The organism is Synechocystis sp. PCC 6714, from assembly GCF_000478825.2.
Lineage (GTDB): Bacteria > Cyanobacteriota > Cyanobacteriia > Cyanobacteriales > Microcystaceae > Synechocystis.
On sequence record NZ_CP007542.1, the window covers coordinates 2,820,519 to 2,878,189 of the forward strand.

The 57,671-nt window shown below is 48.6% G+C and carries 58 protein-coding genes and 1 tRNA gene (2 of these 59 cut by a window edge); 26 read left to right on the plus strand and 33 right to left on the minus strand.

Annotated elements, in window-relative coordinates; translation table 11 throughout:
* Positions 1-3, plus strand: the 3' portion of a protein-coding gene (locus D082_RS12885) for a HEAT repeat domain-containing protein (RefSeq protein ID WP_038530931.1). 810 nt of this gene lie to the left of the window's left edge; 3 of the gene's 813 nt are visible here — the last part of the coding sequence; its start codon lies off the left edge, out of view; its stop codon occupies positions 1-3.
* 23 nt (positions 4-26) lie between these two features.
* Here the strand turns inward: D082_RS12885 and grrM are convergent, their stop codons facing one another.
* The 6 genes from grrM to grrP all read right to left on the minus strand — a co-directional run bounded on the left by grrM (position 27) and on the right by grrP (position 3,739).
* Positions 27-1,214 carry a cyclophane-forming radical SAM/SPASM peptide maturase GrrM/OscB gene (gene grrM / locus D082_RS12890; RefSeq protein WP_028947251.1) on the minus strand — a complete coding sequence of 396 codons (1,188 nt, stop codon included), beginning with the start codon at positions 1,212-1,214 and terminating at the stop codon, positions 27-29.
* Between the two features lie 51 nt (positions 1,215-1,265).
* Positions 1,266-1,634 carry a hypothetical protein gene (locus tag D082_RS12895; protein WP_238546727.1) on the minus strand — a complete coding sequence of 123 codons (369 nt, stop codon included), beginning with the start codon at positions 1,632-1,634 and terminating at the stop codon, positions 1,266-1,268.
* The gene (locus D082_RS19110) at positions 1,634-1,777 is read right to left on the minus strand and encodes a hypothetical protein (RefSeq protein ID WP_238546728.1); all 144 of its coding nucleotides are present in this window, start codon (positions 1,775-1,777) and stop codon (positions 1,634-1,636) included. The genes D082_RS12895 and D082_RS19110 overlap by 1 nt, the downstream gene beginning before the upstream one ends.
* A 46-nt stretch (positions 1,778-1,823) precedes the next feature.
* A complete protein-coding gene (gene grrA, locus D082_RS12900) occupies positions 1,824-2,258 on the minus strand; it encodes a GrrA/OscA1 family cyclophane-containing rSAM-modified RiPP (RefSeq protein WP_028947250.1) in 435 nt (144 codons plus the stop codon).
* Positions 2,259-2,317: 59 nt separating this feature from the next.
* Complete coding sequence (gene grrA / locus D082_RS12905) at positions 2,318-2,731, minus strand: GrrA/OscA1 family cyclophane-containing rSAM-modified RiPP (protein WP_028947249.1); 414 nt, start codon at positions 2,729-2,731, stop codon at positions 2,318-2,320.
* A 114-nt stretch (positions 2,732-2,845) separates the two neighbouring features.
* Positions 2,846-3,739, minus strand: coding sequence for an extracellular substrate binding-like orphan protein GrrP (grrP, locus tag D082_RS12910; protein ID WP_028947248.1), 894 nt, complete (start codon positions 3,737-3,739; stop codon positions 2,846-2,848).
* A gap of 100 nt (positions 3,740-3,839) precedes the next feature.
* Between grrP and D082_RS12915 the strand changes: the two genes are divergently transcribed.
* Both D082_RS12915 and D082_RS19430 read left to right on the plus strand, forming a co-directional pair.
* The gene (locus tag D082_RS12915; RefSeq protein ID WP_028947247.1) at positions 3,840-4,547 is read left to right on the plus strand and encodes a precorrin-2 C(20)-methyltransferase; all 708 of its coding nucleotides are present in this window, start codon (positions 3,840-3,842) and stop codon (positions 4,545-4,547) included.
* Positions 4,548-4,948: 401 nt separating this feature from the next.
* Positions 4,949-5,161 carry a Uma2 family endonuclease gene (locus D082_RS19430; protein ID WP_081857662.1) on the plus strand — a complete coding sequence of 71 codons (213 nt, stop codon included), beginning with the start codon at positions 4,949-4,951 and terminating at the stop codon, positions 5,159-5,161.
* A 157-nt stretch (positions 5,162-5,318) separates the two neighbouring features.
* Here D082_RS19430 and D082_RS12920 read toward each other — a convergent pair whose 3' ends face one another.
* From D082_RS12920 to D082_RS12930, 3 genes are all read right to left on the minus strand, one after another.
* A complete protein-coding gene (locus D082_RS12920; protein ID WP_028947246.1) occupies positions 5,319-6,263 on the minus strand; it encodes a bifunctional riboflavin kinase/FAD synthetase in 945 nt (314 codons plus the stop codon).
* A 150-nt stretch (positions 6,264-6,413) separates the two neighbouring features.
* Entirely contained in the window at positions 6,414-7,136 is a 723-nt protein-coding gene (locus D082_RS12925) for an ABC transporter ATP-binding protein (RefSeq protein WP_028947245.1), read from the minus strand.
* Positions 7,137-7,236: 100 nt separating this feature from the next.
* Positions 7,237-7,464 carry a ferredoxin family protein gene (locus D082_RS12930; protein ID WP_028947244.1) on the minus strand — a complete coding sequence of 76 codons (228 nt, stop codon included), beginning with the start codon at positions 7,462-7,464 and terminating at the stop codon, positions 7,237-7,239.
* Between the two features lie 167 nt (positions 7,465-7,631).
* Here D082_RS12930 and glmM point away from each other — a divergent pair, with 167 nt between their 5' ends.
* A complete protein-coding gene (gene glmM, locus D082_RS12935) occupies positions 7,632-9,077 on the plus strand; it encodes a phosphoglucosamine mutase (RefSeq protein WP_028947243.1) in 1,446 nt (481 codons plus the stop codon).
* 22 nt (positions 9,078-9,099) lie between these two features.
* Here the strand turns inward: glmM and D082_RS12940 are convergent, their stop codons facing one another.
* The 3 genes from D082_RS12940 to psaA all read right to left on the minus strand — a co-directional run bounded on the left by D082_RS12940 (position 9,100) and on the right by psaA (position 14,258).
* Entirely contained in the window at positions 9,100-9,384 is a 285-nt protein-coding gene (locus tag D082_RS12940) for a DUF4090 family protein (protein ID WP_028947242.1), read from the minus strand.
* A gap of 175 nt (positions 9,385-9,559) precedes the next feature.
* Entirely contained in the window at positions 9,560-11,755 is a 2,196-nt protein-coding gene (gene psaB / locus D082_RS12945) for a photosystem I core protein PsaB (protein WP_028947241.1), read from the minus strand.
* Between the two features lie 247 nt (positions 11,756-12,002).
* On the minus strand, positions 12,003-14,258 hold the full coding sequence (psaA, locus tag D082_RS12950; RefSeq protein WP_028947240.1) for a photosystem I core protein PsaA: 2,256 nt from the start codon (positions 14,256-14,258) through the stop codon (positions 12,003-12,005).
* 415 nt (positions 14,259-14,673) lie between these two features.
* On the opposite strand from psaA, the gene D082_RS12955 reads away from it, so the two are divergent.
* From D082_RS12955 to D082_RS12980, 6 genes are all read left to right on the plus strand, one after another.
* A complete protein-coding gene (locus D082_RS12955; protein ID WP_028947239.1) occupies positions 14,674-15,315 on the plus strand; it encodes a hypothetical protein in 642 nt (213 codons plus the stop codon).
* Positions 15,316-15,704: 389 nt separating this feature from the next.
* A complete protein-coding gene (locus D082_RS12960; protein ID WP_028947238.1) occupies positions 15,705-17,552 on the plus strand; it encodes an NAD(P)H-quinone oxidoreductase subunit F in 1,848 nt (615 codons plus the stop codon).
* Positions 17,553-17,675: 123 nt separating this feature from the next.
* A complete protein-coding gene (locus D082_RS12965; protein WP_028947237.1) occupies positions 17,676-19,193 on the plus strand; it encodes an NADH-quinone oxidoreductase subunit M in 1,518 nt (505 codons plus the stop codon).
* Positions 19,194-19,261: 68 nt separating this feature from the next.
* A complete protein-coding gene (locus D082_RS12970; protein ID WP_028947236.1) occupies positions 19,262-20,557 on the plus strand; it encodes a CO2 hydration protein in 1,296 nt (431 codons plus the stop codon).
* A gap of 61 nt (positions 20,558-20,618) precedes the next feature.
* On the plus strand, positions 20,619-21,020 hold the full coding sequence (locus D082_RS12975) for a fasciclin domain-containing protein (protein WP_028947235.1): 402 nt from the start codon (positions 20,619-20,621) through the stop codon (positions 21,018-21,020).
* Positions 21,021-21,144: 124 nt separating this feature from the next.
* Entirely contained in the window at positions 21,145-21,528 is a 384-nt protein-coding gene (locus D082_RS12980; protein ID WP_028947234.1) for a hypothetical protein, read from the plus strand.
* Between the two features lie 49 nt (positions 21,529-21,577).
* Here D082_RS12980 and D082_RS12985 read toward each other — a convergent pair whose 3' ends face one another.
* Together D082_RS12985 and phaE are read right to left on the minus strand one after the other, a co-directional pair.
* Positions 21,578-22,714, minus strand: a complete 1,137-nt coding sequence (locus D082_RS12985) for a class III poly(R)-hydroxyalkanoic acid synthase subunit PhaC (RefSeq protein ID WP_081857663.1) — start codon at positions 22,712-22,714, stop codon at positions 21,578-21,580.
* Between the two features lie 93 nt (positions 22,715-22,807).
* Positions 22,808-23,794 carry a class III poly(R)-hydroxyalkanoic acid synthase subunit PhaE gene (gene phaE, locus D082_RS12990; protein WP_028947232.1) on the minus strand — a complete coding sequence of 329 codons (987 nt, stop codon included), beginning with the start codon at positions 23,792-23,794 and terminating at the stop codon, positions 22,808-22,810.
* A gap of 218 nt (positions 23,795-24,012) precedes the next feature.
* On the opposite strand from phaE, the gene D082_RS12995 reads away from it, so the two are divergent.
* Positions 24,013-25,542: a YifB family Mg chelatase-like AAA ATPase gene (locus D082_RS12995; RefSeq protein WP_028947231.1), complete on the plus strand. Its 1,530-nt coding sequence runs from the start codon at positions 24,013-24,015 to the stop codon at positions 25,540-25,542.
* 23 nt (positions 25,543-25,565) lie between these two features.
* Here D082_RS12995 and D082_RS13000 read toward each other — a convergent pair.
* The 3 genes from D082_RS13000 to D082_RS13010 form a co-directional block, all read right to left on the minus strand.
* Positions 25,566-25,646 (minus strand) — tRNA-Leu (locus D082_RS13000).
* A 164-nt stretch (positions 25,647-25,810) separates the two neighbouring features.
* Positions 25,811-26,749 carry a folate-binding protein YgfZ gene (locus D082_RS13005; RefSeq protein WP_028947230.1) on the minus strand — a complete coding sequence of 313 codons (939 nt, stop codon included), beginning with the start codon at positions 26,747-26,749 and terminating at the stop codon, positions 25,811-25,813.
* A gap of 126 nt (positions 26,750-26,875) precedes the next feature.
* Complete coding sequence (locus D082_RS13010) at positions 26,876-27,505, minus strand: FHA domain-containing protein (RefSeq protein ID WP_028947229.1); 630 nt, start codon at positions 27,503-27,505, stop codon at positions 26,876-26,878.
* 206 nt (positions 27,506-27,711) lie between these two features.
* Between D082_RS13010 and minC the strand changes: the two genes are divergently transcribed.
* The 4 genes from minC to D082_RS13030 all read left to right on the plus strand — a co-directional run bounded on the left by minC (position 27,712) and on the right by D082_RS13030 (position 29,923).
* Positions 27,712-28,455 (plus strand): septum site-determining protein MinC, encoded by a 744-nt coding sequence (gene minC, locus D082_RS13015; RefSeq protein WP_028947228.1) that lies wholly within the window; start codon positions 27,712-27,714, stop codon positions 28,453-28,455.
* 76 nt (positions 28,456-28,531) lie between these two features.
* Positions 28,532-29,332: a septum site-determining protein MinD gene (gene minD / locus D082_RS13020; protein ID WP_028947227.1), complete on the plus strand. Its 801-nt coding sequence runs from the start codon at positions 28,532-28,534 to the stop codon at positions 29,330-29,332.
* 57 nt (positions 29,333-29,389) lie between these two features.
* Positions 29,390-29,689 carry a cell division topological specificity factor MinE gene (gene minE, locus D082_RS13025; RefSeq protein WP_028947226.1) on the plus strand — a complete coding sequence of 100 codons (300 nt, stop codon included), beginning with the start codon at positions 29,390-29,392 and terminating at the stop codon, positions 29,687-29,689.
* Between the two features lie 9 nt (positions 29,690-29,698).
* Positions 29,699-29,923, plus strand: coding sequence for a hypothetical protein (locus tag D082_RS13030; protein WP_038530943.1), 225 nt, complete (start codon positions 29,699-29,701; stop codon positions 29,921-29,923).
* A 145-nt stretch (positions 29,924-30,068) separates the two neighbouring features.
* Here the strand turns inward: D082_RS13030 and D082_RS13035 are convergent, their stop codons facing one another.
* Genes D082_RS13035 through psbQ form a run of 4 tightly spaced genes read right to left on the minus strand, consistent with a single transcriptional unit; the run spans position 30,069 to position 33,814 of the window.
* Positions 30,069-31,472, minus strand: coding sequence for a glutamate decarboxylase (locus D082_RS13035; protein ID WP_028947225.1), 1,404 nt, complete (start codon positions 31,470-31,472; stop codon positions 30,069-30,071).
* Positions 31,473-31,505: 33 nt separating this feature from the next.
* A complete protein-coding gene (locus tag D082_RS13040; RefSeq protein WP_028947224.1) occupies positions 31,506-32,471 on the minus strand; it encodes a carbon-nitrogen hydrolase family protein in 966 nt (321 codons plus the stop codon).
* Positions 32,472-32,478: 7 nt separating this feature from the next.
* Positions 32,479-33,306: an urease accessory protein UreD gene (locus tag D082_RS13045; protein WP_028947223.1), complete on the minus strand. Its 828-nt coding sequence runs from the start codon at positions 33,304-33,306 to the stop codon at positions 32,479-32,481.
* 58 nt (positions 33,307-33,364) lie between these two features.
* Positions 33,365-33,814: a photosystem II protein PsbQ gene (gene psbQ / locus D082_RS13050; RefSeq protein WP_028947222.1), complete on the minus strand. Its 450-nt coding sequence runs from the start codon at positions 33,812-33,814 to the stop codon at positions 33,365-33,367.
* A 464-nt stretch (positions 33,815-34,278) separates the two neighbouring features.
* On the opposite strand from psbQ, the gene D082_RS13055 reads away from it, so the two are divergent.
* The 4 genes from D082_RS13055 (at position 34,279) to D082_RS13070 (ending at position 39,459) form a co-directional block, all read left to right on the plus strand.
* Complete coding sequence (locus D082_RS13055) at positions 34,279-35,175, plus strand: prohibitin family protein (protein WP_028947221.1); 897 nt, start codon at positions 34,279-34,281, stop codon at positions 35,173-35,175.
* 394 nt (positions 35,176-35,569) lie between these two features.
* Positions 35,570-37,522: a transglycosylase domain-containing protein gene (locus D082_RS13060; protein ID WP_028947220.1), complete on the plus strand. Its 1,953-nt coding sequence runs from the start codon at positions 35,570-35,572 to the stop codon at positions 37,520-37,522.
* Between the two features lie 108 nt (positions 37,523-37,630).
* Complete coding sequence (gatB, locus tag D082_RS13065) at positions 37,631-39,118, plus strand: Asp-tRNA(Asn)/Glu-tRNA(Gln) amidotransferase subunit GatB (RefSeq protein ID WP_028947219.1); 1,488 nt, start codon at positions 37,631-37,633, stop codon at positions 39,116-39,118.
* 26 nt (positions 39,119-39,144) lie between these two features.
* Positions 39,145-39,459: a hypothetical protein gene (locus D082_RS13070; protein WP_028947218.1), complete on the plus strand. Its 315-nt coding sequence runs from the start codon at positions 39,145-39,147 to the stop codon at positions 39,457-39,459.
* 30 nt (positions 39,460-39,489) lie between these two features.
* On the opposite strand, the gene D082_RS13075 is transcribed toward D082_RS13070, so the two are convergent.
* The 3 genes from D082_RS13075 to D082_RS13085 form a co-directional block, all read right to left on the minus strand.
* On the minus strand, positions 39,490-39,669 hold the full coding sequence (locus tag D082_RS13075) for a hypothetical protein (protein ID WP_028947217.1): 180 nt from the start codon (positions 39,667-39,669) through the stop codon (positions 39,490-39,492).
* A gap of 63 nt (positions 39,670-39,732) precedes the next feature.
* Positions 39,733-40,218, minus strand: a complete 486-nt coding sequence (locus tag D082_RS13080) for a hypothetical protein (RefSeq protein WP_028947216.1) — start codon at positions 40,216-40,218, stop codon at positions 39,733-39,735.
* 10 nt (positions 40,219-40,228) lie between these two features.
* On the minus strand, positions 40,229-40,621 hold the full coding sequence (locus tag D082_RS13085; protein ID WP_238546729.1) for a phasin family protein: 393 nt from the start codon (positions 40,619-40,621) through the stop codon (positions 40,229-40,231).
* Between the two features lie 95 nt (positions 40,622-40,716).
* On the opposite strand from D082_RS13085, the gene recR reads away from it, so the two are divergent.
* Positions 40,717-41,343 (plus strand): recombination mediator RecR, encoded by a 627-nt coding sequence (gene recR, locus D082_RS13090; protein WP_071880810.1) that lies wholly within the window; start codon positions 40,717-40,719, stop codon positions 41,341-41,343.
* 152 nt (positions 41,344-41,495) lie between these two features.
* Here recR and D082_RS13095 read toward each other — a convergent pair whose 3' ends face one another.
* Both D082_RS13095 and D082_RS13100 read right to left on the minus strand, forming a co-directional pair.
* The gene (locus D082_RS13095; protein WP_028947213.1) at positions 41,496-42,053 is read right to left on the minus strand and encodes a hypothetical protein; all 558 of its coding nucleotides are present in this window, start codon (positions 42,051-42,053) and stop codon (positions 41,496-41,498) included.
* A 204-nt stretch (positions 42,054-42,257) separates the two neighbouring features.
* On the minus strand, positions 42,258-44,375 hold the full coding sequence (locus D082_RS13100; RefSeq protein ID WP_028947212.1) for a TIGR00300 family protein: 2,118 nt from the start codon (positions 44,373-44,375) through the stop codon (positions 42,258-42,260).
* Between the two features lie 188 nt (positions 44,376-44,563).
* On the opposite strand from D082_RS13100, the gene D082_RS13105 reads away from it, so the two are divergent.
* Positions 44,564-46,474, plus strand: coding sequence for a GTPase family protein (locus D082_RS13105; protein WP_028947211.1), 1,911 nt, complete (start codon positions 44,564-44,566; stop codon positions 46,472-46,474).
* Here the strand turns inward: D082_RS13105 and D082_RS13110 are convergent.
* Positions 46,471-48,888, minus strand: a complete 2,418-nt coding sequence (locus D082_RS13110) for a phosphoketolase (RefSeq protein ID WP_028947210.1) — start codon at positions 48,886-48,888, stop codon at positions 46,471-46,473. The genes D082_RS13105 and D082_RS13110 overlap by 4 nt on opposite strands.
* A gap of 166 nt (positions 48,889-49,054) precedes the next feature.
* A complete protein-coding gene (gene ilvD / locus D082_RS13115) occupies positions 49,055-50,746 on the minus strand; it encodes a dihydroxy-acid dehydratase (protein WP_028947209.1) in 1,692 nt (563 codons plus the stop codon).
* 201 nt (positions 50,747-50,947) lie between these two features.
* Here ilvD and D082_RS13120 point away from each other — a divergent pair, with 201 nt between their 5' ends.
* Positions 50,948-51,283: a hypothetical protein gene (locus D082_RS13120; protein WP_028947208.1), complete on the plus strand. Its 336-nt coding sequence runs from the start codon at positions 50,948-50,950 to the stop codon at positions 51,281-51,283.
* A 67-nt stretch (positions 51,284-51,350) separates the two neighbouring features.
* Here D082_RS13120 and D082_RS18615 read toward each other — a convergent pair whose 3' ends face one another.
* Positions 51,351-51,494, minus strand: a complete 144-nt coding sequence (locus D082_RS18615) for a hypothetical protein (RefSeq protein ID WP_158506516.1) — start codon at positions 51,492-51,494, stop codon at positions 51,351-51,353.
* A 99-nt stretch (positions 51,495-51,593) separates the two neighbouring features.
* Here D082_RS18615 and D082_RS19115 point away from each other — a divergent pair, with 99 nt between their 5' ends.
* A complete protein-coding gene (locus D082_RS19115) occupies positions 51,594-51,818 on the plus strand; it encodes a hypothetical protein (protein ID WP_028947207.1) in 225 nt (74 codons plus the stop codon).
* Between the two features lie 314 nt (positions 51,819-52,132).
* Here the strand turns inward: D082_RS19115 and gtrB are convergent, their stop codons facing one another.
* Positions 52,133-53,086 carry a glycosyltransferase GtrB gene (gene gtrB / locus D082_RS13130; RefSeq protein ID WP_028947206.1) on the minus strand — a complete coding sequence of 318 codons (954 nt, stop codon included), beginning with the start codon at positions 53,084-53,086 and terminating at the stop codon, positions 52,133-52,135.
* Positions 53,087-53,248: 162 nt separating this feature from the next.
* Between gtrB and D082_RS13135 the strand changes: the two genes are divergently transcribed.
* From D082_RS13135 to trpB, 3 genes are all read left to right on the plus strand, one after another.
* Complete coding sequence (locus D082_RS13135; protein WP_028947205.1) at positions 53,249-53,965, plus strand: gamma-glutamyl-gamma-aminobutyrate hydrolase family protein; 717 nt, start codon at positions 53,249-53,251, stop codon at positions 53,963-53,965.
* A 79-nt stretch (positions 53,966-54,044) separates the two neighbouring features.
* Positions 54,045-54,641 (plus strand): ATP-dependent Clp endopeptidase proteolytic subunit ClpP, encoded by a 597-nt coding sequence (gene clpP, locus D082_RS13140; RefSeq protein ID WP_028947204.1) that lies wholly within the window; start codon positions 54,045-54,047, stop codon positions 54,639-54,641.
* 107 nt (positions 54,642-54,748) lie between these two features.
* Positions 54,749-55,996, plus strand: coding sequence for a tryptophan synthase subunit beta (gene trpB / locus D082_RS13145; RefSeq protein ID WP_071880814.1), 1,248 nt, complete (start codon positions 54,749-54,751; stop codon positions 55,994-55,996).
* Between the two features lie 101 nt (positions 55,997-56,097).
* Here the strand turns inward: trpB and D082_RS13150 are convergent, their stop codons facing one another.
* The 3 genes in view from D082_RS13150 to D082_RS13160 are tightly spaced (at most 49 nt apart) and all read right to left on the minus strand, a layout consistent with a single transcriptional unit that may run on beyond the window.
* Complete coding sequence (locus D082_RS13150) at positions 56,098-56,634, minus strand: FKBP-type peptidyl-prolyl cis-trans isomerase (protein WP_028947202.1); 537 nt, start codon at positions 56,632-56,634, stop codon at positions 56,098-56,100.
* 49 nt (positions 56,635-56,683) lie between these two features.
* On the minus strand, positions 56,684-57,652 hold the full coding sequence (locus D082_RS13155) for a PleD family two-component system response regulator (RefSeq protein WP_028947201.1): 969 nt from the start codon (positions 57,650-57,652) through the stop codon (positions 56,684-56,686).
* A protein-coding gene (locus D082_RS13160; protein WP_028947200.1) for a response regulator crosses the window boundary here: on the minus strand, positions 57,639-57,671 show its end. 4,368 nt of this gene lie beyond the right edge of the window; only the last 33 of its 4,401 coding nucleotides appear in the window; its start codon lies beyond the right edge, outside the window — the gene reads right to left on this strand; its stop codon occupies positions 57,639-57,641. The genes D082_RS13155 and D082_RS13160 overlap by 14 nt, the downstream gene beginning before the upstream one ends.

A 57,671-nucleotide genomic window follows, 5' to 3' on the forward strand; every position in this document is an offset into this window, starting at 1 on the left:
TAAGAATACTGGGTTTTGGATAATTTTTAAGTTAACCCTAGGGACTCTTCCAAAGCTCCAATTACCACCTCCGCCACCTGTTGAATGCGAAAACGACAGGCTAGGGTTTCGGTGGAGTTGAAACTACCATTTTCCCAAAATTTATTACTACCAGCACCGCCGCCACATAGGCCAAAGTAATCACAGGTTTGGCGACATTTTTCTACCCCCTCGGTCATATCCCGATAAATAGACTGAAACTTTTCCGTTTGACAGACAGATTCAAAGGAATCCGTTAAGACATTACCAAAAATAAAATCACCATACTGGGGAGTTTTAATGGCTAATAATTCTGGATCAAAAGTGGAAAAATTACCCCGGTGGTCAATACTAACAATGGCAAAGGGACGATTCATATCGGTGTGGTCTAATCTATCTTCGGTGTAGATCAAACTACATAAAGATTCAAATTCTCTCACCCTAAATTCCGGTTCACTGGCACTGGCCAATTGCCAAAATCTTTCCAGGAATTGTCGATATCTTTGCAAAGTGCCTTGCTTATTAAGAGACGATTCTGTATTAATGCCTTCTGTTTCCTCCATATTAAAACCCACATCCAACAGGTTATGATCCCGGAAAAAATGGAAAATCTCGTCGGGATAATCCAAGGATTCCTCGGTTAAAACAGCAATGACACTATGACAAATATCATTTTTTTGCAACCATTCAATGCCCCGCATGGTGGCAGCATGGCTACCTCGACCAGTTCTGGTTTTACGGTGTTTATCGTGGAGAAAAGCTGGGCCGTCCAAACTAATACCTACATGGACAGGATATTGTTTAAATAAATCACACCAAGCTTGGTTAACTAAAATACCATTGCTCTGAAAAGAATGATCAAACCAGAGTTGGCGGTGATTATACTTTTCCCCGTAGGCTTCAATCTGGGCAAAGGCTTGACGGTAAAATTCTAGCCCAGCGGCCAATGGTTCCCCCGCATGCCAACACAAACTAAAGTTACTGGTGGTGAAAGGACTAGCAAAAATTGCCTGCATGATTGGCTCTAAAAGCGCCAAAGGTAAATGGTTTTTTAAATGGCGATCGGGTAAATAACAGTAATCACAGTCTAGATTGCAATAGGAAGTAGGTTGGATAATAATTAAATTGGTGGGCCCAAATTTAGTGATGTCTATGGCGGAAGGGATGGTTTGGGTTTGTTTGACTAAGCTTTGCATAAACAGTCACCAAAGTTGGACGGGTAGGGGGTAATGACAATTAAATGGGTGCTAAATGGGGGCGGTGCAGACCCAGATTGACCTTTGGGCATTGGTTGGGTCCGGAATTAATTGTGGCGCTAATCCCAACTCTGATGCTTCAGTTTTTTCAAAATTAGAACCAAATATTTGTTTTAGTCGCTCCCGGGAAATTTCTATGGGAACGTTAAATGTGACGAAATAAACGCCCCAGGTACCGGCGGGAATCATCATTGCTGAAACGGGAAGGTCATAGTAGTTAGTTTCAATTTGATAGTAAGCAAAATCATCTTCAATTTTGTTGGGTAAAAGACGATCAAAAAACTGATGTTTTGGGCGATCAATATCTGCCCAAGGGGCAATGTAAATCCCTTCAAGCTGACATTCGGGGAAACCCTGCATCAGATCAGATCACCAAAATCCTTGTCAGTGGTGTTTGCGGGGGCGGCAAAACTGGGTTCCACTCGGACCAACTGGCAAACAACCATGGCTAGAGTCATCACCACCACCGCCTGGCCAACCACAGGAGTACAAGAAAACGACAACTTTACTTTTCCTCGGCCTCCGAATTAGTTCCATCCTTGCCAAAAATTACCAGCGATTAACAAAACCGCCGCCACCACCACGGTTAACAAAACCGCCGGCATCCCCCCAACCATTGCCCCAGGGATTATTGACATTGACGAAACCACCTCCACTATTACCATCGCCCCAACCACCTCGCCCTACATTGGCAAAGCCACCACCTCCAGAACCATCGGCCCATCCTCCCCGACGGGCATTACCGAAACCACCACCGCCGCCACCATTGGCAAAACCAGCCTGTAGGTCGACCCGATTGACGGGGGTTTCCTGTTGGGGCATTTGATTAGCCCTCTGCTGTAAAGCTGAGCTGAGGTTGTTTAACCGGGTCGAAAGGGCATTCTGGGGGTTAGTTCTCAGGGCATTGCCGGGTTCGGCCACTGTTCCCACCGCCGTTAGGGCAATTACAAATGCCGTCCAGCTAGAGCGATTATTGATAGCCATGGATATTGCTCCCAGATTAATGAGGTAATAGGGCAAAGGACAGATCTCAATGATAAGCCTTACCAACGGTTGATGAAGCCGCCTCCATCAGGCCAACGACGATTGTAAAAGCCTCCCCGATCGCCCCAGCCGTTGCGCCAAGGATTGATATTGCCGAAGCCACCGCCGCCTCGGCCATTGCCCCAGCCCCCTCTACCTAGGTTGACAAATGTACCGCCACCTCGGCCATTCCCCCAACCGATCGCCACCTGCATGGGGTTTTGGGGTGCCTGGGAAGTATTTTCCGCCGGATTATTGTTCTCTCCATTATCAGTGGTGTTCTGAAGGGTGGAATGGATACGGGCAATACGGGACTCAATGGTGGTATTTTGTCCTAGCCCATGGTGGTCGGTGGTGGCAGCCTGGGTTGGAGGGGATGTCATCCCGGCGATCGCCACAAGAAAAGCAGTCCAGCCAAGTTGGTTTGAGTTCATGGGAAATACCTAAATCGACAAAGGGAATGGGAAGAGAAATAGGGTTCAAAGGAAGCTAAATATACTTTAGAACATTAACCTAAAGCACCTTTGGCCCAATGATTTTACCAGCGGCTATTTTTGGGGCTCCATCACCTGCTCATGGGTAACCACTAGGTAATTGAAAAATTGCCGTAGCTTATCGTTGTCTGCGGGCACAAGTCCTTCGCTGCCAATCCATTTGTCGACAATGGCCACATCCTCCGGGTCACCGTGAATATAACCCTCCGCTAGCCGCACCAGGGCCCGATTGGCCAGGCGCAAAAAGCCAGAATTATTTTCCTGTACCATACAGCCAACGCCATACCTAATTTCCGCCGGTTGAGGAATAACTTTGGTGTTGGGCATATCCAAAACCTGCCGCAGTCCTCCCATTTGAATGCCATCCCCAGCCACGGCATCCACAGTACCTTTCTTCAACGCTTCCATGCCGGCACGCACACTGGTGACGGGGACCACCTCAATGTCGTCTTGGATAACCTTGATTGCATCCTCCACAATGGTGTTGGGTACTACGGCGACCCTCCGCCCCATCAGTGTTTCGCGGGAATTGATGGGGGTGTCATTGGGAACTAACAGTTGAATGCCCGCCACTGCATAGCTAACGGTAAAATCCACATAGCGGTCCCTTTCCCAGGTAAAGGCAGTGTCACAGACAATGTCTAGCTCTCCGGCTTTAACCTTTGGTAAGGCATCGCTCATATCCTGCACTTCGACGATCTGCAAAACCACATCCCGGCCTAATTCTTTGCCCACTTCCTCCCGGATACGATCAGCAATGTCAATGGAGTAACCCACCACCTCGTTGTTTTCGTTGATGTAGGAAAAGGGGACATTATCCAGGTTGGCCCCGATGGTTAGGTTCCCTGTACGGATAATTTTTTCCATTACCGTTTCGGCGATCGCCGCCTGGGCTCCCACCGTAGCTAGTAACAGTCCAATGAAGGTGGCGGACAACTGCTTCAACATGACATTAATTAACCGAAAAGTTTGCGTCCAGTCTAATATAGACCGGCTTTCACCTCGGTAAAGTAAAGAACTATTACAAACATTGTCACAATAATTTGCCATGACTTTTGGTATTCTCCACGGCGTTAGTGTGGGCCCCGGCGATCCGGAATTAATCACCCTCAAGGGATTAAAAATTTTACAATCCTGCCCCGTGGTAGCTTTTCCAGCCGGTTTACAAGGGCGATCGGGAATCGCCGAAAAAATTATTCATTCCTACCTAAACACCGAACAAATTACCCTGCCCCTACAGTTTCCCTATGTGCAAACAACGGAAATTTTAGAGCAGGCTTGGCAAGAAGCAGCGGCGGAAGTTTGGCTTTATTTGGAAAAAGGTTGGGATGTGGCCTTTGCCTGTGAAGGGGATATCAGTTTTTACAGCACCTTTACCTACCTTGCCCAAACCCTGAAAACCAATCATCCCCAATTGAAAGTTAACTATGTTGCCGGGGTTAGTTCCCCCTTTGCTGGGGCTTCCACTCTCGGTTTACCATTGACTTGCCAAGAGGAAAAGTTAGCGATTTTGCCGGCACTATATTGCCCAGAAGAACTGGAGAAAACGCTCGATTGGGCTGAGGTAGTGGTGTTGATGAAAGTCCGGTTAGTATATGAACAGGTGTGGCAAATCCTAGCAGATAGAAAACTTTTAAACCGTGCTTGGGTGTTAGAAAAAATCTCTACTACCGAAGAGAAAATTTATCATCCTTTAACTAATTATCCCCAATTATCGCTGTCCTATTTTTCCCTGGTATTGATCAAGCAGAATTAACACGTATGCTTGGAGTGGTTCTCCATTGATAATCAACCTTTTACTCTGTCCCGATTGATAACCAGTCTACAAACTTAAGTTATGCCTGCCACTACTGTTGATTTTACCTCTATGGTTAATCAAAGTAAGATTGAGACTGCTAAGGTCTTTACCAAAGAAGCTTTTAGCTCTGGTTAGTGTCTTACTTTCAATTAAATCAACTATAAGTTATACAGTCCTGCGGAACATTTAGCTCTAAAGTAAAAAGCTGAACAAAGGCATGGATACTGCAACGGAACTATTATTTCTGTGGCTGGTGGATCTTTTAACGACAATCAAATAGTTATCAATTTCTGTGCGTTTTTGGGAATCGCCTTAAAGCCACAAAAAGCAAAAGTTTTGTCAGCGATCTACGGGTCTGAATACCGGAAACCAATCGCTATACTTACCCAAATCTATTTGTGATCCGAGAGGAAGCCAAATTTTATGAAAGTCGTACTGATACAGTCTTGAATCCAACTTTGATTGTAGAAGTTCTTTCCCCATTCACATCTGAGTATGGCCGGGGTGAAAAATTTAGAGCATATCTTTCCGTCACTGGTTTCCGGGAATACTGGTTAGTAGAACAATCCTAATCGTAAGTTGAAAAGCACTGTAAAATCATGACGGTATTTGGCTTTATCTGACTAATGAAGACCTCCAATCCACGATTCCGATCGCCAATCTTAAATTTGGTGGTGACCATGGCGGATATTTACGAAGCAGCGATGTTTTCTTAGCTAAACTTCCCCATCAAAGGCTAATAACTTTTTCTAGATGGAGTAATTCCTCTGCCCGTTGGCAATCTCGACTGATCTGATTTTTTAATTCATCTAAATTAGCAAACTTTGTTTCTGGCCGGAGATAGTGGAGCAATGCCGCCTCCAACCCCTGGCCATACAAATCCCCCGACCATTGCAAAAGATGTACTTCTGCCGAGGGCTCTCGACCATTGACTGTGGGGCGATCCCCAATGTTAATCACCGCTGGGATGGGGACTTCAAGGCAATCTAAACTCACCGAACCGGCGTAGACCCCATATTTGGGCCAAAGCTTATCTTCGGGCAAACAAAGATTAGCAGTGGGAAAACCAAGTTTTCGCCCCAATTGTTGCCCCTGCACTACTGTCCCCCGCAGACCATAGGGTCGCCCCAGTAAATTATTAGCTGTGGCCAGTTGACCTTCTTTTAACGCTTTGCGAATACGAGAACTACTAATTCTTTCCGTATCGGTTTGTTCCAACTCAGCGATCGCCACTGTGATGCCAAATTCCTGGCCGAGCCTTGCCAAATCCTGGACATTGCCTTGACGTTGATAACCAAAACAAAAATCCTCGCCTACGCTGATAAATTTAGCTTGCAACTGCTCCACTAGAATAGATTGGACAAATTCCCTCGGGCTAAGGTTGGCTAATTTTTCTGTGAAGGGTAATAAAACTAATTGCTCAATGCCGATTACTGTTAATTGTTCTGCTTTTTCCGGTAGGGGCGTTAGTAAAGGTTGGGTACGGCCGCTAAAAAAACTGCGGGGATGGGGATTAAAACTTACCACCGCTGAATGTAATGGATGTTCCACTGCCTGGGCAAAGTTCATCACCTGGCGCAACACCACCCCATGGCCCCGATGGACCCCATCGAAATTCCCCAGGGCGATCGCCGTTGGGGTCTGTAAAGCATTGGTGGCAGAAAGAATACGCAAAGTGGTCGGCAGTTAATAAATAGCTATAATCGGGTCGGATTCGGATCAGATATTGAGCAGTGGTGGGACAAAAAGTTTAACTTTGACGACCAGATTGGGATCAATTATCAATCAAGTATAGGTAAAAAAATACGACAGTCAGCCGCCGTTTTAAGAGTGGTACGCCGCTCCTAAATAGAGTTCCCCCACCAAAGGGTCATCAAGCAAACTTTGACCTGACCCTTCCAATTTGTCCTTGCCATTTTCTAGCACATAACCCCGATCAGCCATCATCAGAGCTTGCTTGGCATTTTGCTCCACTAAAATAATTGCTTTTCCCGTAGAGTTAATGGCCTTGATTTGGGCAAACACATCCTTCACTAAAATAGGTGACAGGGCGGCGGAGGGCTCATCCAATAACAACAAATCCGGGTCTAGCATTAAAGCCCGACCCATGGCCAACATTTGTCGTTCCCCCCCAGATAAAGTACCGGCCCTTTGGTTACGTCGTTGGGCCAATTTGGGAAACATGGTGTAGATGCGATCCTTTAGAACCTGGGTAGGGCCATGGTGCAAAAAAGCTCCCATATCTAAATTTTCCGCCACCGTTAAACTGCCAAACACGTTGCAAACCTGGGGTACGTAGCACATTCCCCGGCGTACAATCTGGTCAGAACTTAGCCCAGCAATATTCTCCCCTTTAAAAATGATTTCTCCTTCACTAGGGGTTAGTAAACCAAAAATAGTCTTCGCTAGGGTGGATTTTCCTGCTCCGTTGGGGCCGATGACTGTTACCAACTCCCCCGCAGCAATGGAAAAATTGATGCCCTGCAAGATAGGTACATCAGCCACATAACCGGCGAAAACATCCTTGACAATAAGGAGGTCAGACATAGAGAGCAGTGGAAAAAGTTGGTCAGCTTTGGTTAGCAGGATTAGTCAGTTTGGCCATATTCAAACCGGTTTAAGGGAGTTAAGTCACCCCTAACTAAAACTACGCGGGAGTTTTTTGCAGGTCGGGACGTTCTTCTGGCAGAATAGCCCCTTCCACTGGGCAAACTTGGAGGCAAATGCCGCAATCAATGCAGGTGGCAAAATCAATCCAGTACCAGTCGGTGCCAATGGTGTTTTTCCCTTCTCCAGGGTGGATGCAGGCAACAGGGCAGGCCTCGACACAGTCGGCCACGCCTTCACAGGTTTCCGTAACAATGGTATGGGGCATATTTCGCCAGGGTCAAAATTTCAAAAGTTGGGGAATTTTTACAAATTGTCACATCTCTAAGGTTAGCGGACGTTCAACCCCTGAGGCAATCGAAACAACGGGGATTGATCGGAAATTTTCCCTGACCAGTTATCCTGGGAGGAAGTATTGTGTGAGGAAAAGTCAAGATGGTTGTGTCCCCCATCCACAGTCGTGGTTTAGATTTGCCTTTGCCTTCAACAGGGGGGGAATTCGGTCTGGGTCTGCCCCGATCGCCCTTATTTGGCACCGATGGCATCCGGGGTAAAGCAGGGGAATTGCTCACAGCACCTTTGGCTTTATCGTTAGGCTTTTGGGCAGGTCAGGTGTTGAAGCAACAGGCCAATGGGGCCGGCCCAGTGATTATCGGCCAGGATTCTCGTCTTTCCAGCGATATGCTTGCCAATGCCATGGCTGCCGGTTTGAATAGTGCCGGGGTAGAAGTGTGGCAGTTGGGACTTTGTCCTACTCCCTGCGTGGCTTATTTAACCAGAAAAACAGCGGCGATCGGGGGCATTATGATTTCCGCTAGCCATAATCCGCCGGAGGATAATGGCATTAAGTTTTTTGACGAACAGGGATTGAAATTGCCCAAATCCCTCGCCATGGCGATCGAAGCCGGTCTACGGGGACAACACCAGACTTGGACAATTAACACAAGCAAATGGGGAAGGAGCTATGGCCAACCCCAACAGGTTCAGCACTACCAGGATTTTTTGCTGAGTAGTTTGCCCCAACCCATAGATTTTCACGGTTTGAAAGTGGTGTTGGATCTGGCCTGGGGCGCATCGGTTAACTTGGCTCCCCATATTTTCCGCAGTTTAGGAGCTGAGGTCATCGCCCTGCATCATTTAGCCGATGGCAGTCAGATTAATGTGGACTGCGGTTCTACCCACCTACATGGTTTACAAAAAGCGGTGCAGGAAGCCGGGGCAGATTTAGGTTTTGCCTTTGACGGCGATGCCGACCGGGTAATGGCGGTGGATGCCCAGGGTCAGCCGGTGGATGGGGATTATATCCTCTTCCTATGGGGCAAAACTCTTCAAAAAAGTAATCATTTGCCCGATAACTTAATTGTCGGCACCGTTATGGCCAATCTGGCCTTTGAGCGAGCGTGGGAAAAATTGGGAGGCAAGTTAATCCGCACAGCGGTGGGGGACCAAAACGTCCAAGCCCAAATGTGGGAAACCGGGGCCATGCTGGGGGGAGAACAGTCGGGGCACATTATTTGTCACCACCACAGCTATTCCGGGGATGGTTTACAAGCGGCCCTCCATCTCACTGCCTTAGTCAAACAATCTGGTTTATCCCTGGGGGAACTGCTGGAAGAAAGTTTCCAACCCTATCCCCAAATTCTTCGTAACGTCAGAGTACTGGACCGGGAGCTTCGTTTACACTGGCAAGAATGTGAATCTCTACAGCAGGCGATCGCCACGGCGGAGGCGGCCATGGGAAGCGCAGGGAGAATTTTAGTCCGGGCTTCCGGCACAGAACCACTAATTCGGGTCATGGTGGAAGCGTCCTGTGCTACAACAGCGGTCCATTGGTCAGACAAACTTACGGCCGCTGTGCGATGCCACTTGGAGGAAAACTAACGTGCCTCAGTCACCAATGCAATTATTTACCGCCGTAGAAAAAGGCAATTTCTTTATCCTTCAGGGGAGCAAAACCAGCATCAATTAATTTCTGGTCCAATTCAACCTGGGGGATATGCTTGGCCCCAATGCGGACAATGCGGGATCGCATGGTGTTACTGACCCCACTACGTTGGCGCCCCGCTTCCAAATCCATCACTTGCCGATAAAGTTCCAACTTGGCTTGGGGAATTTCACTGCCGTCAAAATCGATTCCAGCGGCGATCGCCTGGTCAATGGCGTCGGCTCCTTTAGTGGTGTCAACCATGGTAAAAATTACCCTCAATTTTTTCTCAATCATCCTAACCAAAAAGGGCACCAAAATTATCCTCAATAAACTGACGGTGCTACCCTATTTTTCGCGCTTTAATTTCCAGTCTCAAAAGCAAATCCCCCACCAACTAGGGCAGGGGACAAGCTTAATCACCTAACAGAGGAATTCGTTAACCGAATTTACCCGCTGTAGAAGCAATTAGGAATGCCGCATAGGTGAGGACATAACCAACGGTAAAGTGGGCTAAGCCAACCAAACGGGCTTGAACGATGGACAGAGCAACGGGCTTATCCTTCCAACGAACCAAGTTGGCCAGAGGAGTGCGCTCATGGGCCCAAACGATGGTTTCGATCAGCTCTTGCCAGTAACCCCGCCAAGAGATGAGGAACATGAAGCCGGTGGCCCAAACCAGGTGTCCGAAGAGGAACATCCAGGCCCAAACGGAGAGATTGTTTACACCGTAGGGATTGTAGCCGTTGATCAACTGAGCGGAGTTTGCCCAGAGATAATCCCGGAACCAACCCATCAGGTAGGTGGAATTCTCGTTGAACTGAGCAACGTTACCGGTCCAAACACCGAGATGTTTCCAGTGCCAGTAGAAGGTCAACCAACCCAAGGTGTTTAGCATCCAGAACATGGCCAGGTAGAAGGCATCCCAAGCAGAGATGTCGCAGGTACCGCCACGGCCGGGGCCGTCACAGGGGAAGGAGTAACCGAAGTCTTTTTTGTCAGGCATTAGCTTGGAACCACGGGCATCCAAAGCACCTTTGATCAAAATCAGGGCAGTGGTATGCAACCCTAGGGCGATCGCATGGTGAACCAAGAAATCGCCAGGGCCAATGGTCAAGAACAGGGAGTTAGTACCACTGTTGATGGCATCTAGCCAACCGGGTAACCAAGCGGCACCGGTGGTGGAAGCAATGCTATCAGGATTGGAGAGCAACACGTCAAAGCCATAGAGGGCTTTACCGGAAGTTGCCTGAATCCATTGGGCAAAAACAGGCTCGATCAAGATTTGTTTTTCGGGGGTACCGAAGGCCACCACTACGTCGTTGTGGACATAGAGACCTAGGGTATGGAAGCCCAAGAAGAGGGATACCCAGCTTAAGTGGGAAATCAGAGCTTCTTTGTGCTCCAGCATCCGAGCCAGAACGTTGTCTTTGTTAGCGACAGGATCATAATCCCGGACAAAGAAAATGGCACCGTGGGCAAAGGCTCCCACCATCAGGAATCCAGCAATGTACTGGTGATGGGTATAGAGGGCCGCTTGGGTAGTGTGATCCTGGGCAATAAAGGCGTAGGAGGGCAGGGAGTACATGTGCTGCGCCACCAGGGAAGTGATAACCCCTAGACTTGCCAAGGCTAAGCCAAGTTGGAAGTGCAGGGAGTTATTGATGGTGTCGAACAGGTTGGTATGGCCTGCGCCGGTAAGGGGGCCTTTATGGGCATTAAGGATTTCCTTGATGCTGTGGCCAATGCCCCAGTTGGTACGATACATGTGACCAGCAATGATGAAGATCACGGCGATCGCCAAATGGTGGTGAGCAATGTCCGTCAACCAGAGAGCTTCCGTTTGGGGATGGAAACCACCCAAGAAGGTCAGGATAGCGGTACCAGCACCTTCGGAAGTACCAAAAATGTGGCCAGCGGTGTCGGGATCCGCCGCATACACACCCCAGTTACCGGTGAAGAAAGGCATCAAACCGGCCGGGTGGGGAGGAGTGGACAAAAAGTTATCCCAACCTACGTGTTGACCCCGGGCTTCGGGAATCGCAACGTGGATCAAATGACCGGCCCAAGCCAAGGAGCTAACCCCGAACAAACCAGCCAAGTGGTGGTTGAGGCGGGACTCAGCATTTTTGAACCAAGCCAAGCTCGGACGGAACTTCGGTTGGAGATGTAGCCAGCCCGCAAAAAGAAACAGGGAAGCCAACACTAATAGGAAGACCGCACCAGAGTAGAGCTCTTGGTTGGTAGTCATACCAATAGTGTAGAACCAGTGGTAAACCCCGGAATAAGCAATGTTAACCGGGTTAGAAGCCCCAGCTTGGGTGAAGGCATTAACAGCCCCTTCGCCAAAATGGGGGTCCCAAATCGCATGGGCGATCGGGCGGATATTTAAAGGATCTTTAATCCATTGTTCAAAGTTACCCTGCCACGCAACGTGGAAGAGGGTGCCAGACGTCCACAGGAAAATGATGGCGATGTGTCCAAAGTGGGAGGCAAAAATCTTTTGGTAAAGATTTTCCTCGGTCATCCCATCGTGGGTTTCAAAGTCGTGGGCCGTAGCAATCCCGTACCAAATACGCCGTGTAGTCGGGTCTTGGGCGAGATCCTGGCTAAATTTAGGAAATTTAGTTGCCATAGCTTTTTCGGAAATTCTCCTCGTTAAGCAAGCAAAATGAGGCTAATGCAGAAGCGCTGCTCATTTCCGGATTGTTAAAGCCACTATAACAAGGGGTTATAGGGGTGAATATAGGGTAAAAGCGAAATTTAAACCGCTTCTATTAAAGGCTGGGGAGGGCGAGGGATAGGGAAGATTAAAGTTAGTTGATTGAACAAACCCAATCTCCCCATTAACTATCCCGGAAAACCCAACTTCAGCTCAAAGTCTAGCCAATGGAAAGACTGCGGGCGAGGAAGAACGCCCAGGTGGTGACGATACCTCCGAGGAGATAGTGCGCCACACCGACCGCACGACCTTGAATGATGCTCAAAGCGCGGGGCTGAATGGCCGGAGCCACATTCAGTTTGTTGTGAGCCCAAACAATGGACTCGATTAACTCTTGCCAGTATCCCCGTCCGCTGAACAGGAACATGAGGCTGAAGGCGAAGACAAAGTGTCCAGCGAGGAACATGATGCCATAGGCCGACAGGGCAGAACCATAGGAGTTAATCACGTTGGCGGCTTGGGCCCAGAGGAAGTCCCTCAACCAGCCGTTGATGGTGATGGCACTCTGGGCGAAGTTGCCGAGGGTCACATGGGTGACACTGCCATCGGGAGCAACTGTACCCCAAACATCGGATTGCATTTTCCAACTGAAGTGGAAGATGACGATGGAAAGGGAGTTGTACATCCAGAACAGGCCGAGGAAAACGTGGTCCCAACCAGAAACTTGGCAGGTGCCACCCCGACCAGGGCCATCACAGGGGAAACGGAAGCCGAGGTTAGCCTTATCAGGAACAAGGCGAGAACTACGGGCATAGAGAACCCCTTTGAGGAGGATCAGAGCCGTTACGTGGATAGTGAAGGCGTGGATATGGTGAACCATGAAGTCGGCAGTACCCAAGGTGATGGGCATCATGGCGACTTTACCGGCAACGGCAACGGTTTCTCCGCCGAAGGCATAGCTGGCAGTGGCCAAGGCATGGGGAGCGGTGGCTCCGGGGGCCAAGGTGTGCAGGTGCTGTACCCATTGGGCAAAGATCGGTTGCAGTTGAATAGCCGTGTCGGAAAACATGTCCTGGGGACGGCCTAGAGCCCGCATGGTGTCGTTGTGGATGTAGAGACCGAAGCTATGGAAGCCGAGGAAAATACATACCCAGTTGAGATGGGAAATGATTGCATCACGGTGACGCAGTACCCGATCCAGCAGGTTATTAACGTTTTTAGCGGGATCGTAATCACGCACCATAAAGATTGCGCCGTGGGCACCGGCCCCTACAATAAGGAAGCCGCCAATCCACATATGGTGGGTAAACAGGGATAACTGCGTGGCGTAATCGATCGCCTGGTAGGGATAGGGCGGCATCGCATACATGTGTTGTGCAACGATGATCGTCAAAGAGCCTAACAGAGCCAGATTGATGGCCAGTTGAGCGTGCCAGGAAGTGGTCAGGATTTCATAAAGTCCCTTGTGACCTTCCCCGGTGAAGGGGCCCTTGTGGGCTTCGAGGATCTCTTTCATGCTGTGGCCGATGCCCCAGTTCGTGCGGTACATGTGACCAGCAATGATGAACAGGACGGCGATCGCCAAATGGTGGTGGGCTACATCACTAAGCCAGAGGCTACCGGTGACGGGGTTGAGACCGCCTTTGAAGGTCAAGAAATCGGAATAGGCGCCCCAGTTAAGGGTGAAGAAAGGGGTCAACCCTTGGGCAAAACCTGGGAACCATTCCGCCATCTTGGCTGCGTCCATGACATATTCATGGGGCAAAGGAATGTCCTTAGGTGCCACGCCAGCATCCAATAACTTGTTCACAGGCAGGGATACATGGATCAAGTGACCAGTCCAGCCCAGGGAACCTAAACCCAACAAACCAGCCAAGTGATGGTTCATCATCGACTCCACGTTTTGGAACCATTCCAATTTGGGAGCTTTGACGTGGTAGTGGAACCAGCCAGCGAACAGCATTAGGGCAGCCATAACCAAACCACCAATGGCGGTGCAGTAGAGCTGATAGCTATCGGTGAAACCGGAGGCCCGCCAGAGATAGAACAAGCCGGACGTAATCTGAATACCGTGGAAGCCGCCCCCCACATCCCCGTTCAAAATGCCTTGACCAACGATGGGCCAAACCACTTGGGCACTGGGTTTGATATGGGTGGGGTCAGCTAGCCAACCTTCGTAATTGGAAAATTTCGCGCCGTGGAAGTACATTCCACTCAGCCAAACAAAGATCACAGCGAGGTGCCCAAAGTGGGCACTGAAGATTTTGCGCGAAACATCTTCTAAATCGCTGGTCTGACTATCAAAATCATGGGCATTGGCATGGAGATTCCAAATCCAAGTGGTGGTTTTGGGACCTCTAGCTAAAGTCCGGTCGAAGTGACCCGGCTTGCCCCACTTCTCAAAGGAAGTCGGTACCGGATTGTTATCAACCGAGACTTTGGCCTTAGCCTCTCTTTCGGGTGGACTAATTGTCATGCAGGGTTCTCCTCGCTCGACAATGAACTATTAAGGGTTTCCTATGCAGAATAGTGTAATAGAGGAAGCGTAAAAAAGGGAATTAGTTTTCGCTTCATAATAACGATGTTAAACCTTGCACAGATAGGCGTTTTCAGCAAACATCACTAGAAGATAATACGGCCTCCCCTCCCCTAGGCAAGACCTGCTTAACAATAATTAAAAAATGGCTCAACCCTGACTGGTTATAGTTCCTAGATTTTGGAAAGACTTACAAAAGTCAAGACAAAGTTGAACTTTGTTACAAAAATTTACAGCGTTTTCATCAACTTACAACTGATAGCAATGGCCCCCGACAAAAATCAGATAGAAATTAATCAATGTTGTTACCACAACGGTTTTAATTTTAAGAAATGTTAAGGAATGTATTTTACCAATGATCTCCATAGATGGAAATTGTGATCGCCCTGGGGAATCTGACTCGGATTTACCCCTGGATTCCCATCCGCAACGGAAAAACCAGCCCAGCGGCCTGACTTGGACTCCCCTGGAATGTTTTGCGGAAATTAAAAATCCTTGGTTGATCCTAAAGGGGGAAAGGTGGCGGGATGATCAGCAAAGGGAATTCGATTATTGGCGAGTGGAAAAAGCTGACTCGTTGATAGTGTTGCCTCAACAGGACGATCGCCTACTTTTGCCCCATCCCATCTTTCGGCCGGGGGTGGGCAGGGCAACTTGGGATTTTCCTGGAGGTCGTCTAAAGAATTTGGCCAGGATGGAGGACACATTGGTCGCCATTCTTAATCGGGAACTGGCTTTGCCGGCCGACTCCATTAGCAAGATCCTGCTTCTTAACCCCGGCGGCTGGTCCGTCAATAGCTCTTTTTCCAATCAAAAACTCTATGGTTACTGGGTCAGCGTTGATCCTAACTATGCCATTAACCCCAAGGTGATCGGTGCCCAGTTTCAGGTCCCTCAACAGCTGCCGGATTTGCTGAGCATTTTGGACTGTTTACAATGTCGGAGCCTACTGCGGGAATGGCAACAGAGAAATGAACTGGTTGATGGTCACAGCTAAATTACCGCATCCAGCCCTAGCCCTGAAGTGAACTTTTGGCCAAACTTGGCCAACGGTGATCGTCATCCCTTCCAATTATCCAGACTTATCATTTACTTAAGCAAATGGTTGTTGATCTGGGATTTTATTTAACCTATGATATGGTGTAACGAATAACACTGTTTCTATGCTTCCGGCTTTTACCATAGTCGAATGGCAATGGTTTTGCCCTCCTTAGGCGTAGATAAAATAAATCATTTAAACCGGTACTGTAATTGCATTGGCTTTTCCCCGTCTAGGTTTTAAGCCGTGCCCATCCCCCAGAACTGAGAAAGCTTAGCCTTTTTTTGATGGCTGGAGCATTTGGCGAAGCAAATTAAAACCTTATTAACAAATTTCCCACAACCCCCATGTTAGAAAGTTTGAGTCAAATCATCTGGTTAGTGCCTTGCTACGCTCTTTTGGGGGCAATGTTGGCAGTCCCTTGGTCACCGGGCTTAACTCGACAAACGGGGCCGAGGCCAGCGGGCTACATCAGCATTTTAATGACTTTCATTGCATTGGTGCATAGTCTGCTGGTGCTTAGTTATATTTGGCAGCACCCCGCCATCGACCTTTCTTTTCCTTGGTTACAGGCCGCCGACTTAAAAATTGACCTCGACTTAAAAATATCCACCGTTAACATTGCTGCCTTGGTGTTGATTACTGGTCTTAATTTGGCGGCACAAATTTATGCCGTGGGTTATTTGGAAAGGGATTGGGGCTGGGCCAGATTTTTCTCTTTAATGGCTCTATTTGAAGCTGGTTTATGCACATTAGTTTTGTGCAATTCACTATTTTTCAGCTACGTTGTTCTGGAAATATTGACCCTGGGAACCTATCTTTTAATTGGCTATTGGTTTAATCAATCCCTGGTGGTAACAGGGGCAAGGGATGCTTTCCTCACTAAACGGGTAGGAGATTTAGTTTTATTGATGGGGGTAGTAGCTTTACTTCCTTTAGCTGGTAGTTGGAATTACGATGACCTGGCCCAATGGGCTGCCACCACGGATTTAAATTCCACTGCCGCCACGCTACTTTGTCTAGCTTTAATTGCTGGGCCTTTGGGCAAATGTGCTCAATTTCCTTTGCATCTTTGGTTAGATGAAGCGATGGAAGGACCCATTCCCGCTACCATTTTGCGAAATACCTTAGTGGTATCGACGGGGGCTTGGGTGTTGGTAAAGGTGCAACCAATTCTTGCTCTTTCCCCGGTTGCTCTAACTGTGATGGTGGTTGTGGGTTCCCTAACGGCGATCGGTGCCTCTTTGATCGCCATTGCCCAGATTGATATTAAACGTTTCCTTTCCTATGTTGTTAGTGCATACATGGGTTTGGTGTTTATCGCTGTGGGCACCGGTCAAGGAGAAATTGCTCTACAACTAATTTTGACTTATACCTTTGCCATGGCAATTCTGGTCATGTGTGTTGGGGGAATTATTCTTAACAATGTTACCCAGGATTTAACTCAATATGGTGGTCTTTGGAGTCGTCGTCCAATTTCTGGTTTAAGTTATCTGGTCGGTATTGTTTCCCTCATTGCTCTACCTCCTTTTGGTACTTTCTGGGCTTGGTTAAAACTAACGGAAAATTTGGCAGTTAAATCTCCTTTGTTAGTGGGGGTACTGCTACTGGTTAACCTACTCACGGCTTTTAATGTAACCCGTGGATTTTGTTTGATTTTCTTTGGTGAAGTTAAACCCATGACCCGGCGATCGCCGGAAGGATTGTGGGCGCTGGTGTTGCCCATGGTGATCACAGTGGGTTTTGCGTTGCATATGTCTTTAATCCTGAAGCAAGCCAATTTATTACCCAATTTTGCTGATATCAATTGGAACTTAAGCTTAGTATTGATTATGTCTAGCCTGATTGGTATAGGTAGTTCGGCTTTTGTCTATCTCAACCCCACAATAGCTAAGCCGGTTCGTTTGCCGTTTTCCCCAGTGCAAAACTTCTTTGCCTATGACCTGTACACAGACAAATTCTATAAGATCACAATTGTAGCCATAATCGATTCAATTTCCCGCCTGATCAACTGGTTTGATAAGACCGTGGTGGATGGAGTGATCAATTTAATTGGTATTGCGACAATCTTCAGTGGTCAAAGTCTTAAATATAATGTCTCGGGGCAAACACAGTTTTATGTTCTTTCCATTGTTTTAGGTTTGACCTTAATTGGGGCTTTACTCAGCTACTCCCTGCTTGGTCAGGCCTTTTAAGCCTAGATATGGCAATGGATAAGTAAATATAAGCTTTGACCTAAACCTTCACAATGACTAAAATTTTGCTTTCTTGTCTCAGATTTTAAATCCCCGAACCCATTTCATTCCCCCTCTTTTACTATGCTTAGCCTGCTGTTGATACTGCCAGTTATTGGAGCTTTAGTTATTGGCTTTTTTCCGGGTAATATACAAGCCAAACAGCTGCGACAAATTACTGAACTGTTTGCTGTTTTGACCCTTGTTTGGTCATTACTAATACTGTTTAAATTTGACATAAATAATTCCCAGTTGCAATTCCAAGAATATCTTCCCTGGATTCCCCAACTTGGTTTGAACTATAGCCTTGGAGTTGATGGACTGTCCCTACCTCTGGTTATCCTCAACAGTTTATTAACTGGAGTTGCTATCTACAGCATTGGGCCAAATATAGATAGATCAAGACTTTACTATGCTCTCATTCTGCTGATTAACGCTGGCATTTCGGGAGCCTTACTATCGCAAAATCTGCTTTTATTTATCATTTTTTATGAATTGGAGTTAATTCCTTTCTACCTAATGATTGCCATTTGGGGCGGGGAAAAGCGGGGTTATGCCTCCATGAAGTTTTTACTCTACACTGCCTTTTCCGGCTTATTGGTTTTAGCGGCTTTTTTGGGCATCAGCTTACTCGGTGGCAGTTATTCCTTCGATTACAATCCCCAAGTTACCCAAACGTTTACCGATTCTGCCCAAACCATTCTGCTCATTCTAATCTTGCTGGGTTTTGGCATTAAAATTCCCCTTGTTCCCTTACATACTTGGTTACCCGATGCCTACACAGAAGCTTCCCCTGCCGTTGCCATCTTATTGGGGGGAATTCTGGCTAAATTGGGAGCCTACGGTATTATTCGTTTCGGTTTGCAGCTATTTCCCCAAACCTGGGCCCAATTTGCTCCGGTGCTAGCCATCATTGGTACAGTGACAGTGCTTTACGGTGCCCTCTCGGCGATCGCCCAGAAAGACATCAAACGCATGGTGGCCTATAGCTCCATTGGGCACATGGGTTACATTCTTGTCGCCGCCGCTGCTGGTACTGAATTGAGCGTTCTGGGAGCAGTGGCCCAAATGGTTAGCCATGGTTTAATCCTTGCCCTACTATTCCATCTAGTCGGCATCGTCGAACGCAAAGCTGGCACCAGAGATCTGAATGTGCTGAATGGCTTAATGAATCCCATACGAGGTTTGCCCCTCACCAGCGCTCTTCTCATCACCGGGGGCATGGCCAGTGCTGGTATTCCTGGTCTGGTGGGTTTTGCCGCGGAATTTATCGTTTTTCAGGGAAGTTTCACTACCTTTCCCATTCCCACCCTACTATGTATTTTGGCCTCGGGTTTGACAGCGGTCTATTTCGTCATTCTTCTAAACCGTACCTGTTTTGGCAAGCTCGATAATCAACGGGCGTATTATCCCAAAGTATTGGCTTCGGAAATGTTGCCGGCGTTGGTATTAACAGCCATCATTTTCTTCCTTGGCGTTCAACCCAACTACCTAGTACAGTGGACCCAAACCACCACCAACGAAATGATTGCCCAGATCCCCCATAGCAGCCCCGCCGTCGAACAACTAGCCCAGGGAGCTGTTACCTTGCCACAACCCTAGCACTGTCACCATTTTTTGCCGAAATTTTCCATTGTATTAGTACAGCTTATTTTTCCGGTGCATCTGAAATGACTACCCTGACCAAAAACACCATTCTGCCCCCCTCCACCCATGCCTTTGCTGACGTTATCCATCGCCTCGAAGCCGGTGGTTCAATGTTGCCAGATACCCCAGAAAACTTGATGCAGATTATTGGCATTTACAAAGCCTATGCTGTGCCCATGGACTTTTACTGGCGGGATCTGCTCTACATTGCCGAAAGAGTTTTTCTCAATCCCCTACGTTTCTTTAAATATTTTCTGCCCCAGGAATATTTAGATTTCCCCAACCACTATGCTGGAGAAACCGCTGATCTGAGAATTTGGCGGGGAGAAGCTTCTGCTCACCCTGAGTTGCTGGAGTTCATTGAAAAAGGCAATACCACTAAAATGCCTAAATTGTTCCACCACCTCTGGCATGACCGCATCAATATGGAGTTTGCTGAAGCCTGTATGCAAGCGATGCTCTGGCATGGCCGGGATATGGGAATGGGAAAATTTGATGCCTATTTGGATACGGAAGAATATAAAGCCAATGCCGACAAAGCCATTCGTGCCTATTTCAAAGGTAATCCTCCCATGTTGGCTTTGTATAAACTTTTCCCCGATTTGTTTTTAGAACAGGTAAAAGAACTTTCTTATTATTCTAATCTAGGTCTTTTTTGGGAAGTAATGGCTCCGGTATTTTTTGAAATGTCGGACATTTATGATGAAGGGGGATTTAAGGGGGTTCCCGATGCCATGAATTTCCTTGTTAATGGTATTTTTGCCATTGCCGGTCGACCTATTTATCACCATGTATACATTGGTGACGAGTGTTTTGAAATTATTCCTAAATCCAAGGGTTTTACTTGGCTTTATGAAGCGGCACTGCCCTATGTGGAAGCGGTCTTTTATCGCACGGCCCCCTTCCGAGGCACTAAGTCCTACAATGCCCAAGCCAAACAGGTGCCAGAAGAACAAAAAGATTTTCACTACGGTATTTTGTATGCCGATGTTTTTCCTGTGGGCACTGCGGGAATTCCCCCCACGCTGTTAATGGATGATATGTTGCACTTTTTGCCGCCCTATTTAATCGAGTATTATCAAAAACATTGCCGGGGAGAAGACGATATGTTGGTACAATTAGGCATAACTTTTCAACGGTCAATGTATAACGTTACTTCGGCGGTTATCCAAGCTCTACGAACAGCATTGCTATATCCACTGGATGATCCAAACCCAAGACATTTAGCTAAAAATCGTCAATTTTTTGAGGCGCAAATGGATCGTTTTCTCCGTCCTGAAGCCCGCTTAAAAGATATTCAAACTGATCGTTATCGTTAAAAAGTTTTATAGTTGATTTCAACTGATTTGCCAAAAATCCCCAATAAACTTCTCAATCTCCATGCCTAATATTGTTGAAATTGCAGTGGCCAACGATCAATTTTCCACCCTAGTAACGGCGGTCACTGCGGCCGGTTTGGTTGACGTACTGCAAAGTCCTGGTCCTTTTACTGTGTTTGCTCCCACCGATGCTGCCTTTGCCAAACTGCCCCCCGGCACCATCACTACTTTGGTGCAAAACATTCCCCAATTGGCTCGCATTTTGACTTACCACGTGGTCCCTGGGAAGTTTACCCAAGCCGATTTAAGTCATTTATCAAGCATTGACTCAGTGGAAGGCTCTCCCATCACCATCGATTGTACAGAGGCGTTTGAAGTAAAAAATGCGACGGTGATTATGGCTGACATTGAAGCGGATAACGGCATCATCCACGTGATTGATAATGTAATCCTGATGGGCTGAAACTTTAGCTTTGGCGGGTTAACCCCAGCTTGGGGGGAAAATAACCGAGCTTCCAACTGCGGAGCCAATGGACTAGGATGGAAAATAGTAATCCCAACGGTGATGCTGTTGGTAGGAGCCGTCTGTGAACAATTTTTCCCCCAAATTTGTTACCGTCAACCAGTCGGGATTGGGCTGTGGACTTACCCTTTTGGCCGTGGCCCTGCTTCTCAGTGCCGTTGGTCTGAAATGGGTTGTTAACGGTATCGCCCTATTGATTTTGCTCCTATTTCTGGCTCCGACGGTGGGCTTTTTGGTTTTCCGCTGGTGGATAAAAAGTAAACTGGTGGAGGGAGACTGTCCGGTGTGCCAGTACCATTTCACCGGTTTTGATGCCCAGCAATGTCGATGCCCTAGTTGTGGGGAAGTGCTGGAGGTGGGCAATGGTCAATTCACTCGTCCCACTCCCCCAGGTACCATTGATGTGGAAGCAGTAGATGTATCGACCAAAGCCCTGGATGAGTCTTGATGATTGACTGCTAACTAATTATATTTTCAGTAATTCTGAACCAAGCTTTTCACTGTCTTTCTTGGAGCCAATGGACGATCGCCGGGGGCAGATCCCTCTGCACCTTGCCACTAACATACATACCAATGTGTCCCACCGGAAAGGATTGCACAGTGTAGTCACTGTTTTCCGGCAAATAGTCCCCCAGGGCGAGGGAAGAAGCCGGGGCCACTAGGTGATCCTTTTCTGCATATAGGTTCAAAATGGGCATGGTCAAATTATGCAAATCCACCCGGCGATCGCCAATCATTACTTCCCCTTTGATCAGCTTATTTTGTTGATAAAAATCCTTGAGAAATTGACGGTAGGTTTCTCCCGCTTGGTCAGGACTGTCAAAAATCCATTTTTCCATGCGTAAAAAGTTTAATAGTTTCGCTTCATCCTCCATAATATCCGGCACATCAAGATATTTCTGATAGCCTAATTGGAGGGGTTTAAGCATGAGAAATTCTAGGTTAAGGTAATCTCCCGGAATGTTGCCCATGGCATCTACCATTAGGTCAATGTCCACTGCTTCAGCTCCCAAAGTACAGCCGCCCCTGGCATTTAATAAAGTGCTTGGCTGTTCAAAGTCCACCGGAGCCACCATCACCACCAAATTTTTAACTTTCTCAGGAAAAAGGGAGGCATAGCACAGACTAAATGTGCCCCCCTGACAAACCCCTAACAACGTAATTTTTTCTTGCTGAGAGCGTTGACAAATAACATCCACACAGGTGTTCAAATATCCAGATAAATAATCTTCTAGGGTTAACCAACGATCGCCCCGGGAAGGATAGCCCCAATCGATTAAATACACGTCCAAACCCAGTTTAAGTAGGTTAGCTACCAGGGATCGTCCTTCCTGCAAGTCCACCATGTAGGGACGGTTAACCAGAGCATAAACGATTAATACAGGAATGGGCAGAGGACTTTCCACCACTGGTTGAAAACGGTAAAGAACCATTTTGTCTTCTTGGTAAACCGCTTCTTTGGGGGTAAAACCCACCTGAATATCTTCTTCGTTCAAACCTTGTAAATGTTCTAAACCGGAGAGAATTTTTTCTGTGAAACTGAGTGTTTCATGGAGATTTTCCTCTAATCCCATCTGAGCAAGAAAAGGCAACATAATTTTTAACCAATGAACGATAAAAAATAGTAAAAACATTGATGGTTAATTAACTACCCATCGGCGCCGAACAAAAATGTCCAGAACGCAAAAGCTTGAAGTATGGTGCGACTCAGTTAAGCTGAGTAATTTTCAACCTGGATTTGTTTCCGTTTCCCCTAAACGCTTTTTCAAACTTTTAACTTCTTTACGCAGTTGGTAAATAGTTTGGTGAATCTCGTCCACCTCGGAACGGGTCGGTAAATTAAACGTTTTTAACCAAGCTTCGAGGATGCTCTGCTGTTGGATGCGATAACGGTTCAGGGCATTAATAAATTTGCCCCGTATTTTGAGATTTTTTTCCTCACAAAAAGCTGCTTCAAAAACCTGATCAGCGGCGATCGCCCACCGTTGCTGGAATTCTTTCCAGGTTTTAACGGGTTTATCTTCCTTGGCCTGGGCCAATAAATCCTCCATCAGCGCAGCAAAACCTCGGTATTGAATATCCGCTTCCAGCAACTGATAGTCCGCCATGGCCTGGGATAACTTAACCCAATCATCAAAAGCCCCCAATAATTTGCCATTCATTTCCCGACTGGGGCCCAACAACGGCGATCGCATAAAACTGCCCAAATTTTTGCTGTAGAGGGCGTCACCATAAAGATTATTCAAATCCAACCAGGCATAAACATCCCCAGTGGGCAATTTACCCAGGGGAGCTATACTACTTTGCCAGGTGGAGAGCCACAGTTGAGAAAACTTTTGTACCTCTTTAAGGTAGTATTGCCATAAACCATCCAGGTCCCCCTGCAAAGTTTGGGTTCCACTGGCATATTGCTGAATTTGGGTTTGCAACTGTTCTAGATAGCCCTGGAGATCTGCTTGCCCGGAACCATTGGCGGTCAGCTTAGGCCAAATACTCTGCCAGGCTTGGAAGGAAAGCTTTAGCATTTCCCCATAGAATTGCTGAGACTGCTGGAACTGTTGGGGTAAGGACTCAAAGGTCTGATTTGGACTAGCCATTGCCCCCCCCTGAGCCATAAGGTCAAACCAATTTTTCCAAGCCTGACTGCTGGACTCTAACCAAAATTGACTAAAGGGAGTCATAAGTTCTGTCCAGGTTTTACTTGTTGATTCCATGGTCAAAATCCACCTTACTACTGGCCGCTACCTGAATTATGGCTTAGCTTTTTGAGGTGGTAACCATATGGCCTAGAAAGTTTGTCATAGCTAGCAGAAATTAAGTCATTTGCTTGTAAACCAGGATCAACAGGCGATAAAACAGGACGTTAAGCTGTACCAAAGGTAAGCTATAGGTAATGGGCTCACATTAAGGGTCATAAGTTTATAGGTCAATTATGTTAGCAAGGGTTTGGAGTGCCTCTCTGTTCGGCATTGATGCCATTAAGGTTGGGGTGGAAGTAGATGTGTCCGGTGGGTTACCGGCGATCGCCGTGGTGGGATTGCCAGATACGGCGGTGCAAGAATCCCGGGAACGGGTCAAGGCGGCGTTAAAAAATGCCGGCTTTGCTTTTCCCGTACGACGTATTGTCATTAACCTTACCCCCGCAGATTTACGTAAAGAAGGCCCCAGCTTTGACTTACCGATTAGCATTGGTATTCTGGCAGCATCGGAACAGGTGGACGCCCAACTCTTGGGAGATTATCTGTTTTTAGGGGAAATGTCCTTGGATGGCAGTTTGCGGGCGATCGCCGGAGTTCTTCCCATTGCGGCCACCGCTCAAAAAATGGGTTTAGCAGGCATGGTGGTCCCTTCGGGCAATGCCTTGGAAGCTTCGGTGGTGCAGGATCTAAAAGTCTATGGCTTTGACCACATCAAAGACGTGGTGGATTTTCTTAGTGCGCCGGAAAAATTTACCCCAGTCAATACCCAGAACGCTCAGCAACAGTTTAATAACCCTTTGCCCTGCTTGGATTTAAAAGATGTTAAAGGTCAGTCCCATGGCCGTCGAGCGCTGGAAATAGCAGCCGCAGGGGGCCATAACCTCATTTTTGTCGGTCCACCGGGCAGTGGTAAAACTATGTTGGCTCGTCGTTTACCGGGAATTTTGCCGCCGTTGCAGTTTGATGAAGCGTTGGAAGTGTCCCAAATCCATTCCGTGGCGGGTTTACTCAAAGAAAGAGGTCAGTTAATCCGCCAAAGGCCTTTTCGCAGTCCCCATCATTCCGCCTCTGGCCCTTCCTTGGTGGGGGGAGGCAGTTTTCCCAGGCCGGGGGAAATTTCCTTAGCCCATCGGGGAGTTCTGTTTTTAGACGAGTTGACGGAATTTAAACGCAATGTGTTGGAATTTTTGCGGCAACCTTTGGAGGACGGACAAGTAACCATTTCCCGCACTAGGCAAACCATCATGTTCCCAGCACAATTTACCCTCATTGCCAGCACCAATCCCTGTCCCTGTGGTTATTTTGGTGATCCAATTCAGCCCTGTTCCTGTTCTCCCCGGCAACGGGAGATGTATTGGTCAAAGCTTTCCGGACCACTAATGGACCGCATTGATCTACAGGTGGCGGTAAACCGTCTTAAGCCAGAGGAAATGACTAGGCAAAGCCAGGGGGAAGAGTCCCAGAAGGTACGGGAGCGGGTGGCCAAAGCTAGAGCCATGGCGATCGCCAGATTTGGCCAAGGGAAGAAAATTAGTTGCAATGCAGAAATGCAAGCGGGACAATTACGCCAATTCTGCCAATTAGATGAACACTGCCGTCAGTTGCTGGAAGGAGCAATTAAAAAACTGGGACTTTCCGCCCGGGCCATGGACCGCATTTTGAAAGTGTCCCGTACCATCGCCGATCTAGGTCAATCAGAAAGTATCCAAGCCTCCCATCTGGCGGAAGCCATTCAATACCGCACTTTGGATAGATTCACCTAAGACTTTGATTCACAGCCAATCAATGCGGACGGGGAGACTCGAACTCCCACGCCAAAGACACTAGAACCTAAATCTAGCGCGTCTACCAATTCCGCCACGTCCGCGTCCAGCCAATCATCCTATCATGATTCTTCTGATTTTTCTCCGCTATGGATAAGAATGGGATGTGACAATACTTGAATGCTTTCCCCCCCTGCTACCCCATCAATGAATTTAATTGCAGGATCTTGGAGCAAAAGTTTCCCAAGAACTTTGGTTAAAATAAGGTCTAGCTAGGGCCTTGATAGTACTCATGGGTAATGTAAGGGGGTTTTTCCACTGTGCCGATCGCTGGCCCTACCTGCACTTCCATCCCTTCATCAACCAATTTAGTTTTGAGATAGCCCAACCCCGTTGAAGCCTCAACACTAGTCAAAATCCCTACCTTTTGTCCCCCTAGGGTAATGATGGTTCCCACTGGCACCGGGCGATCGAGGGCAATGCGCCACAATCGTTGTTTAACGCCTTGGTAAGTGTTAAGACGGGCAATGGTTTCCTGGCCAATGTAACAGCCCTTGGTGAAGGAAATAGCCCGCCATAGTCCAGCTTCGAGGGGATTATATTCTTCTGTCAGTTCTTTCCCTGCTTGGGGTCGGCCTTGGTGGATACGTAGACTCTCCCATTGGGTTGGGGTGATAACGGGTAAATCCCCCCAAAGTTTGCTAACCACCTCTCCGTGGGTTGTCGGAAAAATAACCGTATAGCCAGGTAAATCTAATCCTGTTTGAGCTGAAATAAGTAATTCAATTCCCTCCACTGATTGGACGTGCCATTGATTGCCTAGGGGCAATGGCCAATCTGAATAAACTTCTCTAGCTTTATTCCCCACCAAAACCACGGCCTGATGACTAGTGGATAAATCTTTGAGCTCAACTTTGTCGAAGGGAAAAATAAATCGGTCCATCCACTGCCAGAGGAAATCTTTCTGGTCTATTCCCACCTGAATCCAAAGATCGTCGGGGCGTACATAAACGGTGGCTAACTCCAGAGCTCGGCCAGTGGAGTTGACGAAAACTGTCTCTAGCCATTCCCCTGTGGCCCTAGTTTCCACTGCATTGGTGGTCTGATTGTGCAAAAAGCGACAGCGGTCTTCCCCGTGTAAAGCGATTAAACCAAAGTCGAGCACAGAATAAAGCCAAGTTTGTTCGAGGTCAAGGGGATGGGCCATGGGCATTTATAAAAGTAAAAACTTAATCGTTAGTATTCTAGATCGCTGTTGTATTTTTTGCCCATTGATGGGAGATCAAAAAAAGGTGTGAAATTAACCAATTAATCATTGAAACTCTAGTAGTCTTTATGGACTGGTTTGGAAAATGAACGTTACTAAATCCCCTTTGCCTAAAGAAAGGCGATCGCCAGGGCGGAGTAAATGGCGGTTACCAGGGGGAAGAGCACTGTGGTTTACGTAGGTACCATTGGCGCTGCCCGCATCCTCCAGGAAATAATTTTCCCCTTCCACACGGATATCCGCATGGACCCTGGATACCACATCGGAATTGGCAAAACCAGAGACGTCAATGTCCGGTGGCACCTTATCGTTGGGTTTACCCAGATGGATCACCGTCAGGCCCGTGGGAATTACCAAAGTGGTTTGGGTTTGCACATGGACAAGGAAAGCTCCCTGGGATTGCAGTTGGGTTCCCATCGGTGGGGGAGCAGGGGAAGGGGAGGGAATAGCGGGAATTGGTTCGTTATTTTCTGGCGCTGTGGCGATGGGAGGGGGGAGTGCTTCCTCGTCGGGGGCACTAGTGGCCAACTGTTGGGGATCAATGGTCTGTCCACAATTGCCGCAAAAGGTGGCATCACTTTGCACAGGACTACCGCAATGGGGACAGGGCATGGAGGTGGGTAAGGGAGTAAAGCAAGCTTCACATTGGATAGCCCCTTCCGGGTTGATGTGATTACAGGTGGGACAGACAGCCATAGGTAACGAGGGATTAATGTTAGAAGCCAAAATATGGCAGGATTCTCCCCAATTCTAATGAAAAAGTTGAGGTTCCCCATCAATCCCAGGGCTAGATTTAAGACGATTCACCCCTATGCAAACTGTCCCTTGGGGGGAAGACTGTCGGGGAAAGCAAAATGCTAAGGTAAAGGGCGATCCTAAGGTGAAATTCTAAATTTGTTTTGATGAGTGACGACGCCCCCCACCCTGAATGGCAATTGGCTCCCCAGGAAAACTTTGTCCGATTATCTTTGATCCTCCCGACGGTAACAGCGTCCGTTGACTCCCCCACCTTGGTGTTTTCCCATCAACAATTGCAACAAAGTTTGGCCAATTATCTCCGTATTATGGCGGGACGATGGGGGGATAAAACCCTAGTGCGATTGGCCCTCAACAACCAATTGTTAGATACTAGGCAACTCCAGGCGATCGCCACTGGGCTAAAAGAGCAAAACTTGACCCTGCAATGGGTGGAAACCAACCGTCGTCAAACCGCCGTAGCCGCCGCTAGTGCCGGATTTTCCGTCGACCAAACCCTGGTGGAAAAACCCCTAGTGGATCCCTCCGAGCCCCCACCATCCCCCAAACCTCTGGTGGTGCGCCATACCCTCCGCTCCGGGGGGGAAATTCGCCATGGGGGAGATGTGGTAATCATTGGCGATGTCAATCCAGGCAGTAGCATTGTCGCGGACGGTGATATTCTCATTTGGGGCTGTTTACGGGGTGTTGCCCATGCTGGCGCTAAGGGCAATGATCAGGCTGTTATTATGATTCTGCGCTTGGCTGCCTGTCAGATCCGCATTGGCGATCGCCTAGCGAGGGTGGGGGCCGATGCCGTTGATCGTCGGGAGCCCGAAATCGCTTATATTACTTCAGAAGGTATCCGTCTGACCCCGGTGCGTCAGTTTCAGCGTTCTGCTCTGTCATAAAACTTTGCGCCTTTGCCAACTGAACATTAACTAACAGTTTCCAGTCCAAGTTATTACCGCACGTTATCAGCCAACTATGAATCGGATTATTGTTGTCACTTCGGGCAAAGGTGGAGTCGGAAAAACCACCACCACCGCCAATTTGGGAGCGGCCCTAGCTCGATTGGGGAAAAAAGTTGTCCTGATTGATGCGGATTTTGGTTTACGTAACCTGGATCTACTGTTGGGCTTAGAACAACGTATTGTTTACACCGCTATCGACGTTTTAGCCGACGAATGCACCATCGATAAAGCTCTGGTAAAGGATAAACGCTTGCCTAATTTGGTACTCCTTCCTGCCGCTCAAAATCGCTCCAAAGATGCCATTAATGCCGAACAAATGCAGTCTTTGGTGGGACAACTCAAAGATAAGTTTGATTACATTATCATTGACTGTCCTGCTGGCATCGAAGCAGGTTTTCGCAATGCGGTGGCTCCGGCCCAGGAGGCGATCATTGTCACCACTCCGGAAATGTCAGCGGTACGGGATGCAGACCGGGTAATTGGTCTTTTGGAAGCAGAAGACATTGGCAAAATTAGCTTGATTGTTAACCGCCTACGGCCAGAAATGGTACAACTCAATCAAATGATTAGTGTGGAAGATATTTTGGACCTTTTAGCGGTGCCCTTAATCGGTATCTTGCCAGACGATCAAAAAATCATTATTTCCACCAATAAAGGGGAGCCTTTAGTAATGGAAGAAAAGTTATCGGTGCCGGGGCTCGCATTTCAAAATATTGCCCGGCGGCTGGAAGGGCAAGATATACCTTTTTTGGATTTTATGGCCGCCCACAATACTTTACTCAACCGTATCCGCCGTCGTCTCTTGGGGGGTTAATGCCGTCGATTTTCCCTTTTTCCGTTATGACCTAACAGCCAGTGAGCGAAAACCAGCATGATTTTGGAATTGATTGAAAGGCTCTTTAGCCGGAGTGGCAAAAATAGCGGCGAAGATGCCCGTCGGAGGCTAAAGTTGGTCATTGCCAATGATCGCTCAGGACTCAGTCCGGAAATGATGGAAGAAATGCGGCGGGAAATTGTGGAGGTGGTCAGCCGCTATGTGGAAATTGACCCTAGGGAGATGGAATTTTCCCTGGAAAGTGATCAGCGCATGACGGCGTTAATTGCTAATTTGCCCGTGCGTCGGGTTAAAAGAACCAGGGCAAAATCCCAACCAGAAGCGCAAGAAGGTTAGGGGTTAATCTTGGTTAATATCGATTTCTTGACGGTCTTTACCAATTTATCTGTTGTAACCCAAGCATTAATCCTAGGTACGGCCCATTGTTTACTGGGACTCACCGCCACGGCGATCGCCTATGGTAAGGGCTATAGTTTAAGTCGTTGGCTGGCGATCGGTTTGATTGGCGGTACACCGGCCTTGGTAGCAGCCATCTTGCTCAAGACTAAGGAAGATTCAGACAGCCAGTGAATGGTTTGGGGATGTCAAAATGGTTATTTATGGCTGTTTCGCAGTTTTATGGTCAATCAAAGTAAGATTAAGACTACCAAGGTCTTTACCAAAGAAGCTTTTAGCCCTGGTTAGTGTCTTACCCTCAATTAAATCAACTATAAGACTAATGGCTGAAGTGGGATCCCCCTTGTTTTGGTTTATGGTCTGGTTGACTGACAAAATAGGCGATCGCCCTTTCCATGTCCGCTAGCAAAATATCGGCCATATCCCGACTAAAACCCTCTTTGACCACAATCCTTTGCACTACTAAATCATCACGGTTTTTGGGCATGGGATAGGCAGGCGCCAACCAACCCCGTTCCCGCAATTTGTCGGCCATGTCGTAGAGGGTGTAACAACTATGGGCCAACACGTCATCCTTCAATTTCCAGGCGAAAACCGGAATGTCGCCGCCATCGGTGAGCAGTTCAAAGGGCCCCAATTGGGCGATTTTGCTGGATAAGTATAGAGCCGTATCTCGACAGGCCTGCTGAATTTTACGATAACCTTCTTTGCCTAAACGGAGAAAGTTGTAATACTGGGCCACTACCTGATTGCCAGGACGGGAAAAGTTGAGGGCAAAATTGGGCAAATCTCCCCCCAAATAGCTGCAATGGAAAATCAATTCCTCTGGTAATTCTTCCTTATCCCGCCAGATAATCCAGCCCACCCCTGGATAAACTAAACCGTACTTATGTCCAGAAGTATTGATGGATTTCACCCAGGGTAAACGAAAATCCCAGCGTAAATCTGGGTCTAGAAAGGGCGCAATGAAACCGCCACTGGCGGCATCCACATGCAGGGGCACCTGCCAGCCTGTTCTCTCATTTAATATTTCTAGGGCATCGTTAAGCGCTTCAATGGGTTCGTAACTGCCGTCAAAGGTGCTACCTAAAATGCCAATTACACCAATGGTATTTTCGTCGATTAATTTAACTGCCTCGTCAGGACTAATATGGTACCGATCGCCTTCCATGGGCACAAAGCGGGGTTCGACTTCCCAATAACGGCAAAACTTTTCCCAACAAACCTGGACATTAATACCCATAACCAGATTAGGGCGATCGCCTGATTTTCCCTCGATCTGTCGACGTTTTCGCCATTTCCACTTCATGGCCATGCCCCCCAACATCGCCGCTTCACTGGAGCCAATGGTGGAACAGCCAGTAGCCTCAGCATTTTCCGGGGCATTCCAAAGTCGGGACAAAATATTGACGCACCGCAACTCAATTTCTGCCGTTTGGGGATACTCATCCTTATCGATCATATTTTTATCGAAGGTATCCGCCATCAGTTGCCGGGCTTCCGGCTCCATCCAAGTGGTAACGAAAGTGGCTAAGTTCAAACGGGAATTGCCATCTAGGCCCAGTTCATCGTGGATCAGGTTATAGGCGATCGCCGGCAGCATTTCCGTTTCCGGCATTTCGTACTTGCTCACGGGGTTGACCAATCCCCGGGCCGCATAGGTGGGGGTCAGTAGGCTTTCTAATGGGCTGAGTTGGTTGAGGTCAATTTTTTTATGCACCATGGCAACACGGGGAATAACAGGTTAAGACTCCCTTCAGGTTAACTTGCTGGCCAAAGACCCATACAGATTTGATTGGCGATCGACCAGATAATTAGTTTGTTCTGGATGGAGGGAAACATAATCTGCAGAGACACAATCGGCAATGAGTAAACTTTCTTCGTTACGGGGATGGAGCAAAAGGTCACCGTGGGGCCCGGCAATGACACTGTTACCCAAATATTCCCCCACCAATACCATTTCCCCTTGGGCATTGAGCCTGGTTTCGCCCCCAGCCCGATTGCAATAGGCAACAAAAATGTGGTTTTCCAAAGCCCGCACGGGAATGACGTTCTGGGACACATCGGGATAGGGAATTTTTGTCCTTTCCCCAGTGGATAACAAGGTCCAAATATCCGCCGCTGTGGGGATAATCACCAATTTTGCTCCCCTCAGGGCAAGAATACGGGTCAATTCGGCAAATTCTGCTTCATAACAGTTCAATAAACCAATGGGAAAACCATTAACTTGATGGACCGTAAAAGCTTTGCCCTCTTCTTTATGGCGATGACCCCGGGAGTAAATTTTGCTTTCGTCGGGGCCCCAGAGATGGGTTTTGCGATAGGTTTTGAGTAATTCTCCCTGGTCATCGAACAGGTTAATGCTGTCGTAATAATGGGTTTCCCCATCAATTATCGCCTTTTCGGGGTAGGGACAAATGATGGCCATCTGATATTTTTGCGCCAGTTGCCCCACTTGGGCCATGGTCTCACCATCCCTGGCGATCGCCAATTGATGGACTTCTTGGGGAGAAAGGGCGTAACCAGTTAGATAAAGTTCGGCAAAACTAATTAGCTGGGCACCAAAACCGTTGGCTCCCTGGATGGCCTCTTCCATTTTTGCCAGGTAATAGGCGATGGCCTCAGCATTACCAATGGGGCCCCCTTGGTTTTGGTAAATAGCGAGCCTGACTCCGGTGCCGGGAGCGGGCGGTTGGGGGTGAATGCGAGTGAGGTAAAGCATGGGCTGATTAGCTCATTGAGTTTAATTGACTGAGTTGGGTAAAAATATCCTTAGCTTCTTGGGTCGAATCTCCCCGATAGCGAGCAATTAACCCCTGGGTGGCAGTCATACTCAAACCCCACTGCGGTGATCGCCCGGAGGAATGGATTCGGGGCTTGATTAACTCCCGGGCCTGATTAACTAAATTTTGGTCAAAGGAAAGGCTCAAATCCACATAGGTGCCCAGACAGGCAAAACCCCCTAAGGCGTTGGGGGAAGTATGAAGTTGTTCCGAACCAATTAACTGTTGCCTTTCCCCCCAAATTAATTTATCCCCCTGCCAAACTTCCCACCTCGATCGCCAATGGCCCTGGGTAAATTTTTCTCCCCTGGCGGTGCGGCCCAAACGAACAATTTCCCAACCTTTAAACTGAGCCTGTTCCTGGAGCTGAATGCAAAAGTTTTGTTGGTATCGAGCTTGGTCAAAAATAATTGTTTCCTGGGGACACCACAGCACTGAAGCCCCCGTTTCCAACTCTAGGTTAACTCTCTGTTCACTCCATGGCCCGACACTGCGATAAATTTTTCCCGCTGAAGCACTGGTGAAACACACATCACTCTGGGCTTCCAAAATAATTTCATACCCCAGGCGATCGCCCCCCACCATGCCGCCTCCAGTATGGAGCAACATGGTTTGACATTGGCCAGTATTATCCGGGTAAAAAGACCGCTGTACTTTGAGGGGAGCCTGCACCAAGCATTCAACCATGCGGGTACGGTGCCCCGGACGGTCATAACGGAGTCGGAGATCTGCCTGCCAGGGGGCGGAAGCGTTAACAGTGGAAGCACTCAGCAAAGAATTTGCACTCAATCAATTGAGCAAAGGAAAATAACTTAGTCCTGCCCAGGGGAGCTTAGCTAGCTTGGGGCAACAGGTTCAAGAAAGCATCAAAATCCGCCAAGGCTTCCTGGTACTGGATTTTAGCCTGGGAACTATTCCGGTCTTTGGCCGCCACATCCAACCGTTCTAGGTGACCAAACACTTCTTTGGCCAAGGTTTTGGCCTTGTCCTGATCCTTCGGTAACAAAGAACTAGACAGTCCCAACATATCCCGGCGCAGTTGTCCCAAAGGCCCGTGGATATAGGTTTGGGTATCGACCCAATTTTGATCGGCAATTAGGCCCTGCAACCTTTTTTCCATGCCGTCCCGAGCCACGGCGATGGGATTGACGTAAACCTGTAACTGGGCAATTTTTTCTGGGCTATAGGTAGTAGGGATTTCCACCTGGGGGCTACTGCAACTAACGAGGACCGTAGTTACTAAAACCAGAACAAGGGAAAGTAACGAACGTAAACGAGACATAAGCTTGGGTTACGGTGTTATTGACATTGACGAAAATTGAAAAATTTAACAAGGAAAGGTTATCCCTGCAATTTTTTTCAATCATACGTGCTTTTCTGATCGAAAACGACTATCAGGTGGTCCGAACTCCCTAGGGGGCAATCACCCCATAAACAGGCTTATAGTCAATCAAAGTAAGATTGAGACGACTAAAGTCTTTACCAAAGACGCTTTTAGCCCTGGTCAGTGCCTTACTTTCAATTAAATCAACTATAAGTATAAATAACTAATTGCCCATCCTATCGTTTAATGTTGTCCGGAGCATGGGACAGCAAGTTCTCCCTAGGAATGGTAGTTCATTGTTCATCAGCCAAGCTTTAAAAATATTCACAAAAAATTCCTTGGTATTAGCACTATTTTCCGGCTAAACAATTGAAAAAAAATGAGCTAGGATGGCTCCAATATGAACATTAAGTAGGTTCACCATGGGTGCTGTTATCTCGGCGATCGCCGCTTTGGCCAGTTGGACAGTATTTATCAGCGTCAAAAATCCCGATAATGCCAAAATCCCCAAACTTTTACGACCCCTGGTATTTTGCTTTGCCCTATTAATGTCAGCATTGTTTTTGCAACAAACCCTGGGGAGAGCAGTGGTGGTGATTCCAGCGGGGGAAGTGGGGGTAATTGAAACCATGGGCACGGTGGATGCCACTCCTCTCACCTCGGGAGTTTATTTCCTCAATCCTCTATCAAAGGTAGTTACCTATTCCACCCGCTTGCAGGATATTAAAGAAACCGTGGATACATCTTCTAAAGAAGGATTAAATTTTAACATTGACGTCAGTTTACAGTATCGTCTCAATCCAGAAAAAGCCGGGGAAGTTTTTTCCAGCCTTGGCAATGAGGAACAGCAAAGGGAAATTATTATCTCCCGCTTCCGTTCCCTAATTCGGGAAAATACGGCTAAATATGATCTAAGCTCCATCTACGGTGGCAAAAGAGCAGAAATTTCCCTGGTTTTGGTTCAGTCCATGCAGGAACAATTGGAACCGCTGGGATTCGTGGTGGAAGAAGCCCTGATGAGAAATGTGATTTTGCCGGAAAATATTCAAAAGGCGATCCAGGCTAAGGTAGAAGTAGAGCAAAGTAATCAGAAAAAAGAATTGGAACTAATTAGTGCCAAAAGAGATGCGGAAAGAAAAATCATTGAAGCCCAGGGGGTAGCCGACTCCCAAAGAATTGTGTCCCAAAGCTTGACGGATCAAATTATTAAATTAAAAGCTATTGAAGCTACCCAAAAACTGGCGGAATCACCCAACACAAAGGTTCTAATTATGGGGTCGGGGGAAGGAAATTTACCCATTATTATGTCCGATCCCTGAATATGGAGCTAGCAGCTTAAGAGTTGGAAGAAATTCAGAAATTTTGGTCGCCATTCTCCTTGGGCATACCCTTGGTTCAAACCTGCGCTGAATGGTTGACCTGATCGCCCTGGGGCAAAAAATTTCCCCTTCACTGTCCATCCTTAATTGACCCATGCCCCTAGACTTAAATACTCTGGTATTAAACCGGCTATGGTGTGTAAATTTCTTGGGCAGCTTGCCCGATAACCCCTGTTCTGGGGCGATCCCAGTCATTTGACTTCTGGGCGAATGTCGCTAAGCTAAACTAGGATTAATTCCGGGAAAAAATGTTCCTGGAAAGTGGCCAATTTTTGTCATCTGAAGTTTGCAAGGTTACACATTCCATTTTCTGGCGTGAGGAAATTCTTACACCGTGTCATCCACCAGCACCCTGAAACAGTCTTCCACCAAGACCCAAGCTCAAGCCCAGCCCAACTTTTTCCAGCGGGTATTACGCACCACTGGCGGCACCTTTTTGGGGATAGGGCTACTTTCTAGCGCAGTGGTGGCCGGGGGAGTAGCGGGCCTGGCCTTCAGTTTCCGCAATCTTCCCGATGTAAGGGGTTTAACTTCCTACGTTCCAGCCCAAACCAGCTATATTTACGATGCCAAAGGGCGGGAACTCCTCAGTCTCCACGGCGAAGAACACCGCAAAATAGTGCCCCTAGCGGAAATTTCCCCCCATCTTAAACGGGCTGTGCTGGCGATCGAAGATAGCAATTTTTATAAACATCAGGGCATCAATCCCAACAGCATTGGCCGGGCCCTGCTGGTAAATTTCAAGAGTGGTGGAGTTAGTGAAGGTGCCTCAACTCTAAGCATGCAGTTGGTGAAAAATATTTACCTCAGCCAAAAAAGAGTTTTTACCCGCAAGCTGGCCGAGGCCGTTTTAGCAGTCAGAGTGGAGCAGGTTTTCGACAAAGATCAGATTTTGGATATGTACCTCAACTACATTTACTGGGGTCATAACAATTACGGCGTCCAAACCGCCGCTGAGAGCTATTTCAAGAAATCCGCCGCTGATCTCGATTTAGCCGAGTCTGCCATGTTGGCGGGCATGATCCAAGCGCCAGAAGTTTATAGCCCTTTCAACAACTTCGAGGCAGCTAAAGAGCGTCAGGAGGTGGTGCTAGACCGCATGGCTAGTATCGGTTGGATTACCTCCGCCGAAGCGGAAGCAGCCAAGCAGGAACCCCTCCAAGAAAAATTGGGCAAACCCACCGCTTGGCAAAATAGCAAATTGCCCTACATCACCGATGCCATAATTGCGGAACTAGAAACCAGATTTGGCAAAGAAGCCTTGGCTCGGGGGGGTCTGAGGGTACAGAGTACGGTGGATTACGATACCCAAAGGCTGGCGGAGAACACAGTTAAATCTGCCCATAAAAATCTGCGGGGACGTATGGGGAGGGCGAAGGATTTACAGATTGCCTTGGTGGCCGTGGAGCCAGACACCCATTTTATTAAGGCGATGGCCGGGGGAGTGGACTACAACAAAAGTCAACTTAACCGGGTTACCATTTCCCGCCGTCAACCGGGGTCAGCCTTTAAGCCCTTTGTTTACTACAGTGCCTTTGCTAGTGGTAAGTATACCCCCGATTCATCCATTGAAGACCGACCGATTAGCTTGAGGGACGGCTCTGGTTTCTACTCCCCCAAAAACTATGGTGGTGGCTTTTCCGGTTCCATGTCCATTCGTCAGGCGGTGGCCACTTCAGCCAATATCCCCGCAGTTTTGATTGGTAGTCGGGTGGGCCTCAATAAAGTCATTGAAGATGCCAAACAGATGGGTATTAAAACTCCCTTACAATCAGTGCTTTCCCTGCCTCTGGGGTCCGTGGATGTGACCCCATTGGATATGGCGGTAGGTTATGCCACCTTAGCCAGTAACGGTTGGTATTCCGAACCAACCACAATTTTACGGGTTACCAATGTGCGGGGAGATGTGTTGTTGGATAATACCCCCAAGCCCCAACAGGTGTTGGATCCCTGGGCTGCTGCCAGTACGTCTTCGGTCCTGACTTCCGTTGTTCAGGGAGGGACGGGGACGTCGGCGTATCTGGGAAGGCCCACAGCAGGGAAAACTGGCACTACGGATAATGAACGCAATATTTGGTTTGTGGGCTATGTGCCCCAGTTGGCCACAGCTGTTTGGATTGGTGATGATGCTAACCGGCCGTTGGGTAAGGGAGTTTCTGGAGGGGGTTATGCCGCTCCCATTTGGCGGTCTTTTATGAGTCAGGCGGTTAAGGATATGCCGGTGGAAAATTTTCCCTCTCCTTCCCAGTTTCCCCGTCCGAAGCCGGAAAAACCACAAAAATCTTAGTTTTTTCGCTTTTGAAGGATTGAACTCTAGCTAATCCCTAGAGGAAAGGAGAGCCCGTTGGACGGCGGGAGTATGGCAAAATGGTGGGAGCCAATACGCTGGAAATTCATGACTGCCACTGCTGTTAAAACCGATTACGAGGCGATTATTGGGCTGGAAACCCATTGTCAGCTCAACACAGCCAGTAAGATTTTTTGTAATTGCTCCACGGATTTCGACAGCCCCCCCAACACGAATGTTTGCCCAGTCTGTTTGGGCTATCCGGGGGTGTTGCCGGTGCTCAATGAAGAGGTGTTGGCGGCGGCGGTGAAGCTTGGTTTGGCCATTAATGGCCAGATTGCCCCCTACAGCAAATTTGACCGGAAACAGTATTTTTATCCGGATTTGCCCAAGAACTACCAAATTTCCCAGTTTGATCTGCCCATTGTGGAACATGGCTCTTTGGAAATTGAGTTGGTGGATAAAAAAACTAAAGAAATTACCCGCAAAATCATTGGCATCACCCGTTTACACATGGAAGAAGATGCAGGCAAATTAGTCCATGCGGGTAGTGATAGGTTGGCAGGGTCCACCCATTCCCTGGTGGATTTTAACCGTACCGGGGTGCCGTTGTTGGAAATTGTTTCCGAGCCGGATTTACGTACGGGGCAGGAAGCGGCGGAGTATGCCCAATCTCTGCGGCAATTGGTGCGTTACTTGGGCATTAGCGATGGGAATATGCAGGAAGGTTCTCTCCGGTGTGATGTCAATATTTCCGTGCGCCCCGTGGGACAAAAGGAGTTTGGCACCAAGGTGGAAATTAAAAATATGAACTCCTTCAGTGCTATCCAAAAGGCGATCGAGTATGAAATTGAACGCCAAATTGAGGCGATCGCCAATGGGGAAGAAATTTATCAAGAAACCCGCCTTTGGGAAGAGGGAAGTCAGCGCACCATCAGCATGCGGAAAAAGGAAGGCTCCAGCGATTACCGTTATTTCCCTGAACCAGATTTACCGCCTTTGGAAGTGTCGGAGGAACAGAAACAGGCCTGGCTACAAAGTTTACCGGAACTGCCCAGTGCTAAACGGAACCGCTACGAACAGGAATTTGGTTTATCCGCCTACGATGCCCGGGTATTGACGGAAGACCGGGAGGTGGCTCTGTATTTTGAAGAAGCTGTGGCCGCTGGGGCTGACCCGAAAGCGGTGACTAACTGGGTGACCCAGGACATCGCCGCCTATCTCAATAACAACCGTTTAACCGTCGGCGAGTTGGCTCTGAAACCAACAGCTCTAGCGGATTTGATTGCCTTGATTACCAAGGGCACCATTAGCGGAAAAATTGCCAAGGATATTCTGCCGGAGTTATTGGAAAAAGGCGGTTCTCCCCAGAAAATTATTGAGGCTCGGGGCTTAATTCAAATTTCTGATCCAGAGGAACTAACCACTATTATCAAGGCTGTTATTGCCGATCACCCCAAGGAGTTGGAAAAATTCCGCAGTGGCAAGGGCAATATGCAAGGCTTTTTTGTTGGTCAGGTGATGAAACGTAGCGGCGGCAAAGCTGATCCCAAATTAACCAACCAATTAATTGGCAAATTGTTGGCTGAGGCTTAGAAACTGTGGCGGTCAAATGTCGGGAATTGTTCTTCGCCACTGTGCTATTTCTGGGATTTGTTTTGCCTGGGTTTGCCAACGGGAAAATTAACCCAGCCGATTGCAGTTTCAACGGCAACCTTCTGTACGGAAAGATTCAGTTGGTGAATTCCTTTCCTGACGTTAAGGTTGAGGTGGTGACGGCTTTCCCAGATTTAAAGGTACAGTTAGTCAATGCTTTTCCTGACAAGTGTGGCCAGTGGCAAGTTGTAACTTCCTTTCCAGATACCAAAGTACAAATAGTAGAATCCTTCGGCGATGTCAAAATCAATTTTGTCGAAGCATTTCCTGGTCTTGATTAGGAGAACTATCCTTATTTTGGGTTTTACCAACTAATCTGGCGGGTACTTCATCCCCTGCTCAAACTCCGCCCCCACTTCTTCGATTCCCCCATGGCCAAAGGCTTGAAAAAGCTTCGTCAAAAACGTTTGGGATTCTGATTTTTCATCCCCTTTAATATAGTCCTGACAATATTGGACAAAATTTTGCAGGGTTGCCGGGGTTGCTGACATTGTCACGCCCAAGAAGAAAGAATTATCCCTTATTTTATCTACCAACCCTAGGGTTTACAGTTTTTAATTCAGATTAACTTCCTCCCAGTCCGGACAGGATTCTGTCTCCCAACCATAGGGGTGCATAGCGCACACTAACAGTTGTCCGTTGTACACGTAGCCGTGATAGTGCTGACAACCTCGGCAGGCCGGTTGATGGTTTTCATTGGCGGGTAAGTGGGGATTTAAGCCCAATTCTCCATCCAGGGGAGACCAGGGCACCATGAATGAGCGATTCCAATCCTGGTTCCCATCGTTTTGACCAGACCCCTCCCCAGGGCTGTGGCGATCGCCAAATGGATCTAAATCGTTTAAGTCTCCATCAAAATCGGAGAACTCATCCCAAAAGACAGTCCATTCCTGCCAAAGCCACTCCAGATCGGCTACCCATTCAGCTTCGATGGTTTCGGCCACCTCTTCCAGGGCCTGTTCCACGTCTTCCACCCAACTTTCCATGGCTGTAGCAAATGTTTCCACCGCTAACCAGAGATTTTTCTCCCAATCGTCCATTGCTACTCCCTTAGGATTGACGGTTCAAACGCTCTAATTCTGCCTGTAGGGCCGCCACCTGTCGCCTTAGGGCCTCCACATCTTCTGATTGCGATTGGGTCGGATCTTTTTGGGCGAGGGGATCCACCTTGGACTCATCTTCGTCCGTAATGATTTCGATTCGCCGGGGTTGTTTATTATCGCCTTCCCCATTGGCGATCTCTTCCCCCTGGGCTTCCCGAATCAACTCATCCACATAACGACGGGCTTCCTCGGCATTCATTTCCCCCCTTTCTACTAGGGTATCCACCAATTTTTGGGCGTGATTCCCCAATTCCTTAATATTGCTATTGGCTGTCTCGGCAGCATAGGAAGCAATGCCCACCCCCAAATAGACCGCTTTTTGTACTAAGTCCCGCAACATAATTATCCTTCCCGAAAACATTGCTTTTATTGTAGGACGAGGCTCGAAATTTTGACCCGGGGAAATTACCCTACCCAACGCCTAGCCCGGGTAAAATTAAAGTCCCCCCAAAATTAGGAGGTCTTGGCACCATTTACACTCCTCCCCTCGCCCGTTTGATTGAACAATTACAGCGCCTCCCCAGTGTGGGGCCAAAAACCGCCCAACGCCTTGCGCTCCATCTCCTCAAGCGACCGGATGCGGAGGTGGAGAATTTGGCCCAGGCTCTCCTAGATGCAAAAAAACGGGTGGGTCAATGCCAAATCTGCTTTCATTTATCTGCCGAGCCAGTTTGCGACATTTGCCGTCATCCCCAACGGGACAATAGTGTTATTTGTGTGGTCAGTGACCCCAGGGACGTGATTGCCCTGGAAAAAACCAGGGAATTTCGGGGCAAATACCACGTGTTGGGTGGTGTCATCTCCCCCATGGACGGCATTGGGCCGGAGCAGTTAACCATTCAGCCTCTGTTACACCGAGTCAGTCAACCGGAAATTGCTGAAGTTATTTTGGCCATTAGCCCCAGTGTGGAAGGGGAAACCACCACCTTATATCTAGGTAAACTATTGCAACCCTTCACCAAGGTTACCCGCATTGCCTTTGGCCTACCCATGGGCGGAGATTTAGAATATGCCGACGAAGTTACCCTGGCTAGGGCCTTGGAAGGACGACGGGAGCTATAAAAATAGTACAGATGAAGATCGTAAAGTTTGACTAGACGGCGATCGCCAAAAAAAGCGCTGTGGGAACAACGCTTGGGAAAGTATAGACACTAAGCCGGGCAGTTAATAGCCCTAGTAAAACAACTTTGTTCTGTAAACTTTATTACCGGATATTACCAGAGACCACGGATGGGCATGGGGGCGGGGGCAGGAGCCACAGGAGCGGGGGCAGAACGGGTCACAGGGGGTAAAGATACAGGCTCGGAGGACTGGAAGTTAATTTCAGAAATGGTCACTTCTTGAACTTCCTTGAGATCTAAACGGGTCAACCAGGTGGGGTGGGCTGCAGAGTAGAAGTCCGTGCGAATGTAATTACCATTATCATCAAACACGGGGGAGAGCAATACATCATCCCCAGGCTCAGCGGCACCGGCACCATCCCAGTGGTAAATGCGGCTGTTGTCACTTACTTCAATGTAACCGGGGAAGTCACCGTAGGGTAACAATTCAACTTGGATGATACTGCCTACCTTGCCCCGTACCCGACCGATCGCCAGGCCATCAAAGCTCATTTGTTCATTAATGGGAGCATACATATCGTGGCCAGGAAGTTGGCTCAATAAGATGTTACCCTTGGTTTGGAAAGGCTCAGCCTGGGCGGGGGCCGCAAAACCCAAGGCCGCAGCGGCAAGCAAAACTCCAGAGAGGGCTTTTACAGATTTGTTTAACACGATAACCTCGCTTGTGAATCACGAAAATCAATTTTTAGTTAGGGCCAAAGTCGAGACCCCGACGCTAAAAGTATAATATAGTTCCTCGGGGACGGGAAAGGTTTACCACCATCCCTTAAAACTTTTTTACCTAATTCTGACGCCTAGAACTTACTCACCCCAGCCCAGGAGAGGGTGCCCCAGGGCCGGAGACTGTTGTAAAGATTAAAGTGTTTCCGCCAAGCTGTAGGGCCTAGTGAGTTGCTGGAGTTGCCGCACCAATAAACTAAGGAATAATCCCACGTCGGTGACCACTCCCACAGACTCCACTGAACCGCGATCACTCAACTTAGTCACCACAGCGGGGTTAATGTCGACACAGACCATTTTCACCCCGGAAGGAGTCATATTACCGACTCCGATGGAGTGCAACATGCTCGACAACATTAGAATCATATCTGCCCCTTGGATCAGTTCACCGTAGCGCGCCTGGGCTTGCACTAAGTTCATTTCCGTATCAGGTAAGGGACCATCATCCCGAATAGAGCCAGCGAGACAGTAGGGAATGTGGTTCTTAACGCATTCATACATAACTCCTTTGCTGATAAATCCCGCCTCCACCGCCTGACTAATTCCACCGTAGCGCCTCACACTGTTAATGACTTTTAGATGGTGACGGTGGCCTCCCCGCACGGGAATGCCCCGTTGCATATCCACCCCCAAGGACGTACCCATGGCAGCTTGCTCAATGTCATGGACGGCGATGGCATTGCCCCCCAATAGGGCGTGGACGTAGCCTTCCCGTACCAGATGGGCAAGATGTTGGGCTCCACCGGTATGGATCACCACCGGCCCGGCGGTAACGACAATTTTGCCCCCTTGATCCCGGATTTGGCGCATTTCCCAGGCAATCTGTTCCACCAGAAGCTCCACTCGCCGTTCACTGGAAACCCCCGCCGCCATGAAGGCGAATTCCTTATTTTCTTTGCGGGAACCACCGTCATGGGATTCGACTTTTTTGATGGTACGGATACCTTCTACCCCCACCATAACCCGATCGCCGACTTGGAGGTCCCGTAACAGCACACAGCGGGCTGAGGGAGGATCATTAGTGACCACAATAGCCGCATCCATCCGCTGGCCTTCCACTTTGACCCATTCACAATTAACCCGGACTTCGGTGGGATAAATGGTGCTGACGTAGAAATCATCGGGGGCTACCCCTACCTGGGTTACCGTTTCCGTATTAATATCGCAGAGTTCCTGGGGAGGGGGCACGGCACCAAGATCAATCAATTCTGTCATGATCTCTTCCATGATTTGGTGGGAAGGGGCAGAAACTCGAACCTCAGCACTGGAGGTACTGTTGCGCTCCACTCCCAAATTAAAGTTCAACACCCGGAAACTACCGCTGTTTTCCACCACCAGGTCCAGAGCTTGGTTGAGAATGCCCGCATCTAGCAGGTGGCCTTCCATGCGAATCACCCGACTTTCGATGGAAACATTGGCATGAACGTCTTCCAGAATCGGTTCTGTTACCCGTAGGGTTAAACACTTGGCCGCTCCCCCCGCTTTCAAAAATTCCGTCAGGGGAGTTTCCCGCACCGTAAAGCCGACTTCCGCCAACTTATCCTTGAGAGTCCGGCTCACCAAATTCATGATGATGATGTCATTGACATTGACAGCGTTACAGGCAAAATTGATTGCATCCAGTTCCTCAACAACAATACGTTTTTCCGGGGGAATACGCATTTCGATCACCCGATTGGAATAGGCATCAAAGGCAGGGGGGTAATAGAGCAAATAGCCGCCGCTCAGGGGGCAAAAACAGGTATCAAGGTGGTAAAAACGCTCGTCAATCAGCCGTAGGGAAACCACTTCTGTGTCTAACCATTGGGCGATGTAGGGATGGGAATCCAGTTCGGAGCGGAAGCCATAGCCTGCCCATAACCAACGGCCTTCCCGGTCAAACAGGGCATCTCCAGCCCCTTCAAAGGGTAAGTCCTGGGGAAGTTCATAAACGGTGAAACCATTTTCTTCAAACCAAGCTTTGAAATAGGGTTCTTCCCCCTGGCGCTCCTTGTGATAAAAACGGCTGAGTACTACATTTTTCCCCAATACTAAGCCTGCATTGGCGGTGAAAACCATATCAGGCCAACCCTTAGCTGGCTTTACTAGATCGACGATGGCGCAATCTTTGATGGTCTGGTGTAGTTTTTGCCATTGCTCTACGGCCCGCTCCTGGGAGGATTTGTGGATATTGCCCTCCATCCAAGGATTAATTACGTAGTCCACGTCATAGTGGTCGGGGGGGCACATCAAAATGCGAATATCGTCAGCCATGGTTGGAGTTAGTTGGGGTAAAAAAGTTGGTTTGCAAGTATATCTAGAGAAAAATCCCGGCTGGATTCAGTTAACCAGCGTGCCAGGAGGCGGATAAAGTCCAACCTTCCATTCTACACGGTATTTTCGGTTGAAACTTTACCGGGGGACTCCTACCATGGGGTCAATGTTTCTTGTTGAGATCTCCAATGGCGATCGCCAATCTCCGTCTTCGTCCCTGGCAGGGGGTGATTTTAGTGTTACCCATTGCTGGGGTGATTGCTTTTCTGCTAGTGGCAGCTAGTTGGCAGATTAATGCCTGGGGGGTGAATTGGATTTGGGCGGTGGTGGTACTAGTTTTCCTGGGCTGGCGCTGGCTGTTGGTCCGGTGGACGACTCCCTCCGTTGATTTTGCTAAAACAACTTCTCTGCCATCTATTTCCCCAGGGGCAGGAACGGAGGACGGCAAGATTGAGAAAATAGAAGAGGCATTGAACAAGATTTTGCAGGCTTCCCGTCAGGATGTACCGGCATGGGAAAACTGGTCTTTGTTCTGGCAAAGATGTCAGGAGGTGGTGACGCTGGTGGCCCAAACCTATTATCCGGAGGTGAAATATCCCCTTTTAAATATCTATGTCACCGATGCCTACGGTTTGATCCGGGGCACCGTGGACGACATGGACCGCTGGATTGCAAACCTTTCCCCTACCCTCAACCAGGTTTCCCTGGCCCAGGTCTATCAATCCTATGAGGTTTACCAAAAGTTAGAACCATCCTTGAAAAAAATTTGGCAGGTGTGGTACTGGGGCCAATGGCTACTGAATCCGGTGGCAGCGGCGGCTCGGCTAGCCAGTCAACAAAGCAGTCAGCAGGCTACCCAACAATTGTTAGTCAATCTTAGTCAACAACTGCGGGAAGCGACTTTACGTAACCTCTGCCGTCAGGCGATCGCCTTGTACAATCCGCTCAGTGGCAATTTGCCGGACAATTTTGCCAAGGAAGAAACCCCCGTTGCGGGGCTAGTGAAGGCCAAAAGCCAAACTTTGCAGAATATTTTGGCCCAGGGCCAGTCTCCCCAAGAGGTGGAGCAACAGCCGGTCAATATCTTATTGGTGGGACGCACCGGAGCGGGGAAAAGCAGTCTAATTAATGCCCTGTTTCAAACTGATTTAGCGGTGACGGATCTGCTACCCAGTACTACTGAAATCAAAAAATATCAATGGCAAAGCAAAGATGGGCAAACTCTTCTGCTGTGGGACAGTCCCGGCTATGAGCAGGGGCAACGGTGGGATCTGCGGCGATCGGTCTTGAATTATGCTCAGCAGTCCGATGTGATTTTATTGCTCAATCCTGCTTTAGATCCCGCTCTCCAGATGGATGCGGATTTTGTCCAGGATTTACAAACTTCTGCAGGCGATCGCCCTTTAATTCTATTGGTAACCCAGGTGGACCGATTACGTCCCGTGCGGCAATGGCAACCTCCCTACAACTGGCGATCGGGGGAACAACCGAAGGAACAATCCATCCGGGAGGCTGTGCAGTATCGGGTCGAACAGTTGGGACAATATTGTCAACAAATTCTGCCCGTTGTCAGTGGTGATGAAACGGTGGGGCGATCGCCTTGGGGCCTGGAAGAACTTTCCCTGGCCCTATTGGCCGTGGTTAGTCCGGCCCAACAGCAACGTCTAGCCCGTTTTTTGAGCAATCTTGAAGCTCGCTCCCTGGCGGCGGCCCGGATTATTGACCGTTATGCTCTGCAGATGACCACAACCCAAGGCATAACGGCCCTGCTCAAAAGTCCGGTGTTGCAATTTGTTTCCAGTCTCACCACCGGCTCCCCCGCTCTGGCCTATCTGTTGGCGGAACAAATTCCCATTGAGCAATTGCCGTTGGTATTGGGCAAACTTCAATTGGCCTATGACCTATTTAATTTATTGGCAGCGGACAAGGACGACACCAACTTTGACCTATTAACCCTCTGGCCCCTGTTGCTGGATAATCCCGTTGCTCCCGATCGCAATGCCTGGGCCTTTGGCCATGCTTTGTTGGAATATTGGACCCAAAATCTGACCGTGGAGCAGTTGGGCATACGGTTCCGCCACTACGTGGATAACAGCTAGAGAGGCCAGCGCCAATCGACTATTTCCGGCAGATCAATGCCATGTTCATAGGCATAGTTAGTACAGTCAATCTGCATATCCTTGAGCCTTTCTTTGACATGGGCCCCGGCCACCTGTAATTGGGGCAGGCGATCGATCACATCAATAGCTAAGCTGAAACGATCAATTTGGTTTTGGATAGCTAGATCCATGGGGGTGTTGATGTTGCCCTTTTCCTTGTAACCCCGCACATGGAGATTGTTGTGGTTAGTACGACGGTAAGTCAAACGGTGAATCAACCAGGGATAGGCGTGGAAATTAAAAATGATCGGTTTATCAGTGGTGAACAGAGAGTCAAAATCCCGATCGCTCAGGCCATGGGGATGTTCCGACTCCGGCTGTAGTTTGAGTAGGTCAATGACACTGACAAAACGAATTTTCAAGTTAGGGAAAAACTGCCGTAGCAGAGCGGTGGCCGCCAGAGCTTCTTTGGTGGGAATATCCCCCGCCGCCGCCATCACCACATCGGGTTCCTTGCCGGCATCGTTACTAGCCCATTCCCAAATGTCAATGCCCTTGGTACAGTTGCGAATGGCTGAGTTCATATCCTGGTATTGCAAATGGGCTTGTTTGTCACAAACGATGATGTTGATGTAATTTTTACTCTGCAAACAGTGGTCCGCCACGGAAAGAAGGGAATTAACATCGGGGGGTAGATAAATCCGCACCACATCGGGGCTTTTGTTGAGAATGACATCTAAAAAGCCTGGATCTTGGTGGGTAAAGCCATTGTGATCCTGCCGCCACACGGTGGAAGTCATCAAAATATTGAGAGAAGAAATATCTGCCCGCCAGTTGAGGTGACGACAAATATCTAACCATTTGGCATGTTGGTTGACCATGGACGTGATCACATGGGCAAAGGATTCATAGGTGGCAAAAAAGCCGTGGCGACCGGTTAAAAGATAAGCTTCTAGCCAACCTTCTAAGGTGTGTTCGCTTAACATTTCCATCACCCGACCATCGGGACTTAATTCTCCCCCGTCCTGGTCTTCGTCTAAATATTCAGCAATCCAGAATTTTTTGCTAACCTCGTAGACAGCATGAAGTTTGTTAGAACTATTTTCGTCCGGGCCAAACAGACGGAAATTGGTCATGTTGTTAGCCATCACATCCCGCAAAAATACCCCTAGCGGAGCAGTGTTGGGAGTTTCGATGGTGCCAGGCTTATCCACATCAATGCCGTATTGACGAAAGTCAGGCATTTTCAAACCCCGCCGCAGTAAGCCACCATTGGCATAGGGGGTAGAGCCTAAACGCTTATCCCCCACCGGGGCGATCGCCTTAAATTCTGGCTTTAAAGTACCCTGGTCATCAAATAATTCTTCTGGTTTATAACTCCGCATCCAGGCTTCCAACTGTTGTAGATGGGCCGGGTTATCGTGCATACCGCCCATGGGCACTTGGTGAGCCCGCCAAAAACCTTCCACTTTATGGCCGTCAACGTAGTCGGGGCCAGTCCAACCCTTAGGGGTACGCATGACAATCATGGGCCAGCGGGGACGGGTAGCAATGCCACTGCTACGGGCCTCAGCTTGAATTTGATGAATTTCGGTTACACAGTGATCCAGGGTGGCCGCCATGGCCTGGTGCATAGACTCAGGATCGGAACCTTCCACAAAATAGGGAGTGTAACCGTAACCCTCAAACAAGGATTTTAATTCTTCATGGCTAATGCGGGATAAAACGCTTGGGTTATTAATCTTGTAGCCGTTGAGATGGAGTACCGGCAGAACGGCCCCGTCCCGGATTGGGTTAATGAATTTATTACTATGCCAGGAAGTAGCCAAAGGCCCTGTTTCTGATTCTCCATCCCCTGCTAAACCCACCACAATTAAATTGGGATTATCGAACGCTGCCCCATAGGCATGGGATAAACAGTAACCCAACTCGCCCCCTTCATGGATGGAACCGGGGGTTTCTGGAGTACAGTGACTGCCAATGCCGCCGGGGAAGGAAAATTGCTTGAAAAAACACTTCATGCCCGCTTCATCTTCACTGCATTCGGCAAAAAAGCGAGAATAGCTCCCTTCCAGGTAACAGGGGCCCAAAAAACCTGGTGCACCGTGGCCAGGCCCTACCATATAGAGCAGATCCTGGTCGAATTTCCTAATGATGCGATTCAGATGGGTGTAGAGAAAGCTAATGCCCGGGCTGGATCCCCAATGCCCCAACAGACGATGTTTAATCTGTTCTGCCTGGAGTGGTTGCCGCAAGAGAGGATTGTCCCGCAGATAAATCATACCCACCGCCAAATAGTTGGCCGCTCGCCAAAAACCGTTGAGTTGGTGTAGTTCCGTGGCATCAAGGGGACTTCCACTGATGGTGGAACGGGCTTGGCCAAAAGCACTGATGGAAAATGGGGATCCAACCATGGAAAAACTCCCGGATTTGTACATTCCCTACCAGGGTAGAACCCACAAGTTATTTTTGCGTTAACCCACAGACAGAAAAACCCCTCCGGTTAGCCTTCTGCAAGACAGTTAGCTATAGTGGGGGGTTTGTCAGTTACTAAAGACTTTAGCCTGGGTTTATAACAAATTAATTTTCAAACAGTCCCATATCTGTCACCGCACCGAGGCTACTGGAGGAAACTAACTTCGCATACTTGGCTAAAATCCCCCGTTGATAGCGGGGTTGGGGAGGAGTCCACCGGGCCCGCCGTTGGGCCAATTCCTCTTCACTGACGTTGATTTGCAGTAACCTTTGTTGGGCATCGATGGTGATTTGATCTCCTTCCTCCACCAAGGCGATCGCCCCTCCCACGTAGGCTTCGGGGGCAACGTGACCGACGACTAAACCGTAGGTGCCACCGGAAAAACGTCCATCGGTGATCAGACCGACGGAATCCCCTAGACCGGCTCCGATAATAGCGGAGGTGGGGGCCAGCATTTCCCGCATACCCGGACCACCCTTGGGGCCTTCGTAGCGTACTACCACCACGTCTCCTGCTTGGATTTTGCCGGCGAGAATAGCATCTAGGCAATCTTCCTCCGACTCAAACACTTTGGCGGGCCCCGTCATTACCGGCTTTTTAACCCCGCTGATTTTAGCCACACCACCCTCAGTGGCTAGATTGCCCTTAAGTACGGCTAAGTGACCTTCTTGGTAAACGGGATTTTCCCAGGAATGAATTACATCCTGGCCGGCGGGAGGCTGGTCGGGAATATCGGCCAATACTTCGGCAATGGTCTGTCCCGTAATAGTGAGGGCGTCACCATGGAGAATGCCATTGACCAGCAACATTTTCATTACCTGGGGAATACCACCAGCAGCGTGGAGGTTAGTGGTGACGTATTTGCCCGACGGTTTGAGGTCACAGAGTACAGGTACTTTATGGCGAATGGTTTCAAAATCATCCAAGCTCAAAGGCACCCCAATGGTGTTGGCGATCGCCAGAAGATGGAGCACTGCATTGGTGGAACCACCCACGGCCATGATTACGGCAATGGCATTTTCAAAAGCTTTGCGGGTAAGAATTTGACTGGGCAGAATTTGTTTTTTGATTGCTTCCACCAGAACTTTGGCAGACTCTTCGGTGCTGTCGGCTTTTTCAGCGTCCACCGCGGCCATGGTGGAAGAGTAGGGCAAGCTCATTCCCATGGCTTCAAAGGCGGAGGACATGGTATTGGCAGTAAACATTCCCCCACAGGAACCGGCCCCAGGGCAAGCATTACGCTCAATGCCGTAGAGGGTTTCTTCATCGATTTTGCCCGCACTGTACTGGCCCACCGCTTCAAAAGCACTGACCACCGTTAAATCTTCGCCTGCATAATGGCCGGGTTTAATCGTGCCACCGTAAACAAAAATGGCTGGAATATTGAGGCGAGCCATGGCAATCATCGCTCCGGGCATATTTTTATCACAGCCCCCGATCGCCAAAACCCCATCCATGCGCTGACCGTTGCACACCGTTTCGATGGAATCAGCAATTACTTCCCGGGAAACAAGGGAATATTTCATCCCCTCTGTGCCCATGGAAATGCCGTCACTGATGGTGATGGTGCCAAACAATTGGGGCATGGCCCCCGCTGTCCTTACGCCCGCCTCGGCCCGTAGAGCCAGATCATTAATGCCCATATTACAGGGAGTAATGGTGCTATACCCGTTAGCGATGCCCACAATGGGTTTAGTGAAGTCGTCATCGCCAAAACCAACGGCCCGGAGCATGGCCCGGTTGGGACTCCGTTGGGTGCCCTGGGTAATTACCCGGCTTCTGGGATTGTTGGACATTGTTTTCTCCTGTCTCGTAGCGAATCTATGCTTTTTTCCATTGTCGATGGTTTATTCCCCTTTGCTCAAGCCTGGTTCTAAAAAGTCAACTTTCGACGACAGATGTTCTTTAAAATCTCACCTGATTCAACGGTCCTATTGGCTAAGTTAAATATACTAAAATTTTTATTAATTTAAATTCTGGAAGTTTTTATTACAGCCATGGCTTTAATCGCAAGACTGATCGGTGTGATCCTCATCGGTACCGGAATCTACTTTCTGGGCAACAACATTATTTTCACCACCAACGTTTATCCGTATTTTTGGCGGGGTATTGCTGCCGATGGCTCAATTTTGGCCCTTATTGCTGGAGTGATGATGTTAGTTTTTTTGCCCGCTAGGGAAAAATCCTGGGGCTGGATACCCATCATTATTGGCATAGTACTGGTATTTCTCAGCAGTCGAGCCATCCTTAATCCCACCAGTCTTTGGCAATTTCTCCTTTCCTTTGCCTCAATGGCCGTTGGTTACAAATTAGTCACCAAGGGTCGCCTATGATGAATGCTCTCTCAATGCTCACCTAGATAGTGCAAGCTTTCGGTGTTATGGATAGTGGCGATTTTCCCTATCGTAGGTTTCCTTGGGTTCCTACGGTGAGGCCAGTACTGGGGGATTTTACGCTTGATTGTTTTTTGTTACCATCCCCCTTGGTATCTATGCCCAAACCCATTACCGAGGGGCGATCGCCAGGTAAACGGTTTACACTCAAACAAAAATCAGCCTGTTTAAGTCCATGGCAGCCGTCTAAACCCGTCCTTCGGAAAAGAAGCTGAAAATCCGCTGGGAAAAACTGCCGGATGATTTTATTTTGCCCGATGACCCTGGGGAAAGTAACCTACAGCCACTATTAGCCGAGGGGGGAGAATATTCCATCAATCCTTACTATCCCTACGGCAAATGGTACTTCTACGAGCAAATTCTGCGGGTGCGTGTGTATGCCATTTTCCATCCTAAAACAGTCTTTTGGGATGTCTATCGGCTCACCGAAGATAAACATCAAAAACAAGAGCTTGGGGCTGATGGCTGCATCTGACTGGAAGAAATGAACCTATTTTTGGGAGTTTGGCAGGGTAAAAAAGCAAAAATAACCACCAGCTAGCTGAGATGGTGCAATCGGGACGACAATCTTCTGCCCTCGGGTCAAGGCAGTTTAGACCTAGAACGGCAACGCTTGGCTGAAGAGCGGGAAAAGACTGACCAGGAGAAACAGCGGGATCTGGGAACTAATCCAGATGATCTTTAGTCGTCCGTAGTTATGGGGTTAGGCTTGTTGCTGAAAACTGCTTCGATCCTATTGCAATCAACGATAAATCACTATACAAAGTTGTAATAACTCGGTTTTATATTTTATAAAGTTTTAAGTTCTTGATACTCCAGCCCCCAAAGATCACTAACCAAATACAAAGGTCGAGCTTTGACCTCTTCATAAACCCGACCCAAATATTCACCAATTACCCCTAGGCTAATTAGCTGGATTCCCCCAAGAAATAGGATAGCTACCATCAAAGATGCATAGCCAGGTACATCGATGCCAAGGGTTAAAGTTTTTAAAATCAAAAAGCTGGCGTAGGCCAGGGAAAGCAAGGAAATAATCGATCCTAGATAAGTCCAAACTTTAAGGGGCAATAAGCTGAAGGAAAAAATACCGTCCAAAGCAAAATTCCAAAGCTTCCAATAATTCCATTTAGTTTGGCCTTGGAAGCGGGGTTCCCGGTCAAATAAAACAAAGGTTTGGCGATAACCGACCCAGGCAAATAAGCCTTTCATAAAGCGAGTTCTTTCCGGGAGCTGCTTAATGGCATTCACCACTCGACGGTCCATTAAGCGAAAATCACCCGTATTGGGGGGAATTTTAATTTCCGTCATGCGCCCAATTACCTTGTAAAACATTTTGGCGGTAAATTGTTTGACCCAAGTTTCCCCCTGCCGTGAACGTCGAGTAGCATAGACAATATCATAGCCTTCCCGCCATTTGTCGACCAATTCATGGATTAATTCCGGCGGATCTTGGAGATCGGCGTCGATGGGGATAACAGCATTGCCTTGGGCGTAATCAATGCCAGCGGAAAGGGCGATTTCCTTACCAAAATTGCGGGAAAGATTAACAATTTTAATTTGGGGATTTTGACTGTGGCAATTAATTAATTGTTGGAGGGTTTTGTCCTTACTACCATCGTTAACGCAAATGACTTCATAGGTGATTCTGAGCGGATTAAGCACCTCCAGTAAACGGGCAAATAAATGTTCGAGGTTATCTTCCTCGTTGTACATGGGAATGACAATGGACAATTCAATGGTCATGGGGACAGGTTATTTTTCCGTTAATTGCTTAATTGGTTAAACTCAATTAATTGTTTTTGACAATATCCATCGGAGTCGGCCAGGAAAATTTCCCTTCTTTAGCCCAATTTGCCGTTTCTAGTTACGTTTATCCTTTATTGAACCCATCCCGCAAACTACCATATGCAAGCTCACTTTTTTCAACATGTTCCCTTTGAAACCCTCAGTGCCATTGAACCCTGGCTAGGGGCAAAGGGTTATGCCATTGGTCGCACGGCCTTCTATAAGCAATCTTTCACCCTTCCTTCCCTGGCTGCCATTGACCTGCTCATTATCCTTGGCGGTTCCATGAGCGTCAACGATGAAGCCCAATTCCCCTGGTTAGTACAAGAAAAGGATTTTATCCGTCAGGCGATCGCGGCAGGAAAACCGATACTAGGTATTTGTCTTGGGGCTCAATTGATAGCCAGTGCCCTGGGAGCAAAAGTTTATCCCAACGCTGTCAAGGAAATTGGTTGGTTTCCCATCATCGGTCGGCAACGTAATCCGGAGCTAGATTTATTCCAGTTCCCCCCCAGTACTGAAGTGTTCCACTGGCACGGCGAAACCTTTGATTTACCCCCAGGGGCCGAGTTGATTGCCTCTAGTCAAGCTTGTCAGCATCAGGCTTTCCAGATCGGGCGATCGGTCATTGGTTTGCAATGCCATTTGGAAACCACCCCCACCGCAGCCCAGACCATAGTGGATAATTGTGCCGAAGAATTAATCCCTGGCCCTTTTGTGCAGGATGCGGCCACCATTTTGACGGACAACCCCGCCAGATTTACTGCCATGAATGGGATTTTAATCCAATTACTGGAATATTTACACCGTCAGGTTGGCCTAGAAAGCAAAGTCTAATCCCTTGGCCCTCCAACCCCTAGGCGCGGAGAATATGGCACAATCGAGAAGAATACTACGGTAACAACACCATCTCTCCATGATTCCAACCGTCATTGAAACGTCTGGGCGTGGCGATCGCGCCTTTGATATTTATTCCCGCCTACTCCGGGAACGGATTGTCTTCCTGGGGCAAGAAGTCCGGGACGAGAATGCCAATTTGGTTGTTGCCCAACTGCTGTTTTTAGAAGCGGAAGATCCGGAAAAAGACATTTATCTCTACATCAACTCCCCCGGGGGATCGGTGTCGGCGGGGCTAGGAATTTTCGACACTATGAATCAAATCCGCCCCGATGTTTGCACCATCTGCATCGGCTTGGCGGCCAGCATGGGGGCATTTCTGCTCAGTGCCGGGGCCAAGGGTAAGCGCATGAGTTTGCCCAACTCCCGCATTATGATTCACCAACCCTTGGGGGGAGCCCAAGGTCAAGCTACGGACATTGAAATTCAAGCCAGGGAAATTCTTTATCTCAAAGCATTACTCAACCAACACCTGGCCAACCACACTGGCAAATCCCTAGAAGAAATTACCGCCGATACGGAACGGGATTTCTTCATGTCCGCTGAAGAATCAAAGGAATACGGCCTGATTGACCAGGTAATTAACCGTCGTCCTTCTGCCAGTGACCCTCTGTAACCGTTATAGAAGTTTGACCCTGAATGGCCATTGAAAATTACTGGCCATTGGCACAGCTCAAATTCTAGGCCCATCCCCCCGACTCTAGATTCCACCCATTCCTCTTTCTGACCGTCCGTGAATATCACCTCCCCCCTCTCCCCCCTCGCCACCAATATCCCGATGCCCTGGGACGTTTTGGTAACTATGGCGGTAAATATGTACCCGAAACCCTCATGCCCGCGCTGACGGAGTTGGAGGAAGCCTACTATCGTTACCGGGCGGAAAACTCTTTTCAGGAAGAATTGGCGGGGTTGCTGAAGGACTATGTGGGCCGTTCCTCCCCCCTCTATTTTGCGGAACGGTTAAGCGCCCACTATGCCCGCCCCGACGGCACCCATCCTCTGATTTACCTCAAGCGGGAGGATTTGAACCATACGGGGGCCCACAAAATCAATAACGCCCTGGGCCAAGTTTTGCTAGCTAAACGCATGGGCAAAAAGCGTATTATTGCGGAAACCGGCGCTGGTCAGCACGGGGTTGCCACGGCCACGGTCTGTGCTCGCTTTGGACTTGAGTGCATCATTTATATGGGGGTGCAGGATATGGAGCGACAAAAGCTCAATGTCTTCCGCATGAATCTACTTGGGGCTAGGGTCCAACCGGTGACAGCGGGGACGGGGACGCTCAAAGATGCCACCTCTGAAGCGATTCGGGATTGGGTCACCAATGTGGAAACCACCCACTACATCCTCGGCTCTGTGGCGGGGCCCCATCCTTACCCAATGATGGTGCGGGATTTTCACCGGGTCATTGGCCAGGAAACCCGGCAACAGGCTTTGGAAAAATGGGGCGGTTTGCCGGATATCCTACTAGCCTGTGTGGGGGGCGGTTCCAACGCCATGGGGCTATTTTACGATTTCATTGACGAGCCAGAAGTGCGCTTGATTGGCATCGAAGCGGCGGGGGAGAGTATTGTCTCCGGTAAGCATGCGGCCACTCTAACCATGGGCAAACCGGGGGTATTACATGGGGCCATGAGTTATCTACTCCAAGATACGGAGGGCCAGGTTACGGAAGCCCATTCCATCAGTGCCGGCTTAGACTATCCCGGTGTGGGGCCAGAACATAGCTATCTCAAAGATGCGGGACGGGCGGAGTATTACAGCGTCACTGACCAAGAGGCGATCGCCGCTTTGCAGAGGTTATCAGAGTTGGAGGGCATTATTCCTGCTCTGGAAACGGCCCATGCCTTTGCCTATCTAGAGACCCTTTGTCCCCAACTCAAGAACGGCGAACGGATTGTGATCAACTGTTCCGGTCGGGGAGACAAAGATGTGCAGACGGTGGCCAAATACCTCCAGATGGAGATTTGAGCTGGCCCCATGCCCTGGTCAGGGTCGATGAAGGGAAATTAGGGAAATTAATGTCCATTTCCCCACGGCGTCAAAGTCTAGAGGCTTAATCAGTTGGGCAATTACTTGATGCCGAGCAATTCCACCTCAAACTCGAGGGTAGCATTGGGGGGAATGACTCCGCCGGCACCCCGGGAACCATAGGCTAAATCCGGAGGGATAATTAATTTCCGTTTACCCCCCACCTGCATAGTGGCTACTCCTTCGTCCCAACCTTTGATCACTTGGCCTACGCCGATGGTGAAGGTAAAGGGTTTATTGCGGTCCACGGAGCTGTCAAACTTAGTGCCGTCGGTGAGGCGGCCGGTGTAGTGTACTTCCACTTTTTGTCCTTTGGTGGGACTGGGGCCTTCCCCCACCACTTCGTCAATGTATTGCAGTCCAGACTCGGTGGTGATGATGTTATCGGAATTGGAGGTGGTCATGGAGGATGTTTCAGGGGCTTGTAGGGCGGAGGCTTGGGCAATTTCCACAGGGGCAGTGTTGACTTCCTGGGGAGCGGCGATCGCCGGGGGAGAAGACTTCCCGAAAATAGCGACGGAGATTAAAACCAAGCTAAAAAAAGCAACAATGGTGAGACTAACAAGAACGTCACGCATAGCGGTAAAAATTTTCATCAAAAAGTAGCTCAGATCAGCGTTGGCTTAATTATCCCATGGGCTCCTCCCCTAACTGACCGCTGACCAAACGGTTACGTCCCTCCGCCTTAGCTTGGTATAAATATTTATCTGCCTTGGCCACTAATTGGGCCCAACCACTGCCATGGGGGGGAATAGTGCTGGCACAACCAATGCTCAGGGTGACACGGTCGGCGATCGCCGATTGGGCGTGGGGAATATGTAACCCGGCAATTTCCCTTCGGATCTGTTCACCAATATGCACTGCGCCTTCTAAGTCCGTGTTGGGCAGAGCAATTAAAAATTCTTCTCCACCGTAACGGGCCGCCAAATCCTTGGGGCGACTTACTACTTTGGCCAATGCCACCGCCGTTTTTTGTAAACAACTATCTCCCCCCTGGTGGCCGTAATAATCGTTGTAATTTTTGAAATAATCAATGTCACAGAGCAGAACGGAAAAAGGATATTGCTCCCGGATGGCTTCGGACCATTCTGTGTCGAGAAATAATTCCAACTGGCGACGGTTAGCTAACTGGGTTAGTTGATCGATCTTGGCCAGCCGCTCTAACATCTGATTGGCAGACTCCAGTTGATATTGCAAACGACTTTGATAGAGCAAGCGTTTTACCCTTTGCCGGAGCACCGCCCAGTGAATTGGTTTAGTTACATAGTCGATCGCCCCCGCCTCAAAGGCCCGATCCACCGACGCTTCATCGTCTAGTCCAGTGATCATCAACACCAATGGCGAGGGATTTTGGTAACTGTCCATCAATGCCTGACAGCAGGCAAACCCGTCCATCACCGGCATTAAGGCATCAAGTAACACCACTTCCGGTTTAATTTCTGCGAATTTGGCCAGGGCTTCTTGCCCATTTTCAGCCAACTCCACTCGATGTCCCTCTTTTTGTAGGTAGACCCGGAGTTGCATCCGCATGAAACCATCGTCGTCCACCACTAAAATCTTGGCGGAGGAAGTTTCCGTTGGTTTAGGCAGACTCATGGTTAGGCACAGTAAACGG

Bases quoted from the DNA above. Each gene is read 5' to 3' on its own strand.
- D082_RS12895 (WP_238546727.1), bottom strand. From the start codon at position 1,634: ATGCAGGGTTTCCCCGAATGTCAGCTTGAAGGGATTTACATTGCCCCT.
- phaE (WP_028947232.1), bottom strand. From the start codon at position 23,794: ATGGAATCAACAAGTAAAACCTGGACAGAACTTATGACTCCCTTTAGT.
- D082_RS13005 (WP_028947230.1), bottom strand. From the start codon at position 26,749: ATGGCCCATCCCCTTGACCTCGAACAAACTTGGCTTTATTCTGTGCTC.
- D082_RS13085 (WP_238546729.1), bottom strand. From the start codon at position 40,621: ATGTTGCGGGACTTAGTACAAAAAGCGGTCTATTTGGGGGTGGGCATT.
- minD (WP_028947227.1), top strand. From the start codon at position 28,532: ATGAATCGGATTATTGTTGTCACTTCGGGCAAAGGTGGAGTCGGAAAA.
- D082_RS12960 (WP_028947238.1), top strand. From the start codon at position 15,705: ATGTTAGAAAGTTTGAGTCAAATCATCTGGTTAGTGCCTTGCTACGCT.
- gatB (WP_028947219.1), top strand. From the start codon at position 37,631: ATGACTGCCACTGCTGTTAAAACCGATTACGAGGCGATTATTGGGCTG.
- minC (WP_028947228.1), top strand. From the start codon at position 27,712: ATGAGTGACGACGCCCCCCACCCTGAATGGCAATTGGCTCCCCAGGAA.
- D082_RS12915 (WP_028947247.1), top strand. From the start codon at position 3,840: ATGACTTTTGGTATTCTCCACGGCGTTAGTGTGGGCCCCGGCGATCCG.
- D082_RS12965 (WP_028947237.1), top strand. From the start codon at position 17,676: ATGCTTAGCCTGCTGTTGATACTGCCAGTTATTGGAGCTTTAGTTATT.
- D082_RS13155 (WP_028947201.1), bottom strand. From the start codon at position 57,652: ATGAGTCTGCCTAAACCAACGGAAACTTCCTCCGCCAAGATTTTAGTG.
- psaB (WP_028947241.1), bottom strand. From the start codon at position 11,755: ATGGCAACTAAATTTCCTAAATTTAGCCAGGATCTCGCCCAAGACCCG.
- D082_RS12995 (WP_028947231.1), top strand. From the start codon at position 24,013: ATGTTAGCAAGGGTTTGGAGTGCCTCTCTGTTCGGCATTGATGCCATT.
- D082_RS13075 (WP_028947217.1), bottom strand. From the start codon at position 39,669: ATGTCAGCAACCCCGGCAACCCTGCAAAATTTTGTCCAATATTGTCAG.
- D082_RS12985 (WP_081857663.1), bottom strand. From the start codon at position 22,714: ATGTTTTTACTATTTTTTATCGTTCATTGGTTAAAAATTATGTTGCCT.
- glmM (WP_028947243.1), top strand. From the start codon at position 7,632: ATGGTTGTGTCCCCCATCCACAGTCGTGGTTTAGATTTGCCTTTGCCT.
- D082_RS13150 (WP_028947202.1), bottom strand. From the start codon at position 56,634: ATGCGTGACGTTCTTGTTAGTCTCACCATTGTTGCTTTTTTTAGCTTG.
- D082_RS13135 (WP_028947205.1), top strand. From the start codon at position 53,249: ATGCAAGCTCACTTTTTTCAACATGTTCCCTTTGAAACCCTCAGTGCC.
- grrA (WP_028947250.1), bottom strand. From the start codon at position 2,258: ATGGCTATCAATAATCGCTCTAGCTGGACGGCATTTGTAATTGCCCTA.
- D082_RS12930 (WP_028947244.1), bottom strand. From the start codon at position 7,464: ATGCCCCATACCATTGTTACGGAAACCTGTGAAGGCGTGGCCGACTGT.
- D082_RS13080 (WP_028947216.1), bottom strand. From the start codon at position 40,218: ATGGACGATTGGGAGAAAAATCTCTGGTTAGCGGTGGAAACATTTGCT.
- D082_RS13055 (WP_028947221.1), top strand. From the start codon at position 34,279: ATGGGTGCTGTTATCTCGGCGATCGCCGCTTTGGCCAGTTGGACAGTA.
- D082_RS12955 (WP_028947239.1), top strand. From the start codon at position 14,674: ATGATCTCCATAGATGGAAATTGTGATCGCCCTGGGGAATCTGACTCG.
- grrP (WP_028947248.1), bottom strand. From the start codon at position 3,739: ATGTTGAAGCAGTTGTCCGCCACCTTCATTGGACTGTTACTAGCTACG.
- D082_RS13105 (WP_028947211.1), top strand. From the start codon at position 44,564: ATGGCGATCGCCAATCTCCGTCTTCGTCCCTGGCAGGGGGTGATTTTA.
- D082_RS13040 (WP_028947224.1), bottom strand. From the start codon at position 32,471: ATGCTTTACCTCACTCGCATTCACCCCCAACCGCCCGCTCCCGGCACC.
- gtrB (WP_028947206.1), bottom strand. From the start codon at position 53,086: ATGACCATTGAATTGTCCATTGTCATTCCCATGTACAACGAGGAAGAT.
- ilvD (WP_028947209.1), bottom strand. From the start codon at position 50,746: ATGTCCAACAATCCCAGAAGCCGGGTAATTACCCAGGGCACCCAACGG.
- D082_RS13110 (WP_028947210.1), bottom strand. From the start codon at position 48,888: ATGGTTGGATCCCCATTTTCCATCAGTGCTTTTGGCCAAGCCCGTTCC.
- D082_RS13010 (WP_028947229.1), bottom strand. From the start codon at position 27,505: ATGGCTGTCTGTCCCACCTGTAATCACATCAACCCGGAAGGGGCTATC.
- D082_RS12970 (WP_028947236.1), top strand. From the start codon at position 19,262: ATGACTACCCTGACCAAAAACACCATTCTGCCCCCCTCCACCCATGCC.
- grrM (WP_028947251.1), bottom strand. From the start codon at position 1,214: ATGCAAAGCTTAGTCAAACAAACCCAAACCATCCCTTCCGCCATAGAC.
- D082_RS13035 (WP_028947225.1), bottom strand. From the start codon at position 31,472: ATGGTGCATAAAAAAATTGACCTCAACCAACTCAGCCCATTAGAAAGC.
- D082_RS12940 (WP_028947242.1), bottom strand. From the start codon at position 9,384: ATGGTTGACACCACTAAAGGAGCCGACGCCATTGACCAGGCGATCGCC.
- minE (WP_028947226.1), top strand. From the start codon at position 29,390: ATGATTTTGGAATTGATTGAAAGGCTCTTTAGCCGGAGTGGCAAAAAT.
- psaA (WP_028947240.1), bottom strand. From the start codon at position 14,258: ATGACAATTAGTCCACCCGAAAGAGAGGCTAAGGCCAAAGTCTCGGTT.
- grrA (WP_028947249.1), bottom strand. From the start codon at position 2,731: ATGAACTCAAACCAACTTGGCTGGACTGCTTTTCTTGTGGCGATCGCC.
- D082_RS12975 (WP_028947235.1), top strand. From the start codon at position 20,619: ATGCCTAATATTGTTGAAATTGCAGTGGCCAACGATCAATTTTCCACC.
- clpP (WP_028947204.1), top strand. From the start codon at position 54,045: ATGATTCCAACCGTCATTGAAACGTCTGGGCGTGGCGATCGCGCCTTT.
- D082_RS12925 (WP_028947245.1), bottom strand. From the start codon at position 7,136: ATGTCTGACCTCCTTATTGTCAAGGATGTTTTCGCCGGTTATGTGGCT.
- psbQ (WP_028947222.1), bottom strand. From the start codon at position 33,814: ATGTCTCGTTTACGTTCGTTACTTTCCCTTGTTCTGGTTTTAGTAACT.
- D082_RS13100 (WP_028947212.1), bottom strand. From the start codon at position 44,375: ATGGCTGACGATATTCGCATTTTGATGTGCCCCCCCGACCACTATGAC.
- D082_RS13120 (WP_028947208.1), top strand. From the start codon at position 50,948: ATGGCTTTAATCGCAAGACTGATCGGTGTGATCCTCATCGGTACCGGA.